The 56,096-nt window shown below is 71.2% G+C and carries 53 protein-coding genes, 1 tRNA gene and 1 riboswitch (2 of these 55 cut by a window edge); of the genes, 23 read left to right on the forward strand and 31 right to left on the reverse strand.

The genetic code is table 11. From position 1 onward, the window contains the following. The 3 genes in view from narJ to HOO61_RS23230 are tightly spaced (at most 21 nt apart) and all read right to left on the reverse strand, a layout consistent with a single transcriptional unit that may run on beyond the window. Positions 1-411 carry the 5' portion of a nitrate reductase molybdenum cofactor assembly chaperone gene (gene narJ / locus HOO61_RS23220; protein WP_172262279.1) on the reverse strand. Its footprint begins 303 nt before the window's first position, so only the first 411 of its 714 coding nucleotides appear in the window; the start codon lies at positions 409-411; its stop codon lies off the left edge, out of view. After that, a complete protein-coding gene (gene narH, locus HOO61_RS23225; protein WP_172262281.1) occupies positions 408-2,063 on the reverse strand; it encodes a nitrate reductase subunit beta in 1,656 nt (551 codons plus the stop codon). The genes narJ and narH overlap by 4 nt, the downstream gene beginning before the upstream one ends. A 21-nt stretch (positions 2,064-2,084) precedes the next feature. Beyond that, on the reverse strand, positions 2,085-5,783 hold the full coding sequence (locus HOO61_RS23230; RefSeq protein ID WP_172262283.1) for a nitrate reductase subunit alpha: 3,699 nt from the start codon (positions 5,781-5,783) through the stop codon (positions 2,085-2,087). Between the two features lie 214 nt (positions 5,784-5,997). Between HOO61_RS23230 and HOO61_RS23235 the strand changes: the two genes are divergently transcribed. Beyond that, positions 5,998-7,356 (forward strand): nitrate/nitrite transporter, encoded by a 1,359-nt coding sequence (locus HOO61_RS23235; RefSeq protein ID WP_172262285.1) that lies wholly within the window; start codon positions 5,998-6,000, stop codon positions 7,354-7,356. Further along, positions 7,353-8,750, forward strand: coding sequence for an MFS transporter (locus HOO61_RS23240; protein WP_172262287.1), 1,398 nt, complete (start codon positions 7,353-7,355; stop codon positions 8,748-8,750). Before HOO61_RS23235 ends, HOO61_RS23240 begins: the two co-directional genes overlap by 4 nt. Positions 8,751-8,763: 13 nt before the next feature. Here the strand turns inward: HOO61_RS23240 and HOO61_RS23245 are convergent, their stop codons facing one another. The 8 genes from HOO61_RS23245 to HOO61_RS23280 form a co-directional block, all read right to left on the reverse strand. Beyond that, the gene (locus HOO61_RS23245; RefSeq protein ID WP_172262289.1) at positions 8,764-9,264 is read right to left on the reverse strand and encodes a hypothetical protein; all 501 of its coding nucleotides are present in this window, start codon (positions 9,262-9,264) and stop codon (positions 8,764-8,766) included. 85 nt (positions 9,265-9,349) lie between these two features. Beyond that, complete coding sequence (locus HOO61_RS23250) at positions 9,350-10,150, reverse strand: hypothetical protein (RefSeq protein ID WP_172262291.1); 801 nt, start codon at positions 10,148-10,150, stop codon at positions 9,350-9,352. Positions 10,151-10,427: 277 nt separating this feature from the next. Then, positions 10,428-12,056 carry a chaperonin GroEL gene (gene groL / locus HOO61_RS23255; protein WP_172262293.1) on the reverse strand — a complete coding sequence of 543 codons (1,629 nt, stop codon included), beginning with the start codon at positions 12,054-12,056 and terminating at the stop codon, positions 10,428-10,430. Between the two features lie 216 nt (positions 12,057-12,272). Then, positions 12,273-13,742, reverse strand: coding sequence for a pilus assembly protein TadG-related protein (locus HOO61_RS23260; RefSeq protein WP_172262295.1), 1,470 nt, complete (start codon positions 13,740-13,742; stop codon positions 12,273-12,275). After that, the gene (locus HOO61_RS23265; RefSeq protein ID WP_172262297.1) at positions 13,739-14,158 is read right to left on the reverse strand and encodes a TadE/TadG family type IV pilus assembly protein; all 420 of its coding nucleotides are present in this window, start codon (positions 14,156-14,158) and stop codon (positions 13,739-13,741) included. The genes HOO61_RS23260 and HOO61_RS23265 overlap by 4 nt, the downstream gene beginning before the upstream one ends. Before the next feature lie 201 nt (positions 14,159-14,359). Then, positions 14,360-15,226 (reverse strand): RimK family alpha-L-glutamate ligase, encoded by an 867-nt coding sequence (locus tag HOO61_RS23270; RefSeq protein ID WP_172262299.1) that lies wholly within the window; start codon positions 15,224-15,226, stop codon positions 14,360-14,362. Beyond that, positions 15,223-16,071 (reverse strand): hypothetical protein, encoded by an 849-nt coding sequence (locus tag HOO61_RS23275; protein WP_216659227.1) that lies wholly within the window; start codon positions 16,069-16,071, stop codon positions 15,223-15,225. Before HOO61_RS23275 ends, HOO61_RS23270 begins: the two co-directional genes overlap by 4 nt. 9 nt (positions 16,072-16,080) lie before the next feature. Further along, positions 16,081-16,920, reverse strand: coding sequence for an SGNH/GDSL hydrolase family protein (locus HOO61_RS23280; RefSeq protein ID WP_367650293.1), 840 nt, complete (start codon positions 16,918-16,920; stop codon positions 16,081-16,083). Positions 16,921-17,044: 124 nt separating this feature from the next. On the opposite strand from HOO61_RS23280, the gene HOO61_RS23285 reads away from it, so the two are divergent. Together HOO61_RS23285 and HOO61_RS23290 are read left to right on the forward strand one after the other, a co-directional pair. Continuing rightward, complete coding sequence (locus HOO61_RS23285; protein WP_172262303.1) at positions 17,045-18,274, forward strand: DUF2157 domain-containing protein; 1,230 nt, start codon at positions 17,045-17,047, stop codon at positions 18,272-18,274. After that, complete coding sequence (locus HOO61_RS23290; protein WP_172262305.1) at positions 18,271-18,768, forward strand: GDYXXLXY domain-containing protein; 498 nt, start codon at positions 18,271-18,273, stop codon at positions 18,766-18,768. Before HOO61_RS23285 ends, HOO61_RS23290 begins: the two co-directional genes overlap by 4 nt. A 28-nt stretch (positions 18,769-18,796) precedes the next feature. Here HOO61_RS23290 and HOO61_RS23295 read toward each other — a convergent pair whose 3' ends face one another. The 5 genes from HOO61_RS23295 to HOO61_RS23315 all read right to left on the reverse strand — a co-directional run bounded on the left by HOO61_RS23295 (position 18,797) and on the right by HOO61_RS23315 (position 22,425). Beyond that, positions 18,797-19,072 (reverse strand): MoaD/ThiS family protein, encoded by a 276-nt coding sequence (locus HOO61_RS23295; protein WP_172262307.1) that lies wholly within the window; start codon positions 19,070-19,072, stop codon positions 18,797-18,799. A 95-nt stretch (positions 19,073-19,167) separates the two neighbouring features. Then, positions 19,168-20,451, reverse strand: a complete 1,284-nt coding sequence (gene thrC, locus HOO61_RS23300; RefSeq protein ID WP_172262309.1) for a threonine synthase — start codon at positions 20,449-20,451, stop codon at positions 19,168-19,170. A 10-nt stretch (positions 20,452-20,461) separates the two neighbouring features. Then, a riboswitch (SAM riboswitch) is annotated at positions 20,462-20,602 on the reverse strand. A gap of 76 nt (positions 20,603-20,678) precedes the next feature. Beyond that, entirely contained in the window at positions 20,679-21,509 is an 831-nt protein-coding gene (otsB, locus tag HOO61_RS23305; protein ID WP_172262311.1) for a trehalose-phosphatase, read from the reverse strand. Between the two features lie 25 nt (positions 21,510-21,534). Further along, complete coding sequence (locus HOO61_RS23310; protein ID WP_172262313.1) at positions 21,535-22,074, reverse strand: LytR C-terminal domain-containing protein; 540 nt, start codon at positions 22,072-22,074, stop codon at positions 21,535-21,537. A 57-nt stretch (positions 22,075-22,131) separates the two neighbouring features. Beyond that, positions 22,132-22,425, reverse strand: coding sequence for a DUF3263 domain-containing protein (locus HOO61_RS23315; RefSeq protein WP_172262315.1), 294 nt, complete (start codon positions 22,423-22,425; stop codon positions 22,132-22,134). 185 nt (positions 22,426-22,610) lie between these two features. On the opposite strand from HOO61_RS23315, the gene HOO61_RS23320 reads away from it, so the two are divergent. Further along, positions 22,611-24,053 carry a trehalose-6-phosphate synthase gene (locus HOO61_RS23320; RefSeq protein WP_172262317.1) on the forward strand — a complete coding sequence of 481 codons (1,443 nt, stop codon included), beginning with the start codon at positions 22,611-22,613 and terminating at the stop codon, positions 24,051-24,053. A 1-nt stretch (position 24,054) separates the two neighbouring features. Here HOO61_RS23320 and HOO61_RS23325 read toward each other — a convergent pair whose 3' ends face one another. The 4 genes from HOO61_RS23325 to HOO61_RS23340 are packed head-to-tail and all read right to left on the reverse strand — an operon-like array spanning position 24,055 to position 27,709. Beyond that, complete coding sequence (locus tag HOO61_RS23325) at positions 24,055-25,626, reverse strand: FMN-binding glutamate synthase family protein (RefSeq protein WP_172262319.1); 1,572 nt, start codon at positions 25,624-25,626, stop codon at positions 24,055-24,057. A 60-nt stretch (positions 25,627-25,686) separates the two neighbouring features. Continuing rightward, complete coding sequence (locus HOO61_RS23330) at positions 25,687-26,403, reverse strand: anti-sigma factor (protein WP_172262321.1); 717 nt, start codon at positions 26,401-26,403, stop codon at positions 25,687-25,689. Then, entirely contained in the window at positions 26,390-27,031 is a 642-nt protein-coding gene (locus HOO61_RS23335; protein ID WP_216659228.1) for an RNA polymerase sigma factor, read from the reverse strand. The genes HOO61_RS23330 and HOO61_RS23335 overlap by 14 nt, the downstream gene beginning before the upstream one ends. Before the next feature lie 39 nt (positions 27,032-27,070). Then, positions 27,071-27,709, reverse strand: coding sequence for a fasciclin domain-containing protein (locus HOO61_RS23340; protein ID WP_172262323.1), 639 nt, complete (start codon positions 27,707-27,709; stop codon positions 27,071-27,073). 111 nt (positions 27,710-27,820) lie between these two features. On the opposite strand from HOO61_RS23340, the gene HOO61_RS23345 reads away from it, so the two are divergent. From HOO61_RS23345 to pdxY, 6 genes are all read left to right on the forward strand, one after another. Further along, the gene (locus tag HOO61_RS23345) at positions 27,821-28,999 is read left to right on the forward strand and encodes an alpha/beta fold hydrolase (RefSeq protein ID WP_172262325.1); all 1,179 of its coding nucleotides are present in this window, start codon (positions 27,821-27,823) and stop codon (positions 28,997-28,999) included. Next, on the forward strand, positions 28,996-30,345 hold the full coding sequence (locus tag HOO61_RS23350) for an MFS transporter (RefSeq protein ID WP_367650294.1): 1,350 nt from the start codon (positions 28,996-28,998) through the stop codon (positions 30,343-30,345). Before HOO61_RS23345 ends, HOO61_RS23350 begins: the two co-directional genes overlap by 4 nt. Further along, entirely contained in the window at positions 30,342-31,778 is a 1,437-nt protein-coding gene (locus HOO61_RS23355) for an aspartate aminotransferase family protein (RefSeq protein WP_367650295.1), read from the forward strand. The genes HOO61_RS23350 and HOO61_RS23355 overlap by 4 nt, the downstream gene beginning before the upstream one ends. Next, positions 31,775-32,485, forward strand: a complete 711-nt coding sequence (locus HOO61_RS23360; protein WP_172262327.1) for a uracil-DNA glycosylase — start codon at positions 31,775-31,777, stop codon at positions 32,483-32,485. Before HOO61_RS23355 ends, HOO61_RS23360 begins: the two co-directional genes overlap by 4 nt. A gap of 94 nt (positions 32,486-32,579) precedes the next feature. Further along, entirely contained in the window at positions 32,580-33,353 is a 774-nt protein-coding gene (locus tag HOO61_RS23365) for a dioxygenase (protein WP_172262329.1), read from the forward strand. Between the two features lie 22 nt (positions 33,354-33,375). After that, a complete protein-coding gene (gene pdxY / locus HOO61_RS23370) occupies positions 33,376-34,239 on the forward strand; it encodes a pyridoxal kinase PdxY (RefSeq protein ID WP_172262331.1) in 864 nt (287 codons plus the stop codon). On the opposite strand, the gene HOO61_RS23375 is transcribed toward pdxY, so the two are convergent. Together HOO61_RS23375 and HOO61_RS23380 are read right to left on the reverse strand one after the other, a co-directional pair. Further along, positions 34,236-34,475, reverse strand: coding sequence for a hypothetical protein (locus HOO61_RS23375; RefSeq protein ID WP_172262333.1), 240 nt, complete (start codon positions 34,473-34,475; stop codon positions 34,236-34,238). The genes pdxY and HOO61_RS23375 overlap by 4 nt on opposite strands. Positions 34,476-34,507: 32 nt before the next feature. Then, positions 34,508-34,579: transfer RNA gene (locus tag HOO61_RS23380), tRNA-Thr, on the reverse strand. Between the two features lie 49 nt (positions 34,580-34,628). Between HOO61_RS23380 and HOO61_RS23385 the strand changes: the two genes are divergently transcribed. Continuing rightward, complete coding sequence (locus HOO61_RS23385) at positions 34,629-36,464, forward strand: alpha-amylase family glycosyl hydrolase (RefSeq protein ID WP_172262335.1); 1,836 nt, start codon at positions 34,629-34,631, stop codon at positions 36,462-36,464. Between the two features lie 40 nt (positions 36,465-36,504). Continuing rightward, on the forward strand, positions 36,505-37,713 hold the full coding sequence (locus HOO61_RS23390) for a DUF4032 domain-containing protein (protein WP_172262337.1): 1,209 nt from the start codon (positions 36,505-36,507) through the stop codon (positions 37,711-37,713). A 3-nt stretch (positions 37,714-37,716) separates the two neighbouring features. Here HOO61_RS23390 and HOO61_RS23395 read toward each other — a convergent pair whose 3' ends face one another. After that, the gene (locus HOO61_RS23395) at positions 37,717-39,225 is read right to left on the reverse strand and encodes a hypothetical protein (protein ID WP_172262339.1); all 1,509 of its coding nucleotides are present in this window, start codon (positions 39,223-39,225) and stop codon (positions 37,717-37,719) included. Between the two features lie 158 nt (positions 39,226-39,383). Here HOO61_RS23395 and HOO61_RS23400 point away from each other — a divergent pair, with 158 nt between their 5' ends. Further along, positions 39,384-40,496, forward strand: a complete 1,113-nt coding sequence (locus tag HOO61_RS23400) for an NPCBM/NEW2 domain-containing protein (protein WP_172262341.1) — start codon at positions 39,384-39,386, stop codon at positions 40,494-40,496. A gap of 45 nt (positions 40,497-40,541) precedes the next feature. Here the strand turns inward: HOO61_RS23400 and HOO61_RS23405 are convergent, their stop codons facing one another. Genes HOO61_RS23405 through cysS form a run of 3 tightly spaced genes read right to left on the reverse strand, consistent with a single transcriptional unit; the run spans position 40,542 to position 44,415 of the window. Then, entirely contained in the window at positions 40,542-42,050 is a 1,509-nt protein-coding gene (locus tag HOO61_RS23405; protein WP_172262343.1) for a metallophosphoesterase, read from the reverse strand. A gap of 2 nt (positions 42,051-42,052) precedes the next feature. Beyond that, positions 42,053-43,009, reverse strand: coding sequence for a 23S rRNA (guanosine(2251)-2'-O)-methyltransferase RlmB (rlmB, locus tag HOO61_RS23410; RefSeq protein ID WP_172262345.1), 957 nt, complete (start codon positions 43,007-43,009; stop codon positions 42,053-42,055). 5 nt (positions 43,010-43,014) lie between these two features. After that, positions 43,015-44,415 carry a cysteine--tRNA ligase gene (cysS, locus tag HOO61_RS23415; RefSeq protein ID WP_172262347.1) on the reverse strand — a complete coding sequence of 467 codons (1,401 nt, stop codon included), beginning with the start codon at positions 44,413-44,415 and terminating at the stop codon, positions 43,015-43,017. Between the two features lie 110 nt (positions 44,416-44,525). Between cysS and HOO61_RS25120 the strand changes: the two genes are divergently transcribed. Continuing rightward, the gene (locus HOO61_RS25120) at positions 44,526-45,731 is read left to right on the forward strand and encodes a peptidase C39 family protein (protein ID WP_172262349.1); all 1,206 of its coding nucleotides are present in this window, start codon (positions 44,526-44,528) and stop codon (positions 45,729-45,731) included. Between the two features lie 53 nt (positions 45,732-45,784). On the opposite strand, the gene HOO61_RS23425 is transcribed toward HOO61_RS25120, so the two are convergent. Continuing rightward, positions 45,785-47,302 (reverse strand): molybdopterin-dependent oxidoreductase, encoded by a 1,518-nt coding sequence (locus HOO61_RS23425; RefSeq protein WP_367650296.1) that lies wholly within the window; start codon positions 47,300-47,302, stop codon positions 45,785-45,787. Between the two features lie 36 nt (positions 47,303-47,338). Between HOO61_RS23425 and ispF the strand changes: the two genes are divergently transcribed. Together ispF and HOO61_RS23435 are read left to right on the forward strand one after the other, a co-directional pair. Continuing rightward, complete coding sequence (gene ispF, locus HOO61_RS23430; RefSeq protein ID WP_172262353.1) at positions 47,339-47,824, forward strand: 2-C-methyl-D-erythritol 2,4-cyclodiphosphate synthase; 486 nt, start codon at positions 47,339-47,341, stop codon at positions 47,822-47,824. Positions 47,825-47,835: 11 nt separating this feature from the next. Beyond that, positions 47,836-48,519 (forward strand): IspD/TarI family cytidylyltransferase, encoded by a 684-nt coding sequence (locus HOO61_RS23435; protein ID WP_172262355.1) that lies wholly within the window; start codon positions 47,836-47,838, stop codon positions 48,517-48,519. Here the strand turns inward: HOO61_RS23435 and HOO61_RS23440 are convergent. Both HOO61_RS23440 and HOO61_RS23445 read right to left on the reverse strand, forming a co-directional pair. Further along, positions 48,500-49,093, reverse strand: coding sequence for a 2-C-methyl-D-erythritol 4-phosphate cytidylyltransferase (locus tag HOO61_RS23440; protein ID WP_172262357.1), 594 nt, complete (start codon positions 49,091-49,093; stop codon positions 48,500-48,502). The two genes, HOO61_RS23435 and HOO61_RS23440, sit on opposite strands and share 20 nt — an antisense overlap. A gap of 2 nt (positions 49,094-49,095) precedes the next feature. Next, positions 49,096-49,581, reverse strand: coding sequence for a CarD family transcriptional regulator (locus HOO61_RS23445; protein WP_056602200.1), 486 nt, complete (start codon positions 49,579-49,581; stop codon positions 49,096-49,098). A 179-nt stretch (positions 49,582-49,760) separates the two neighbouring features. Here HOO61_RS23445 and HOO61_RS23450 point away from each other — a divergent pair, with 179 nt between their 5' ends. Genes HOO61_RS23450 through HOO61_RS23460 form a run of 3 tightly spaced genes read left to right on the forward strand, consistent with a single transcriptional unit; the run spans position 49,761 to position 51,706 of the window. Beyond that, entirely contained in the window at positions 49,761-50,471 is a 711-nt protein-coding gene (locus HOO61_RS23450; RefSeq protein ID WP_172262359.1) for a UbiA family prenyltransferase, read from the forward strand. A 21-nt stretch (positions 50,472-50,492) separates the two neighbouring features. After that, the gene (locus HOO61_RS23455; RefSeq protein WP_172262361.1) at positions 50,493-50,966 is read left to right on the forward strand and encodes a hypothetical protein; all 474 of its coding nucleotides are present in this window, start codon (positions 50,493-50,495) and stop codon (positions 50,964-50,966) included. Further along, positions 50,963-51,706, forward strand: coding sequence for a phosphoglyceromutase (locus HOO61_RS23460; RefSeq protein ID WP_172262363.1), 744 nt, complete (start codon positions 50,963-50,965; stop codon positions 51,704-51,706). Before HOO61_RS23455 ends, HOO61_RS23460 begins: the two co-directional genes overlap by 4 nt. 403 nt (positions 51,707-52,109) lie before the next feature. Here the strand turns inward: HOO61_RS23460 and phoU are convergent, their stop codons facing one another. Continuing rightward, on the reverse strand, positions 52,110-52,760 hold the full coding sequence (phoU, locus tag HOO61_RS23465; RefSeq protein WP_172262365.1) for a phosphate signaling complex protein PhoU: 651 nt from the start codon (positions 52,758-52,760) through the stop codon (positions 52,110-52,112). Between the two features lie 120 nt (positions 52,761-52,880). Between phoU and HOO61_RS23470 the strand changes: the two genes are divergently transcribed. The 3 genes from HOO61_RS23470 to HOO61_RS23480 all read left to right on the forward strand — a co-directional run bounded on the left by HOO61_RS23470 (position 52,881) and on the right by HOO61_RS23480 (position 55,784). Further along, positions 52,881-54,113, forward strand: coding sequence for an ATP-binding protein (locus HOO61_RS23470; RefSeq protein WP_172262367.1), 1,233 nt, complete (start codon positions 52,881-52,883; stop codon positions 54,111-54,113). Then, positions 54,110-54,787, forward strand: coding sequence for a response regulator transcription factor (locus tag HOO61_RS23475; protein ID WP_172262369.1), 678 nt, complete (start codon positions 54,110-54,112; stop codon positions 54,785-54,787). Before HOO61_RS23470 ends, HOO61_RS23475 begins: the two co-directional genes overlap by 4 nt. A gap of 82 nt (positions 54,788-54,869) precedes the next feature. Next, positions 54,870-55,784, forward strand: a complete 915-nt coding sequence (locus tag HOO61_RS23480) for a DMT family transporter (RefSeq protein ID WP_367650297.1) — start codon at positions 54,870-54,872, stop codon at positions 55,782-55,784. A 4-nt stretch (positions 55,785-55,788) separates the two neighbouring features. Here the strand turns inward: HOO61_RS23480 and HOO61_RS23485 are convergent, their stop codons facing one another. After that, positions 55,789-56,096: the 3' portion of a YbjN domain-containing protein gene (locus tag HOO61_RS23485; protein ID WP_172262371.1), read on the reverse strand. The gene runs 193 nt beyond the window's last position; 308 of the gene's 501 nt are visible here — the last part of the coding sequence; the start codon falls outside the window, past its right edge; it ends in the stop codon at positions 55,789-55,791.

Consider the following 56,096-nt stretch of genomic DNA (forward strand, 5'->3'; position numbering starts at 1 on the left):
GGCGATGTCGGCGTCCACGGTGGCGCCGAACTGCAGCACGGCGCAGAGGTGGTCGGGCAGCTCACCGAGGTCGTCGTCCCACTCGACCCCGCCGCGACGGTAGGCGTCCTTGAACTGCACGAGCGCCGCTCCCCGCCGCCGGGTGTCGCCGAAGGCGAAGTAGGTCAGGTAGAGCGCGCACTTCCTGGTGTGGTCGAAGGTGGCGACGTAGTCCTGCTGGAGCCGTGCCAGCGGCGTGCTCCGCACGTGGTCGAGCAGCGGGGTGAGGTGCGGGTGCCCGGGCACCAGCGCGGCGAGGTCGTCGAGGGAGGCGAGCAGCTCCTCGGTGGGGTAGTCGAGCAGCGCGGAGCACACGGCCCAGGTGCGTACGGCCTCCTGGTCGGGTCGGGCCGTCCGGCGTCGGAGCCTCATGCGCCTCCCCCGTCGTTGCGTGGCGGGAACAACCCGTCCGGGGTGCCCTTGCCGTCCCAGTTGAGGAGGTTGACCCGCGACGCCTTGTCGTCGGGCGAGGCGACCGTGTCGGCGGTCTGGCGGTCCTGCAGCATCCGGAAGTTCTCGACCGCGACCGGGGTGGGGTAGCCCGACCCCTCGCCGAACAGGTCCTGCTGCCCGCCGCCGTAGTCGCTGACGGGGCACTCCGTGGCGAGCTCCTCGAGGGCGTGGGCCTGCTCGGCGTGCGCCGCGGGGATGACGTAGCGCTCGGCGTACTTCGCGATCGCGAGCAGGCGGAACATCTCGTACATCTGCTCCCCGGTCATGCCGACCGCCGCCGGGATCGACTCGTCGGGGTCGCGGCCGAGGTTGATGTCGCGCATGTAGGACCGCATCGCCGCGAGCTTCTTGAGCACGCGGTCGACGGGGACGGTGTCGCCGGCGGTGAAGAGGTTGGCGAGGTACTCCACGGGGATGCGCAGGGTGTCGATGGCGGCGAACAGGTTGCCCCGGTCCTCGGCGTCCTCGCCCGTGTCGCGTACGACGTCGACGACCGGCGAGAGCGGCGGGATGTACCAGACCATCGGCATCGTGCGGTACTCCGGGTGCAGCGGCAGCGCGACCTCGTAGGTGTTGATCAGCGCCCACACCGGCGACTTCTTCGCCGCCTCGATCCAGTCGCCCGGGATGCCGGCCTGCTCGGCCGCCCGCTGCACGGCGGGGTCGTGCGGGTCGAGGAAGCAGGCGCGCTGGGCGTCGTACAGCGCGTGCTCGTCCTCGATGCTCGCCGCCTCCAGCACCTTGTCGGCGTCGTAGAGCACGAGGCCGATGTAGCGCAGCCGGCCCACGCACGTCTCCGAGCACACGGTCGGGATGCCGACCTCGACGCGGGGGTAGCAGAAGGTGCACTTCTCGGCCTTGCCGGTCTTGTGGTTGAAGTAGACCTTCTTGTAGGGGCAGCCGGAGACGCACATCCGCCAGCCGCGACACCGGTCCTGGTCGACGAGGACGATGCCGTCCTCCTCGCGCTTGTAGATCGCGCCGCTGGGGCAAGACGCCGCGCACGAGGGGTTGAGGCAGTGCTCGCAGATGCGCGGCAGGTAGAACATGAAGGTCTGCTCGAACTCGAGCTTCACCTTGTCCTCGATGCCCTTGAGCATCACGTCACGCGCCGCGTGCTCCTGCGAGCCGCCGAGGTCGTCGTCCCAGTTGGCCGACCACTCGACGTTCATGTCCTTGCCGGAGATCAGGCTCTTGGGCCGGGCGACCGGGAAGGTGTCGGTCTGCGGCGAGCTGGTGAGCGTCTCGTAGTCGTAGGTCCACGGCTCGTAGTAGTCGTCGATCGAGGGCAGCTTGGGGTTGGAGAAGATGCTGAGCAGCTTCTTCACCCGCCCGCCGGCCTTGAGCGCCAACCGCCCGTTGGGCTTGCGGATCCACCCGCCCTGCCACTCGTCCTGGTCCTCGTAGGTCCGGGGGTAGCCCAGGCCCGGCCGGGTCTCGACGTTGTTGAACCAGACGTATTCCGTGCCGGCCCGGTTGGTCCAGGCCTGCTTGCAGGTCACCGAGCAGGTGTGGCACCCGATGCACTTGTCGAGGTTCATCACCATGGCCATCTGAGCCATCACGCGCATGTCGTCGTCTCCTCTTCCGGCTCAGTACTCGACCGGCGCGGTCCGTTTGCGGATCATGGTCACTTCGTCTCGGTTGTTGCCGATCGGGCCGATGTAGTTGAAGAAATAGGCCAGCTGGGCGTAGCCGCCGACGATGTGGTTGGGCTTGAGCAGCACCCGGGTGAGGCTGTTGTGGATGCCACCCCGTTTGCCGTCGCGCTCGGTCAGCGGCACGTCGATCAGCCGGTCCTGGGCGTGGTGCATGTAGACGGTGCCCTCCGGCATCCGGTGACTGACGATGGCCCGGGCCGCGACGACGCCGTTGCGGTTGACCATCTCGATCCAGTCGTTGTCCTTGATGCCGACCTTGGCGGCGTCACGGTCGGAGACCCACACCGACTGGCCGCCGCGCGACAACGAGAGCATGAAGAGGTTGTCCTGGTACTCCGAGTGGATCGACCACTTGTTGTGCGGCGTGAGGTAGCGGACCGAGACGCCGAGCTCGTTCTGCTCGCCGATCGGCGCCTCCCCGAAGAGCTCGGTCATGTTGAGCGGTGGCCGGTAGACCGGCAGTGCCTCGCCCATGCCGAGGAACCAGTCGTGGTCGACGTAGAACTGTTGGCGACCGGTCAGGGTGTGGAACGGCTTCTTGCGCTCGATGTTGATGGTGAACGGGCTGTAGCGCCGGCCTCCGGACTCCGATCCCGACCACTCCGGCGAGGTGATCACCGGCACCGGCTGGACCTGGGTGTCGGCGAAGGTGATCTGCTTGCCCTCGTGCTCGGCGGCCAGGTCGTGCAGCTGCATGCCGGTGCGCTTCTCGAGGAACCTGAAGCCCTGGGTGGCCAGGTGGCCGTTGGAGACCCCGGCCAGGTGGAGCATCGCGTCGGCCATCTGGACGTCGGTCTCGACCTTGGGCTGGCCGTCGCCGGCACCCCCGTGCACCACGCCGTTGCGGGTGCGCAGGATGTCGACCTCGCGCTTGACGTCGTAGGCCACGCCCTTGGTGAGCATGCCGACCTTCTCCAGCAGCGGGCCGATCGACGTCATCTTCTCGTACACGGCGGCGTAGTCGCGCTCAGCGACCGCGATCACCGGCATCGTCTTGCCCGGCACCGGCTCGACCTCACCGGTCTTCCAGTCCTTCACGACGCCGTGCTCGGTGGCCATCGCCTCCGGGGTGTCGTGCCACAGCGGCTTGGCGATGACGTCCCTGCGGGTGCCGAGGTGGTCGGCGGCGAGCTCGGAGAACTTCTTCGCGATCACCTTCCACGTGTCCCAGTCCGACTTCGTCTGCCACGGCGGGGCGATCGCCGGGTTGAACGAGTGGACGAAGGGGTGCATGTCGGTGGTGGAGAGGTCGTGCTTCTCGTACCACGTCGCGGCCGGCAGCACGACGTCGCTGAAGATCGTCGACGACGTCATCCGGAAGTCGATCGTCATCAGCAGGTCGAGCCTGCCCTCGGCTGCCTTCTCCGCCCACACGACGTCCGTCGGACGCTGGTCCGGAGGCGCCTCCACCGCTGTGGCGGCCGAGTCGGTGCCCAGCAGGTGGCGCAGGAAGTACTCGTTGCCCTTGGCCGAGGAGCCGAGCAGGTTGGAGCGCCACAGTGACAGGACCCGCGGGTGGTTGTCCTCGTGCTCGGGGTCCTCGACCGCGAACCGGAGGCTGCCCTCCTTGAGCTGCTGGGCGACGTACGCCGGCGCCTCCATGCCGGCGGCCTCGGCGTCGTCGGCCAGCTGCAGGCTGCTGCGGTCGAACGTGGGGTACGACGGCGACCACCCGAGCCGGACCGACTGGGCCAGCAGGTCCATCATCGTCCTCCCGGCGAAGACGCCCGTGCCGGAGTCGAGGTCGTCGGCGCTGAAGCCGTCGTAGCGGTACTGGGAGGTGTTCACGTACCAGTAGGCCGTCTGGTTCATGTGGCGCGGCGGCCGGTGCCAGTCGAGGGCGAAGGCCATGTGCTGGAAGCCCATGATCGGGCGGATCTTCTCCTGCCCGACGTAGTGCGCCCAGCCACCGCCGTTGCGGCCCTGCGTGCCCGTGATCGTCGTGAGCAGCAGGATCGCGCGGTAGATCTGGTCGGAGTGGAACCAGTGGTTGACGCCGGCTCCGAGCAGGATCATCCCGCGACCCTCGGTGTCGATCGCGTTGTGCGCCCACTCCCGGGCGAGCCTGACGACCTGGGCCGCAGGGACGCCGGTGTGCTGCTCCTGCCACGCCGGGGTCGCCGGCACGGCCGGGTCGTCGTAGCCGTGCGGGTCGGACTCGCTCGCGCGCGGCCACGTGCCGGGCAGCCCGTCGCGGGCGACGCCGTACTGGGCGAGCAGCAGGTCGAGGACCGTGGTGACCACGCGGTCGCCGACGCGCGCGACCGGCACGCCGCGACGCTCGTGGACGACCTTGCCGTCGGCGGCGTCGAAGCGCGGCAGCTCGACCTCGACGGCCTCGCGGGTACCGCCCTGGTGGTCGCGGTACATGCTGAGCGCCGGGTCGATGTCACCGAGCTCGAGGTTCCAGCGGCCCACACCCTCCTCGCCGAACCGGTCCCCGATCGAGCCCTGCGGGATGCGGACCTCGCCCGTGGCGGCGTCGATCACGGCCGGCTTCCACATGGCGTTCTCGCTCGTCCCACCGAGGTCGCCCTCGACGAGGAACTTGCCGGGGCGGTGGCTGCCGTCCGCGGTCGGTTCGAGGCAGACCAGGTGCGGCAGGTCGGTGAACTGCTTGTTGTAGGACTCGAAGAACGGCGTCGTGGCGTCGGCGAAGAACTCCTTGAGCACGACGTGGCCCATGGCCATCGCGAGGGCGCCGTCGGTGCCCGGGGCGGGACTGACCCACTCGTCGGCGAACTTCACGCTCTCGGCGTAGTCGGGCGCGACGGCCACGACCTTCTGCCCGCGGTAGCGGGCCTCGGTCATCCAGTGCGCGTCGGGAGTGCGGGTCATCGGGACGTTGGAGCCCCACATCATCAGGTAGCCGGCATCCCACCAGTCGCCCGACTCGGGCACGTCGGTCTGGTCGCCGAACATCTGCGGCGACGCGTTGGGCAGGTCGGCGTACCAGTCGTAGAACGACAGCATCGGTGCGCCGATCAGCTCCAGGAAGCGCGCGCCGGAGGCGTACGACACCGGCGACATCGCCGGGATCGGCGAGAAGCCTGCGATCCGGTCGGGCCCCCACCGCTTGACGGTGTAGACGTGCGCGGCGGCGACGATCTCCACGACCTCCTCCCACGACGCCCGCACCAGACCGCCCTTGCCACGCGCCTTCTTGTAGAGCCGGGCCTTCTCCTCGTCCTGCACGATCGAGGCCCAGGCGACCACGGGATCACCGTGCTGCTGCTTGGCGGCGCGGAACATCTCCAGCAGCACGCCGCGCACGTAGGGGTACCGCACCCGGGTGGGGCTGTAGGTGTACCAGCTGAACGCCGCACCGCGTGGGCAACCGCGCGGCTCGTACTCCGGGCGGTCCGGCCCGGCACTCGGGTAGTCGGTCTGCTGCGCCTCCCAGGTGATGATCCCGTCCTTGACGTAGACCTTCCAGGAGCACGAGCCGGTGCAGTTGACGCCGTGGGTGGAGCGCACCACCTTGTCGTGGCTCCAGCGGTCGCGGTAGAACACGTCGCCCTCGCGGCCACCCCGCTTGTGCAGGGTCCGCTGGTCCTCGCTCACCTCCGCCTTGGTGAAGAACCGGCGGCTGCCGATCAGTGCCGACGTCAGCGAGCTTTCGAGGGGCATGGAGGTCCTCCGGGCAGGTTCGAGGCGGGGCCGGCCCTGTCGACCCTAGACATCACACAGGTCCCACCGCCACCATCTGACGTACCCAGAAGCACAACGTCACCAATGAAAGGACTTTGGTCCCGACTTGGTCCTGCGGACCTGTACAAAGCCGGAAAATCCATCACAGTCGTCCTGGCGGGACTGCGCATGACGGTCCTGCGGAGGAGTCGAGATGAGCGAGCCCCAGCCCGGTCGCAACCGTGTGCTCTGGCTGTCCACCATCGCGTTCACGCTGATGTTCGCCGTGTGGTTGATGTTCGGCATCCTGGGCAAGCCCATCCAGGAGGAGTTCGGCCTCACCGAGGTGCAGCTGTCCTGGGTCGTGGCGGCGGCTGCGCTCAACGGATCTCTCTGGCGTCTTCCGGCCGGCATGGTCACCGACCGCATCGGCGGCCGGAAGGTCATGACCTTCCTCCTGCTCGCGACCGCCATCCCGGCGTACCTCGTCTCGCGGGTGGAGTCCTACGGCATGCTCCTCGTGCTGGCCTTCCTGGTCGGGTTCGCCGGCAACGCCTTCTCGTCGGGCATCGCATGGAACTCCGCCTGGCAACCCCGCGAGCACCAGGGCTTCGCGCTCGGTCTCTTCGGGGCGGGCAACGTCGGCGCCTCGGTCACGAAGTTCATCGGCCCACCGTTGATCGCGGGCACCGCCGGTGCCACCTACTTCGGCTTCATCGAGGGCGGCTGGCGCCTCGTCCCGGTCGTGTACGCCGTCCTGCTGGTGGTGATGGCGGCACTGTTGTGGTTCGGCACCCCGAGCCACGACCGGGCACCCGGCACCGGTCAGACGCTGCGGGAGCAGGTGCGTCCGCTCGGGAGCATGCGGGTGTGGCGCTTCAGCCTCTACTACGTCGCGGTGTTCGGCGCCTACGTCGCGCTCGCCGCCTGGCTGCCGACCTACTACATGGACAACTTCGACGTCTCGCTCCAGACGGCGGCCCTGCTGACGGCGACGTACATCTTCCCGGCCAGCCTCCTGCGGCCCTACGGCGGACACCTCTCCGACCGCTTCGGTGCCCGCCGCGTCATGTACTGGACGTTCGGCGCGATGCTCGTGGTGACCGGAATCCTGATGATGCCCAACGGTCACATCGTGATCGTGCACCCGGACGGGTCGCAGAGCGAGCACCTCGCCTACAGCATCGGCCTCGTGCCGTTCGCCCTCCTCGTGTTCGCGCTCGGATGCGCCATGGGGGTCGGCAAGGCCGCGGTCTTCAAGCACATCCCCGAGTACTTCCCCGACAACGTGGGGGCCGTCGGCGGACTGGTGGGGATGCTCGGCGGCCTCGGTGGGTTCTTCCTGCCGCCGCTGTTCGCCTACACGAAGGCCTGGTTCGGGTTCCCCTCCAGCACCTTCTTCGTGCTGTTCGTGCTCACCCTGACCTGCGCGGTCTGGATGCACTGGACCGTGGTCCACATGCTGCACACCCAGTCCCCCGAGCTGGCCGGCCGGCTCGAGAACCCCGACGACGACCGCCGACCCGGGTTCGGCGGGGAACACGACCGACTGCCTGAGGAGGCACGAGCATGAAGCCAGAGGCACCGACCCGTAGCAAGGGCGAGTGGCTGGAGTCGTGGGATCCCGAGAACGAGCAGACCTGGGACGAGCGCCTGGCGTGGAAGACGCTCTGGCTCACCACGTTCGCCCTGTTCCTCGCCTTCGTGGCGTGGTTCCTGCCGAGTGCGCTCATCCCCAAGCTCAACCCGCTCGGCTACAGCTTCACGACCACCCAGCTCTACTGGATGGCCGCGATGCCCGGCCTCTCGGCCGGTCTGTTCCGCCTCCTGTGGATGGTCCTGCCCCCGATCATGGGCACGCGGAAGATGGTCGCCCTGACCTCCCTTCTCCTGGTCTTCTCGACCCTCGGCTGGGGCGTGCGCGTCCAGGAGCCGACCGCGCCCTACTGGGAGCTGATGGTGCTCGCGTTCCTGGCGGGCATCGGCGGAGGCGCGTTCTCCGGCTTCATGCCGAGCACCTCCTACTTCTTCCCCAAGCGCAAGCAGGGGACCGCGCTGGGCCTGCAGGCCGGCATCGGCAACTTCGGCGTCTCCGCGGTCCAGCTGCTCACCCCCTACCTCATCGGCTTCTCGTGGCTGGCGTTCTTCGGCTCGAAGCAGACGATCTCGATGCCCGGCAAGCCGCCGCAGGACGTCTGGTACCAGAACGCCGCGTTCGTCTGGATCCCGCTCATGGTGCTGGCCGCGGTCCTCGCGTGGACGATGCTCAAGTCCGTGCCCATCAAGGCGAACATCCGCCAGCAGTTCGACATCTTCGGCAACGTCGACACCTGGTTGATGACGCTGCTCTACATCATGACCTTCGGCACCTTCTCGGGGCTGGCGGCCCAGTTCGGCCTGCTCATGGCCGACCTCTACGGCATCAGCAACCCCGACATCGTGCAGGGCACCGGGGCGGCCGCGACCGTCCTCATCGAGGGCTACGAGGTCCCGGACGTGGTGAAGTTCGTGTTCCTCGGCCCGCTGGTCGGGGCCGGAGCGCGCGTCCTGTTCGCACCCCTCACCGACCGCACCGGTGGCGCGATCTGGACCCTCGTGTCGGGCGTCGGGCTGATCATCTCCATCGCCTTCACGATGCCCGCCCTGACTCCCGACACGACGTCGGCCGCGACTCTCGACGCCGGGTTCGACCAGTTCCTGTGGGGCATGCTGGCGATCTTCCTCTTCGCGGGCATCGGCAACGCGTCGACGTTCAAGCAGATGCCGATGATCTTCGAGAAGCGGCAGGCCGGTGGCGTCATCGGCTGGACCGCGGCGATCGCCGCCTTCGGCCCCTTCTTCTTCGGGATCGGTGTCACGACGCTCGGACCGACGGTGTTCTACGCCATCGGGATCGCGTGGGCCGTCATGTGCGTGGGCATCACCTGGGTCCGCTACGCACGGAAGGGCGCCCCGAAGCCCGGGTGAGGCCTCCGGGCCGTCAGCCCGGGAACGCCTGGGCGTACATCGCCTCGAGCTCGGGGCTGGTCTCGGCCGTGAAGCCGCACAGCGTCACCCGGTCGCCGTCGGCGCTGACCAGGTAGGTCTGCCCCTCCTGGAAGTCGACGGCCATCAGCAGGTCGTCGAGGCTCCCGCCGGGGGCCTCGACGGTGACCGTCGACGCCTCGCCGCCGGCGTACCACTGGTCCACCTCGAGGGTCGCGGTCCCGTCCTCGACCGAGGTGACGGTGCCCTCGAAGGCGGTGTCGAACGTGGACAGCACCTCCGCGGACGGCATCGCGCACTTGCCGGCCGTCGAGGCGTCGGCGGTCAGGGCGAGGGGCTCGTTCGACATGGACTCGCTCGTGCCCTCGCCGGGGCTCGTGTCGTCGGTGGCCGTGGTGTCGCCCTCCGAGCCGCAGCCGGAGAGGACCAGGACGAGGGTCGCCGCGAGTGCGGGGAGCAGGCGGGCGGTGCTGGATCGGTGGACGTGTCGGCTCATGGCAGGCATCCCTTCGTCAGGCGTGAGGAGCAGCCTCGCTCCTGTAGAGGTGGGACGGGGCGAGGGGCCATCGGGTTCCCGCCCATCACCGGTCGTCGTCCTCGTCCTCCTCCTCGACCCGGCGCTTGATGCGTCCGAGGCCGGGGATCTTGCCGAGGATCTCGTTGAGCTCGCGAGACACGACGAGCAGGTCGTGCAGGTCGGGCGCCACCGACCCGAGGGTGGCCAGGACGGGCACGATGTCGCGTTCGAACTGCTCGGTCACCGCGGGCAGGTGGTCGACGAGGGTCACCAGCGCGGCCACCTCCTCGGGGTGGGTCGTGTCGGCCAGCGTCTGCAGCGTCGGCTGCAGCGTCGTGAGCGGGGGCTCGAGCACGTCGAGCAGGGCCGCCGCCCGGCCCGCCTGGACGGAGGCGCCGTCGACCACGGTCTCCACGCGCTCGATCTCGGTCGCGGCAGCGCCTACGACGGTGCCGACCTTCGCCACCTCTGCGGTCGCCGCCTCCACGACCGTGCCCACCCGGGCGACCTCGGTGGTCGCCGCGTCCACGACCGTCCCGACGCGAGCGACCTCGACGGTCGAGGCGTCCAGGACCGTGCCGACGCGGGCGACCTCGGCGGTGGCCGCGTCCAGGACCGTGCCGACGCGGGTCACCTGGGTGGTTGCTGCATCGAGAACGGTGCCCACGCGCCCCACCTCGGTGGCCGCCGCGTCGGCGACTCCTTCGACGCGGTCGACGATGACGGTGGCCCGGCCCACCAGCGCCTCGGCCTGGTCGAGCAGGGCCAACATGCGCGGGACGGCGCCGAGGAGCGCCTCGACCTGCTCGCTCCCCCGTTCGAGGGCCGACATCACGTCACGGGGTCCGGGCACGGGCAGGCGCATGCGCCATTCCTACCAGCGGGTGCCGCGCGGGGGACGGCTCCGCACGTGCGGCGGAGGTGGCCGTCGTACGCACCGACGGGCCCACCGTAGGCAGCTCGGTACGCCGCCCTCGTCCGGCACGCTCGGCCTCCCGCCCGGCGCTGCGAACTGCCTACGTTGCTCGCCGGCGTCCGCACGTGCGGCGGTGGGAGCCGTACGACACGCGGGCCGCCGCGGAAATGGAGCAGGGCCCCCGCCGGAGTGGGGGCCCTGCTGTGGTGCTGGTGGAGCGGACGGATCAGAAGTCCATGCCGCCCATGCCGCCCATGTCGCCGCCGGGCATGGCCGGCGCCTTCTCGGGCTTGTCGGCCACGACGGCCTCGGTGGTGAGGAACAGCGCGGCAATCGACGCGGCGTTCTGCAGGGCCGAGCGGGTGACCTTGGCCGGGTCGATGATGCCCTCGGCGATCATGTCGACGTAGTCACCGGTCGCGGCGTTGAGGCCGTGACCCGCGGGGAGGTTGCGCACCTTCTCGGAGATGACGCCACCCTCGAGACCGGCGTTGACGGCGATCTGCTTGAGCGGGGCCTCGGTGGCCTTGCGGACGATCTCGGCACCCGTGGCCTCGTCACCCGTCAGCTCGAGCTTGGCGAACGCCTCCACGGCGGCCTGGACGAGCGCCACGCCACCGCCGGCGACGATGCCCTCCTCGACCGCAGCCTTGGCGTTGCGGACGGCGTCCTCGATGCGGTGCTTGCGCTCCTTGAGCTCGACCTCGGTGGCCGCGCCGACCTTGATGACGGCCACGCCGCCGGCCAGCTTGGCGAGGCGCTCCTGGAGCTTCTCGCGGTCGTAGTCGGAGTCCGACTTCTCGATCTCGGCGCGGATCTGGTTGACCCGGCCCTCGATCTGGCCCTGGTCGCCCGCGCCCTCGACGATGGTGGTCTCGTCCTTGGTGATGACGACCTTGCGCGCCTGGCCGAGCAGCTCCAGGCCGGCGGACTCGAGCTTGAGGCCGACCTCCTCGGAGATGACCTGGCCGCCGGTGAGGATCGCGATGTCCTGCAGCATGGCCTTGCGGCGGTCACCGAAGCCCGGGGCCTTGACGGCCACGGAGCGGAAGGTGCCCTTGATCTTGTTGACGACCAGGGTCGACAGCGCCTCGCCGTCGACGTCCTCGGCGATGATCAGCAGCGGCTTGCCGGACTGCATGACCTTCTCCAGCAGCGGCAGCAGGTCCTTCACCGTCGACACCTTGGAGTTGACGATGAGGACGTAGGGGTCCTCCAGCACGGCCTCCATGCGCTCGAGGTCGGTGGCGAAGTAGGCCGAGATGTAGCCCTTGTCGAACCGCATGCCCTCGGTCAGCTCGAGGTCCAGCCCGAAGGTGTTGGACTCCTCGACGGTGATGACGCCTTCCTTGCCGACCTTGTCCATCGCCTCGGCGATGATCTCGCCGACGGTGGTGTCAGCGGCGGAGATCGACGCGGTGGAGGCGATCTGCTCCTTGGTCTCGACGTCCTTGGCCATGCTGAGCAGCTGCTCGGACACGGCGGCGACGGCGGCCTCGATGCCGCGCTTGAGACCCATCGGGTTCGCACCGGCCGCGACGTTGCGCAGGCCCTCGCGCACCATGGCCTGGGCCAGGACGGTGGCGGTGGTGGTGCCGTCACCGGCGACGTCGTCGGTCTTCTTGGCGACCTCCTTGACCAGCTCGGCGCCGATCTTCTCGTAGGGGTCCTCCAGCTCGATCTCCTTGGCGATCGAGACACCGTCGTTGGTGATCGTGGGGGCGCCCCACTTCTTCTCCAGGACGACGTTGCGGCCCTTGGGGCCCAGGGTGACCTTGACCGCGTCGGCGAGGGTGTTCATACCCCGCTCGAGGCCGCGGCGGGCCTCCTCGTTGAAAGCAATCAGCTTGGCCATATCGCGTGCGATTCCTATCGACGTGAGTCTGTGTGTCGACATCAGGAGGGCTGCCCGCGACGGACGATCCGCTCCACCGACGATCCATTCACGTCGGCTTCCGCGGACCTCAGCGTCACCTGAGTCGTTGTCACTCTCATGGCGAGAGTGCCAACGTCATGTTTAGCACTCGCACCCCGAGAGTGCAAACGACTCAGGTGTCGCGTCAGCCGCCGATCAAGGCATCTGGATGAGCTTGATGCTCTCGGTGACGGCGTTGACCGCTGTCGCGAAGATCGGGCCGAGCTCCGCGCCACTGGCAGCACAGTAGAAGTAGTCGCCGTCCTTGTTCTCGTCCACCCTCTCGGCCGCGGTCGAGCAGTCGCTGTCGGCCTTGCTCGGCGTGCCGGACGGGGTCGGCGATGCCGCCGCGGCGAGGTAGTCGCGCACCCACGGTGAGCGCGGCGTACGACCTCCCGGCTTCTCGCAGGACGCCGACCGGGCGTCTCCGAAGCCGATCACCAGGACAGTGACCCCGCGCGCCTTGGCCTGCTCGGCCACCGTGGCGAGGTTGTCGCACCCCTTCTTGCCCTTTCCGTTCCCGTAGGAGTTGCGACCTGCCCCGACGTCGCCCGAGCTCGCGAGGGACGTGCTGCCCTCCTCCAGGAGCTCGTCGGGCTGGCCGTCCGTCTCGAAGACCAGCACCTTCTTCGCCGTGCCGGGTCGCCTGGGCAGCGAACCGAGGTTGTTCGGGTCCAGGCCGAGCAGGTAGCGCGACGCCCCCTTGAAGGCCGAGGCGAGATGCGTGCCGTAGCTGCCCGTCGACAGACCGGGGACAGCGCCGTTGGGCATGCACCTGACGCCCCTCACGAGCTTGCTGCTCGAGCTGATGGCGGCGTCGCGGGTGGCCTTGTAGTCGTTGGTGAAGTCGATGGCGATCCACTTCCCACCCTTGGCACCGTCCGCCGCCGTGGTGGCCGCGGTCGCACACGAGGAGGTGCCCTTGCTCTTGTGCATCGCGCCGAACGCGACGTAGTGGAGCGTCGGGTCCATCACGCCGAGGCTGTCGACGATGGCGGCCTGCATGTCCTCCCGGTCGTCGTCGGCCATGCTGGTGGTGCGATCCGCCATGAAGACGATGTCCATCGGGTTCGGCAGTGTCTCCCCGCACGAGCCTCGACAGGCCGACGACGACACGGAACCCGTGGAGCCACGGTCGTGCCCGATGACCGGCGCGAAGTCGAAGTCCACATCCTTGGAGTCGGTCACCCGGATGGTGTTGCAGCGAGCCGTGACAGGGCACGGGATAGAACAGATCCGCGTGTTGCAGCGCACGTGAGAGCTGTCGTACGTCCCGGGGTCGCACGTCGCCGGGATCTGGTCCGAGGCCACCTGCCTGCCGGCGCCGGTCGACGCGACCACGCAGAAGAGCTCGGTGTCCGGCGTCATCGCGGGATCCTGGGACTTGGCCATCGTCACCGCCCACGTCCGGGCGTCGGTGCCGCTCGCCGGCAGCTCGAACGCCCCGGCGTGCGCCGCGGAGTCGACGTGGTCGTGGAGCCTCTGGCGCTCCATGGCGAGGGAGGAGATGTCGACGGCAAGGGCCGCGCAGGCGAAGATCACCAGAGCGAGCAGGGCGACCAGGAAGGCCACCGCACCCGACTCGTCCGATCCTTCACCCCTGCGCGCCGCCAGGGCGCGCCTCACTCGATCCTCATCTTGCTGGTCTTGGACAGCGTGAGGCTCGAGGACAGTGCCTTCCCCATCGGGGTGAGCCACCCGTGCTCGTAGGTCGCGGTCACGACGGCAACCCCGCCCGAGGTGTGGTTGGCGTCCCATGACCCGCATGCCCCGCCGAGGGGCGTCTCGCAGGTCACCTGGACCGTGACCCGCCCCTCGAGGTCGGTCAACGAGTCGTTGACGACGTCGTCGACCTCGCTCTGGCTGGCACTGAGGCTGGCGGCGCGCACCCCTTCGCGGGTGGCGTTGTTGAGCACGGTGTAACGGTTGATCGCGAAGCCGAGTTCGATGATCGAGAACACGACCGCCAGCAGCAGAGGCACCACGAGTGCGAACTCCACCGCCGCCGCACCGCGATCCTCGCGTGGGCGTGAAAAGGGCATGACTATTTCCTCCCGCAGATGCGACGCGCAGGACTGCTCCCGACGTCGCGAAGGTTGTGACGGTGATCCGGCACGGATGACGGATCACCGGTCCCGCCCGCACCCCCCAGCGCAGGCAGAACAAGGGCAACCTAATGCGCAGGGGGGACGGTCCACCCCCCGCAGCGGGATCTCTTTGCCGTCCTGTCTAGACAGGGACGGTCAGCGACCGGCGTCGACCCGCGCGGCGAGGAGGTCGGCGAACGGCTCCGCGTTGGCCGGCGACACGTCCAGGTAGAGCCCCGGCTCGATCAGCTCGAGCTCGCTCACGACCCAGCCCCCGTCCCAGCGCAGCAGGTCGACGCGCAGGTAGTCCATCGGCCGACCGAAGCGCTCGGCCATCGCGTCGTACGCCGTCATCACCAGGTCGCCGACGTCGCCGGTCGCGACTGCGCGGACCCGGCCGCCGAACTCCTCGTTGACGCGTACGTCGCCCTCGCCGGGCAGCTTGTCGAAGCGCTGCCCGAGCCGCCCGTCGAGGACGTAGACGGACGACTCCCCGTGGGTGCGGATCGACTCCACGAGCGGCTGCACGACCCAGGGGCCGTCGACCTCGGGGTAGTCGGGGTGGCTGCGGACCGGGCGGCCCAGGCGGGGGTCCTCGGGGTCGGTGACGACGAGGAGGCCCGCTCCCCCGGCGCCCACGCGCGGCTTGACCACAGCCGTGCCGAAGCGGCGTACGCCCCGGGCCAGGTCGTCGCGGTCGTCGGCGAGGACCGTCGGCACGACCGGCAGGTCTCCGAGCTCGGTCAGGTAGCGCTTGTCGTGGTTCCAGGCGAAGACGTCGGCGCCGTTGAGCAGGCGCGCCTGGTCGAGCGACGCCGTCCACGCGAGGAACTCGGCGTGGCGGGTGACGTAGTCCCACGTCGAGCGGACCGCGACGAGATCGGCGTCTGCCCAGTCGACCGACGGGTCGTCCCACCGCGCCCAGGTGAAGTCGACCCCGCGGTCGCGGAGGACGGCGTCGAGGGCACCCGCGCCGGGCTCCCCCTGCGGCAGGTCACCGCTGGTGGCGAGCAGGACCTTCATGACTCGTCGGGGTCGTCCGGCAGCTCGGAGGCGCCGTAGAGCTCGTGCGCGACGGCGTCGCGGTTGGTGCCCTCCCGGTTGTCGCCCTTCTCGATGATCACGAGGTTGTGGTAGCAGTGCACGGCGCGGACCCACTGGTCGGTGTAGGTGGGCTCGTAGCCCTCGACGAGGAACTCCTCGTGGTTGAGGCCGTCGACGAGGTCCTTGACGAGGTCCATCGACGTGCCGGACGCCCGCGGGTCGAGCTGGCCGCCCCAGGCCGGCCAGTAGGAGGTCTGGGTGTCCTCGATGCAGTAGATGGCGCCGTCGGGCAGCAGCGGGAACAGGATCCGGAAGGACTCACGCACGTGGGCCGGGATGTGGCTGCCGTCGTCGATGACCACCAGCGGCGCGCCCTGCTCGTCGATGATGCGCTGCAGGACCTCGGGGTCGGTCTGGTCGCCGAGGTAGGTGTGGATGTGGCCGCGTGTGAGCCACGTCTTGTCCTCGATGTCGAGGCCGACGATGCGGGCCTTCGGGAAGAACCAGCGCCACATCTTCATCGAGGCCCCGCTCTTGCGGCGCTTCTTGTAGCCGCCGATCCCGAGCTCGAGGAGCGTGAAGGACTCCCCGCGCAGGTGCTGCAGGTGGCGCTCGTAGTGGGGGGTGTACTTGTGGACGCCCCACTTGTCGGTGCGGAACTCGATGGCCAGCTCGGTCAGGTTGCTGGCCAGGAGCCGGCGGCGGCGCTCCGCCTTCGGGTCGAGCGGCTCGGGCTCGGCCGGCACCGGCGATGCCTGCATCCTGCCGGCCTTCTTGGCAGCCTTCTTGACGGCCTGGCCGGCTCGTCGAGCAGTGGTGCGCACCCGGGAACCCTAGCCTGACCCATCCACCCCGGGTGCGTGGTGCCCGAACGGCACGTCCGCCACGACGCCGAGGGCCGCGAGCACCGACGGGAGCATCGCCTTCGCGGTGCGCTTGTAGCCGTGCGCGCTCGGGTGGAAGCGGTCGAGGCTGAACATCTCCTCAGGGTTGGTGATGAAGAACGGGCCCACCACGTGGGCCAGCGACACCACCCGCGCGCCACGGTCGAGGGCGGCCGCCCGCTGGGCGTCCGCGAGCTGCCGGGAGGCCCTCGAGCCGAGCGCCCGCAGGGGCTGCGGCACCGGGCGCAGCGCGCCGAGGTCCGGGCACGTGCCGACGACGACCTCGGCCCCCCGGGCCCTCAGGTCGTCGACCGCATCCGCCAGGTGGCGTACGGACTCGGCGACCGGCACCCGGTGGGTGACGTCGTTGCCGCCGACGACGATGACGGCCACGTCCGGGCGGTAGCCCGGAGGCAGTGAGTCGAGCTGGGCGGTGAGCATGCTGCTCTCCGAGCCGACCACGGCAGCAGTCCGCAGCCGCACCGATCGTCCGGCGTCGGTGGCGATGCCGCGGGCCAGCCGGCCGCCCAGGGTGTGCTTCGCCTTCTCCGCGCCGAGGCCCGCCGCGATCGAGTCGCCCAGCACCAACAGGTCGACCGGCTCGCCGTACTTCCGCTTGTAGTGCCGGTCGGCGTCCGGGGCCTGCTCGCCCAGTGGCTTGCCGATCGCGCGTCGGGCCTGCGCTGCCTGCCGGTGCAGCAGCTCGCGGGCGCCGTACGCCGTCCCTCCCGCGACGCCGCCGAGGACGGCCAGCGCCACGCCGGCCCGGGTCAGGTGTCTGCTCCCCACGACGCCTGTGAACCAGACGCACCTGAACGTCCGCGCAACCGCGGGCATCGGATGACCCAACGGCACCCCACAGATGGGTCGATGTACTCAGGACAATCCACCCGCGGCGCGACACGGTGGGGGTATGACCGACACCTCGTCATCGTCACCCGCTGTCGTCACGCACCCGGTCGCGCCGCACCAGCTCGCATGGCTGCGCACCGAGCTCGCCGGCTGGACCTCAGAGGGGATCATCAGCGAGGAGCAGGCGGCCCGCATCTCGTCGCGCTACCGCTCCGAGCACCACGCCCGCATCAGCGTGGGCCGCGTCCTCCTCTACCTGGGCGCCGGATTCGTCGGTGTCGGACTCATCTGGCTCGTCGCCGCCAACCTCGACGAGCTCTCCCCGACGGCCCGCTTCGGCACCGTCGCCGCGCTCTGGCTCGCCTTCCTGGTGGGGGGCGAGGTGCTGGCCGCGCGACGGGCCTCCCCGCCGGTCGTCGGCGCCGTACGACTCCTCGCCGCCCTCGGCGCCGGTGCCGTCCTCTTCCAGGCGGCGCAGTCGCTGCAGGTCCCCGCCTACGAGCCCCGCCTCGTGGGCCTCTGGGCAGCCGGGGCCCTGCTCCACGGCTACCTGACCCGCTCGCACATGCCGTTCTTCGTCGGCCTGGTGACCGGCGTGGTGTGGTGGTTCTGGCAGCCGCTGTGGGACGCACCCAACGGACTCACCGTGGTCCTCCTCCTCGGGGCCGGCTCCGTACTGGCCGCGAGCCTCGCGGTGCTGCACGACGGGTGGATCGACTCCTACGCCTGGGCCTGGCGCACGGTGGGCGGTGGCATGGCCCTGCTGGCCCTCTTCGTCGCCGCGATCCCCGACATCGGCTCGGACGGCGTCGAGTGGACGACCTGGCTCGTGGTGGCGCTGGTACTCGCCGGCGTCGCCGCACTGGCCGCCGTGCTCACCCGCCCCGGCCTGCGGGTCCTGGAGCCCGTCGGTGCCATCGTCGTGCTCGTCGTGGCCGCCCTGATCGGGCTCTGGACCACCGGGACCGACACGTCGTCGGTGGACGCCGCGGACTGGGGCCACGCAGCGGTCTCGGTCGTCGCCTACGTCGTCCTCGCCGTCGGCCTGGTCGCCCTCGGCACGGTCCGTGACCATCCGCCGCTGACCTGGATGGCGATGGTGGGGCTGGTGGTCTTCACGACCTTCCAGAGCTTTGCGGTCTTCGCGCCGATCGTCACCGGTGCGTGGCTGTTCGTGGTGCTCGGCACCGTCTTCCTGGCGACCGGCTTCCTCTTCGACCGGGCCCGGCGACAACTGGCACACGCCCTCGACACCGATTCATCCACCGGAACCGAAGGAGCAGCCCGATGAACCGCGTCGCCGTCACCGGCATCGTCGCCGTGACCCAGCTGGCCCTGGTCGGCGTGGGCGTCGCACCGCAGCTCTCCGCCCGGGTGGCGGGTGACGCGTACGTCGTGCGCGTGGCGCCGGTCGACCCGATCGACCCGTTCCGTGGCGCGTACGTCGCCCTCGACTACCCCGACCTCCGTCACGACGGGTCACAGTCGGCCGTCGAGCCGGGCCTCGGCGCGCTGGACGACGGCGAGTCCGGCGACGTCTACGTCAGCCTCGTCGAGGAGAACGGGGTCTGGGTGGCCGCCGCATGGTCCCGCACGCGCCCGGACAACGGCCCCTACCTCGCCTGCGACGACCGGTCGTGGCAGATCCGGTGCGGCATCGAGAGCTGGTTCCTTCCGCAGGACGAGGCGCAGGAGGCCGAGGACCTGCTGGGCGACGGAGCGGTCGCCGAACTGCGGGTCGACGGGCGCGGCAACGCCGCCGTGGTCGACGTACGAGCTCCGTGACGGCGTGCCGGCAAGAGCCGGCAGGGGATCAGCCGCCGGCGACCGCCGGGATCACCGAGATCTGGACGCCGTCGGGTGTCGCGGTCTGCAGGTCGTCGAGGAACCGCACGTCGTCGTTGCCGACGTAGACGTTGACGAAGCGGCGCAGCTGGCCCGCCTCGTCGAGGATCCGGCCCTTGATGCCCGAGTAGCTCGAGTCGAGGTCGTCGAGGACGGCCGAGAGGGTGTCGCCCTCGGCGCTCACCTCGGACTCACCGCCGGTGTAGGTGCGCAGGATGGTCGGGATCCGGACCGAGACACTCATGCGCGTACTCGCTTCGCTCCGTGCGCGCATGAGGCACCTGACACGCTGTGTTGGATGATTCGCTCGCTGCGCTCGCTCATGTGCTGATCTTCCTCTCAGAGGACGTTGGACGCCACGAAGGCGTCATAGCTGGGGGCGATGGTGGCGGCCGGGGCGACGCGCTCGGAGACCGCGTCGAGGGTCTTGAGGCCGTGGCCGGTGTTGATCACGACGGTCTCGAGCGAGGTGTCGAGCTGGCCGGTCTCGACGAGCTTCTTGAGCACACCCACCGTGGTGCCGCCGGCGGTCTCGGTGAAGATGCCCTCCGTGCGGGCCAGGAGCACGATCGCGTCGCGGACCTCGTCGTCGGAGATGTCCTCGACCGCACCGCCGGTGCGGCGGCAGATGTCGAGCACGTAGATGCCGTCGGCGGGGTTGCCGATCGCCAGGCTCTTGGCGATGGTGTCGGGCTTGACCGGCCGGATGGCGTCGGTCTCGGCCTTGTAGGCCACCGACACCGGCGAGCAGCCGGTGGCCTGCGCGCCGTAGATCTTGTAGGGCTTGTCCTCGACGAGGCCGAGAGTGATCAGCTCCTGGAAGGCCTTGTCGACCTTCGTCAGCTGGGAGCCGGACGCGACCGGGATGACGATCTGGTCGGGGAGCCGCCAGCCGAGCTGCTCGGCGATCTCGTAGCCCAGCGTCTTGGAGCCCTCGGCGTAGAAGGGGCGCACGTTGACGTTGACGAACGCCCAGCCCTCCTCCTCGCCGGCGATCTCGGAGGCGAGCTTGTTGACGTCGTCGTAGTTGCCGTCGACCGCGACGAGGCGGTCGGTGTAGACGGCGGAGTTGACCTGCTTGGGCTTCTCGAGGTTGCTCGGGATGAAGACCACCGTCGTGATCCCGGCCCGGGCACCGGCCGCGGCGACGGCGTTGGCGAGGTTGCCGGTCGAGGGGCACGCGAAGACCTTGGCGTCGAGCTCGCGGGCAGCGCTCAGCGCGCACGCCACCACCCGGTCCTTGAAGGAGTTGGTCGGGTTGGTGGAGTCGTCCTTGACCCACAGCTTGTCGAGGCCGAGCTCGCGGGCGAGGTTCTTCGCCTCCAGCAGCCGCGTGAAACCCGGCTCGGTGTTGGGGCTCTGCTCGATGTCGGTCGGCACCGGCAGCAGCGCCTTGTACCGCCAGATGTTGCGGGGGCCGGCGGCGATCTCCTCGCGGGTCACGGCCGGGAAGTCGTAGGCCACCTCGAGGGGACCGAAGCACTCCGGACAGGCGTACGACGGCCCCAGGGTGACCTCGTGGCCGCACTCGCGACAGGCCAGCGCGCGGGCGTTGCCGAAGGCCCCCTCGCGCAGCTGCTTCGTCGCCGTCGTGGTGGTGGTGTCGTCCAGCAGGGTGCTCATGAAGTCCTCCTTCTCATCTGTCCCCGCGACTCTCGCTGGGGTCGGATTTGGCACCTGCTCCCGCGACTGCCGGCCGGTGAGGCGGACAGGAGGCTCGCGGGTGGTTGCCGGGACTTCGTCGGGCCGTTCCCTCAGTCCCTCGTGATGAGCAGGCTCAGCCTAGGCAGGGCGTCTCACGATGTGCACATCGAGTCCACGATGTGGTCGGCCGGGCGTCCGACGCGCGGTCAGCGACGCGCAGCGAGGCCGGACAGGAGCTCTACGACACCCGCGGGGCCGTCGACGACGACGTCGGCGAGCCGGACGAGGTCGGGCTGCTCGGTCGAGGCGGAGCACACGACGAGGCCGGGCAGGCCGTCGGCGCGCAACGACCGGACCGCCTCGAAGGCCTCCACGTCGCCGAGGTCGTCGCCGCCGAAGACGACTCCGGTGGCCTCCTGCTCGGCGACGAACGCCCGCAGCGAGTGGCCCTTGTGCATGTCGCCCGAGCGGACCTCGATCACGTTGCGACCGGGCTCGATCGTCAGGTGGTGACGCTCGGCGAGGGCCGCGATGGGCTTCACGAGTCGTTCGAAGGCACCGGCCGGGTCGTCCATGCGTCGGGTGTGCACCGCGACGGCCAGGCCCTTCTCCTCGACGAACGCCTCGGCGGCACCCGCGCCACGCAGCACCGAGGGCAGCTCGCGCTCGAAGCTGGCGAGCCCGGCGGGGGGCCGCGGCGAGCGGATCCGCTGCTCGGTGGCCGACCAGCGCTCGTTGCCGTACTGGCCGAAGACGAACAGCTCGGCGCCGCGGTCGAGCATGGCGTTGCCCAGGGCGTCGAGGTCGCCCATGGCGATGGCCTGACGCGCCGGACGGCCGGTGATCACCGCGACCGCGCGCACCACCTCGGCGAGCTCGAGGAGGGCACCCGGAGCGGCCGGGTGGAGCCGGGCTGCCTCGGGATCGTCGACGACCGGTGACAGCGTGCCGTCGAAGTCGAGGCCCACGACGACGCCGTCGAGGACGTCGCGTACGGCGTCGTAGTGGGCGCGCGCGTGGTCGGAGGTGAACTCCATGGGGTCAACCCAACCACGTGCGGGGTCAGCGCGGGGCGTCGGCCGTGAGGATGATCGTCAGACGGTCGCGCTTCATCACACCGACGGCGGGCGCCGTTCGCTTGATGCCCAGGTCGAGGGCGAGCTGCTTGCCGGCCGCCTTGAGCCGGGGCGGGAAGTAGACGGTGCTGGTGGGGATGAGGCCCTGCCAGTTGTCCTCGCCGACCACGGCCCAGCCCACGCCGGTGGCCTTCGCGGCGGTCTCGGCGGCGAGCCCCCGGATGCCGGAGTTGTTGTAGACCTCGACGTAGACCTCGCCCCGCTTGAGCTGCGGCTTGGGCTTGGGCGTCTTCGTCGGCGTGGGGGCCGGCTCGGCGGTGGGGCTGGGGGTCTGGCCGGCGCTCGCGATGGTCGCGGTGTCGACGCGGCGCTCGGTCGGCGCCTGGTCGCGGGTGGCGACGAAGGTGATCGAGGCCATCGCGACGGCGAGGACCGACAACATCACGAGCGGGGACGGGAAGGCGACGCCGCGCTCGTCACGACGACGGCGGGGCGAGGTGCGGCCGGAGCTGGGGAAGGAGGCCATGGGGAAGGTGACCAATCGTGAGTGGGCGGGCCGTGACGTCGGGTGTCGGCGGTGGTGTCAGATCTCGAACCCGAGGCGGCGCGCCGAGCGCTGCCGCTGGCGGGAGGCGCGCAGCCGGCGGAGGCGGCGTACGAGCAGGGGGTCGGCCTCGAGCGCCTCGGGACGGTCGATCAGCGCGTTGAGGACCTGGTAGTAGCGGGTGGAGGACATGTCGAACTTGTCGCGGACCGCCTGCTCCTTGGCGCCGGCGTACTTCCACCAGTGCCGCTCGAACTCGAGGATGTCGCGATCGCGCTGGCTCAGTCCAGCGGCAGTCTCCTGCCCGGCTGCGATGTGCTCGGCTGCGTCCATCGGACATCTCCTCCTCGACCCCACGTCCACCCGTGACCGGGTGGACGAGCACGAGTCTAGGCGACGAACGACAACGATGTCATTCGCCTCCGGCGAGTCGTCTGGACAAAACCGGCCGCGGGCTCGCATGAGCGGGGCACCGCGGGGTGGTCTGCGGCTCACCGGTCGTCGCTAGGGTTGCTGACGTGAGTGGAGCTCCGCAGGCAGACCTCGTGATCGTGGCCAACCGGCTGCCCGTGGACCGGGTGCCCCAGGAAGACGGCTCGGTGTCGTGGCGTCCGTCGCCCGGCGGGCTCGTCACCGCCCTGGAGCCCGTGCTCCGAGCCAACGACGGCGCCTGGATCGGCTGGCCGGGCGCGGCCGACGGGGACGAGCTCGAGCCGTTCGTCGAGAACGGGCTCTCCCTCATCCCCGTCGCGATGAGCGCCCAGGAGGTCGAGGAGTTCTACGAGGGGTTCTCCAACGGCACGCTCTGGCCCCTCTACCACGACGTGATCGCCAAGCCCGTGTTCCACCGCGAGTGGTGGGACTCCTACGTCGCGGTCAACCAGCGCTTCGCCGACCGGGCCGCCGAGGTGGCTGCCGAGGGCGCGACCGTGTGGGTCCAGGACTACCAGCTCCAGCTGGTGCCGCAGATGCTGCGTGCCCAGCGCCCGGACCTGCGCATCGGCTTCTACCTCCACATCCCGTTCCCGCCGGCCGAGCTGTTCTCCCAGCTGCCCTGGCGGCGGCAGATCCTGGAGGGTCTGCTCGGCGCCGACCTGATCGGCTTCCAGCTGCCCGGCGCCGCCGCCAACTTCGTGCGCCTCGTGCGCAGCCGCGTGGGCCACAAGACCCACCGCGACACGATCTACCTGCCCGACGGCCGGCCGGTGAAGGCGACCGCGTTCCCCATCTCCATCGACACGGCCGGGTTCGAGGAGCTCGCGCGCTCGGAGGAGGTGGCGCAGCGGGCCAAGGAGATCCGCGAGGCGCTCGGCAACCCGCGGCGGATCTTCCTGGGCGTCGACCGGCTCGACTACACCAAGGGCATCTACTCCCGGCTGCGGGCCTTCGGCGAGCTGGTGCGCGACGGGCACCTCGACGTCGAGGACGCCGTCTTCGTGCAGGTCGCGACGCCCTCGCGCGAGCGCGTCGAGCAGTACCGCATCCTGCGCGACGACATCGAGATGCTGGTCGGGCGGATCAACGGTGACTACGGCAAGATCGGCAACCCCGCCATCCACTACCTCCACAACTCCTATCCCCGCGAGGAGATGGCCGCGTTCTACCGCGCCGCCGACGTCATGGTGGTGACGCCGTTCCGCGACGGGATGAACCTCGTCGCCAAGGAGTACGTCGCCTGCCGCTTCGACGACGACGGTGCGCTGGTGCTCTCGGAGTTCGCCGGCGCGGCCCAGGAGCTGCGCCAGGCCTGGCTGGTCAACCCCTACGACATCGACGGCATGAAGGCCGCGCTGCTCGACGCGTTCGCCGCGGACAAGAAGGAGACGTCGCGGCGCATGCGGGCGATGCGCAGGACGGTGGTGCAGAACGACGTGGCGAAGTGGGCCGCCGACTTCCTGCGCGAGCTCGAGGAGCTGCCCGAGCAGCACGACAAGGCCGTGCGCCCGTCGCGCTCGCGGTGACTCAGGCCCGGGGGCTCGTCCCCTCGGCGGCGCCGTGGGTGGCGTCCTGGGCCACCATGATCTCCTCGACCTCCTTGACCAGCCGCGGGCCGAGCCGCTGCCAGGATGGGTCGTAGCCGTAGACCGCGCCGAGCCCGACCGACGTACGGGTCCCGTCGAGGAGGTCGATGTCGCCGGGGGCGATCAGGCCGGGGTGCACGACACCGATCGCCTCGGACACCTTCAGCAGGTCGCGCCGCAGGGAACGGATGTAGTTGGCTGCGCGGACGCTCTTGAGCCCGACGTCGAGGCCGCGGGTGTAGCGAGGGTTCTGGGTGGCGATGCCGACCGGGCAGTGGTCGGTGTGGCACTTCTGGGCCTGGATGCACCCGATCGCCATCATCGCCTCGCGACCCACGTTGACCATGTCGGCGCCGAGGGCGAAGGCGACGATCGCGTTCTCCGGGATGCCGAGCTTGCCGGCGCCGATGAAGACGACGTCGTCGGTCAGCCCGGCCTCGGCGAAGCGCCGGTAGACCTCGGAGAAGGCGATGCGGAAGGGGTAGGCGACCGAGTCGGCGAAGATCATCGGAGCCGCGCCGGTGCCGCCCTCGCCACCGTCGATGTTGACGAAGTCGACCCCCCGGCCACCGCTCGCCATGGCCTCGGTCAGCTCGTCCCACATCGTGAGGTTGCCGACGGCGGACTTGATGCCGACCGGCAGGCCGGTGGCCTGTGCCACCGACTCGACGAAGTCGAGCATGGAGTCGACGTCGCCGAAGACGTCGTGGCGGCTGGGGGACGCGCAGTCCGTGCCCTCGGGGATGCCGCGGATCTCGGCGATCTCGCGGCTGACCTTCTCCCCCGGCAGCATCCCGCCGAGTCCGGGCTTGGCGCCCTGGCTCAACTTGACCTCGATGGCGCGCACCGGCGACGACTGCACGAGGTCGACGAGCCTCGCCATGTCGAAACGTCCGTGCTCGTCACGGCACCCGAAGTAGGACGTACCGATCTGGAAGACGACGTCGCCGCCATGACGGTGGTACGGCGACAGCGCGCCCTCGCCGGTGTTCTGCAGGCAGCCGGCCATGGCGGCGCCCTTGTTGAGCGCCTCGATGGCCTTTCCCGACAGCGAGCCGAAGCTCATCCCGGAGATGTTGACCACCGACCCCGGGCGGAAGGCGTGCGGTCGGCCGCGTGCCGCACCCATCACCTTGGCGCACGGGAGCGCGATCTCCTCCTGGGCGTGGGGCATCGTCGCGGCGCCGGGGCCGGTGAACGTGCGGTGCTTGATGATCGGGTAGCCCTCGACGCGCTCGACGTCGTTGTCGGTGCCGAAGCCGAAGTAGTTGTTCTCCATCTTCGAGCTCGCGTAGACCCAGCGCCGCTGGTCACGGCTGAAGGGCCGCTCCTCGTCGTTGCTGGTGACGATGTACTGCCGCAGCTCGGGTCCGAACCTCTCCAGAAAGAAGCGGGCGTGCCCGATGATCGGGAAGTTGCGGACGATCGCGTGCTTCGTCTGGACCAGGTCGTGCACGGTCGTCGCGGCTGCTGCCGCGGCCGTGCCGCCGAGGATGGCGTACCTCCACTTCATGACCTGTTCCTAGCCCTCCCACGACGCGTTGTCGAGGACGGCCCGTCCCGAGGGAGGGGATCAGGCGAGCTGGCCGCGGGCGATGCTCACCCCGGAGTGGGTGGGGTCGCCGTCCTCCGGCTCGACCGAGATGTCGACGATGCGATAGCCCTGGTCGATGAGTCGCATGGGGACCGCGAACTCTCCCTCGTCGCCCGAGGCGAGCAGGCCGATCGAGATCATGCGCTCGCCGTCGACGTTGATCAGCCACACCTCGTGCACGCCCGGCTCGTCGCCGAGGTCGCTCGCACTCACCCGGATGGTGAAGGTGTCGTCGGTCTGCACGGCGCTGGCCTCTCCGCGCTCGGCGTCGCTGTCGAGGGCGGTGAGGGCGGTCGCGGCGACGACGGTGCCGGTGTCGGCGGGCGGGGCGCCGGCCTCCGGGGCCTCGGTGTCGCCCGCCCCGATGCGTCCGAGCCCGATGCCTGCCAGGAGGGCGAGTGCCGCGGCGATCCCGGCGAGCCAGAGCGGGACACCCCGACGGGGCGACGGCTCGGCCGGCTCGGGCCCGGTCCGTGGGTCTGCCTGACCCGCGCGCACCTCGGCCAGGACCTGGGCACGCAGTCCGGCAGGAGGCGGGACCAGGGCGTCGGCGCCCGCGCGGCGGCGTACGCCGGTGAACGCGGCGACCAGGCCGGCGCACTCGGGGCACGTCTCGGCGTGCTCGCGCACCTCGGCGGGACCGTCCGTGGGGTCGAGGGCGAGCCCGGCGAGCTGCTCGGGATCAGCGTGACTCATGGCGCACCCCCTCCAGCTGTTGGTGGAGCTTCATCAGGCCACGACGGACGTGGCTCTTCACGGTGCCGAGCGGCAGGCCGACCTTGTCGGCGATCTCGGCGTGGCTGCGCTCCTCCCAGAAGGCGAGGAACATGATCGTGCGGCGGGGATCGGGCAGCTCCTCGACGGCCTGGCGGACCACGAGGCGCTCGGCGACCTCGTCGTCGGCCGCCTGGAGGGTGTCGTCGCGCGCGCCGGGCAGGGACACCACCGCTGCGAGCTTGTCGGCGTCGCGGGCCCGGGCTGCTCGTACGTCGGCGATCTTGTGCCGCGCGATCCCCACGAGCCAGGCCGGCAGTGCGGCGGGGCTCGGGGTCAGCGTGTGACGACTGCGCCACGCCGCGACGAACACCTGCTGGGTGACCTCCTCGGCGTCGTGGGGGTCGCGCAGGGCACGCAGCGCGTGGGTGTGCACCAGTGCGGACCAGCGGTCGTAGACCTCCTCGAGGGCGGTCTCGTCGCCGGCGACGAGACGCGCGGCGAGCGCACGGACGCCATCGTCCTGCTCGTCCTCGAACGACATCGCCTCGGTGACCACCGGGCCACCGTACCGGCGGGTACCGCGGGCGGGGAACGGGATGATGGTCATCGTCGCTCCCCGCCCGTCAGGCGTCCGTCAGGCCGTTCCTCAGAGGTCGATCGGGCGGAGCACCCGGTCGATGCCGTGGGCGACCTGCTTGTTGCCCTTGTTGAGGTCGATGGCCTTGAGGATGACCTTCGGGTCCTCGTCGTTCTTGTCGCGGTCCTTGAGCGTGATGCTCACGCTGGGCTTCGTCTTGACCTTGACCTTCACCTTGCCGCCCTGGGCGGTGGTCAGCTTGGCGCCGTTGGCCTTGAGGACCTTGTTGCTGGTCAGCGTCTTGCCCGGCACGACGTGGTAGAGCAGGACCGTCTCGATGGTGTCGACACCCGCGAGGTCCACGAGTGCCTCGAAGATCTTCTCCTCGCTCCGGATCTTCTTGCCGGTGAGGTCCTGCGCGAGCTTGCGGAACGCCTGGTCGGTGGGGGCGAAGACCGTGAGGCGCTTGCTGCCGTCGGCCAGCAGGGCGACCGGGGACTCGGGCTTGGCACCGACGATGGCGAGCGCGGCCTCGGTGACGATGTCGAAGTCGTTCTTGTCCTTGTCGAACGTGTCGCCGTCGGAGGTGAGGAGGGCGGCGAGGCTGTCCTCACCGGCGGCCTTGGCGCTGGCAGCGGGGGCCGTGGCCTGCACCGCGCCCAGGGCGAGGGCGGAGGCGGCGAGGATGGCGGGAACGCGTCGCTTCATGAGGGAGTCCTTCCGTCAGGGGCGCCCTGTGGCGCCCGTCCCCCTCTTCTCCGGCCCGACCCCACCACCGGATGCACCTCCCCCGAAATTTCTTGCACGTAGATTTCCTCCATGGACCTCATCCCCAAGCCCGACCAGGTGGTCGCCGCGGCCGGCAACGTCGCGCACACGCTGCTCTACGGCGGGCTGGCCGACCTGCGGCCGATGCCCCGGACGCTCATCGACGACGGCGAGCTGCGCGAGGTCTACCACTACCGCCCCGCCGCCGGTGTCGCCGAGACGGGCGACCCGGTCCTGCTCGTGACGCCTCTCGCCGCGCCCGCGCTCTGCTACGACCTGCGCCGCGGCTGCTCCCTCGTCGAGCACCTGGTCACGCAGGGCCGTCCGACCTACCTGCTGGAGTACGGCCAGGTGTCGTTCAAGAACCGCGCGCTGGGCATGGAGCACTGGGTCGACGACGTGCTGCCCGACGCCATCCGTGCCGTCCACGAGCACGCGGGGGGTCGCGGCGTGCACCTCGTGGGTTGGAGCCTCGGCGGGATCTTCACCCTCCTCGTCGCCGCCGACCGGCAGGACCTGCCGATCGCCTCCATCACGGTGGTCGGGTCGCCGGTCGACGTGACGAAGGTGCCGCTCGTCGCGCCGGTGCGGCCGCTGCTCAACCTCACGCAGGGCAAGGGCGTCGTCACCCGCGCCTACCGCGCGCTGGGCGGCGTGCCGACCCCGCTGGTCAACTGGGCCTTCACGGCCGCCTCGGCGCAGAAGGTCCTCACCAAGCCGATCGCGGTGCTGACCCACCTCGACGACACCGACTACCTGGCCCAGATGGAGGCGGTCACGCGGTTCATGAACAACATGACGGCCTACCCGGGCCGCACCTTCGGCCAGCTCTACCACCGCTTCGTCAAGGGCAACGCCCTCGCGACGGGCCGCATGGAGATCGGCGACCGGACCATCGACCTCGCCGCGATCTCGGTGCCCACGCTGGTCTTCGCGGGCAACACCGACGGCATCGCGCCGCTCCCGGCCGTACGCGCCGTGGTGCCGCTGCTGACCGGCTCCCCGCAGGTCCGCTTCGAGGTCGTGCCCGGTGGCCACCTCGGGATGCTCACCGGCCGGGCCGCCCGCGGGACGACCTGGACCGCGATCGACGAGTGGGTGGACGAGTGGTCGCGGGGCCCGCTGCCGGGGAAGAAGACACCTGCCACGAAGGCCTCGCGGGGGTCGATCGGGTCGAACCCGTCGCGTCGCTACGGGTCGGCGAGCTCCCGCGCCCTGGGTGGGCGGTGAGGACGGCGGTCGACGCTGCGCGGCTGCCGCTCGGCGTACGCATCGGCTACGGCAGCGGGTCGGTCGCGACCGGTGCGTTCGGCACGGTGCCGGGGCTGATGCTGCTGCCCTACCTCACCGACGAGCTCGGCATCGCCGCACTGTGGGCGGGCGTCATCGTCTTCCTGCCGAAGGCCTGGGACGTCGTGCTCAACCCTGTCGCCGGGCGGGTGAGCGACCGCACCGTCGACCCGGCCGGTCCGCGACGCCCGTGGCTGGTGCGGGCGGGGCTGATGCTGGCCGGCGCCTTCGCGCTGATCTTCGCGGCGCCCGACCTCGACAGTCGCTGGCTCGAGGCGGGGTGGGTGCTCGTCTTCTTCGTGCTCGCGGCATCGGCGTACGCGTTCTTCCAGGTGCCGTACGTCGCGATGCCCGCCGAGATCACCTCGTCGTACGACGAGCGGACTCGGTTGATGACGTGGCGCGTGGCGATCCTCGCGCTCACCATCATGGCGGCCGGGGCGACCGCGCCGCTGATCCGCGACGTGGTGGGCGGGCGCGACGGCTACCGCGTGATGGGCGTCGTGATGGCGACGGTCATCCTGGTCGGCGTGCTGAGCGCGTGGTGGGGCACCCGCCGCGCGCCGATCGGCGCGGTGGGTGCAGGCGCGGGGTCGTTGCGCGACCAGCTGCGCGTCGTCTCGCACGCCCGCGACTTCCGGGTGCTGCTGACCACCTTCGTCCTGCAGGCCCTCGCGACCGGCTGCATGCTGGCCGGCGTCGCCTACGTCGCCGAGGACCTCCTCGGTCGCACCGCTGCGGCCACGATCCTGTTCGTCTGCTTCGTCGGCCCGGCGTTGGTGCTGACGCCGCTGTGGGCGCGCTGGGGCGAGCGCGTCGGCAAGAAGCAGGGCTACGTCGCCGCGTCGCTGCTGTTGGCGGCGGGTGCCGCCCTCGCCGTGCTGGCGCGCGGCGGCGACGACGTCTGGACCTTCGTGGCGACCGGCCTCGTCGGGGTCGGCTACGCCGGGTGCCAGGTCTTCCCGATGGCGATGCTGCCCGACGTCGCCGCGGTCGACGCCGCCGTGACCGGTGAGAACCGGGCCGGGGTCTACACCGGGGTCTGGACCGCCGGGGAGACGCTCGGCCTGGCCCTGGGGCCGGCGGTGTTCGCCCTGGTGCTCGCGCTGGGCGGCTACCTGTCGAGCGAGGGGCGCGACATCACCCAGCCCGACTCGGCGTTGACGGCGATCGCCCTGGGGTTCTCGATCGTGCCGGCCCTCCTGACCGTGGCCAGCCTGTGGTGGCTGCGCCAGTACGCCCTCGACCCCGCCGAAGTGGCGGCTGCCCAAGGAGCTGTCCAGTGACCGACGCGATGCAGCGGCTCGCCGCTCTCCAGGCCCGGGACCTCCCGGTGCACGGGGGCCGCACCCTGGCCTACGTCTACGACTCCGGCGACCCCGAGGTCGATCGCGTCGCCCGCGAGGCGGTGGCCGCCTACGCCGCCTCCAACGCGCTCGACCCGACGGCGTTCCCGTCGCTGCTGGAGATGGAGAACGAGCTGGTCGGCTTCGCGTGCGACCTGCTCGACGCACCGGGCTCGGCGGTCGGGACGGTCACGTCCGGTGGCACCGAGTCGATCCTGCTGGCGGTCCAGGGCGCGCGCGACAGCCGGCCCGACGTCGTACGGCCCCGGATGGTGCTGCCGAGCACGGCGCACGCCGCCTTCCACAAGGCGGCGCACTACTTCGGGGTCGAGGCGGTCCTCGTCCCGGTGGGCCCGGACTTCCGGGCCGACGTGGCCGCGATGACCGCGGCGATCGACGACGACACCGTGCTCGTCGTGGCCAGCGCGCCGTCGTACGCCCACGGGGTGGTGGACCCGGTGGCCGGGATCGCCGCGGCGGCCGCCGAGCGCGGGGTGCGTTGCCACGTCGACGCGTGCATCGGCGGATGGGTGCTGCCGTACGCCGCCAGGCTGGGGCGTGCGGTGCCGCCGTGGACGTTCGCCGTCGACGGCGTCACCTCGATCTCCGTCGACACCCACAAGTACGCCTACGCACCGAAAGGCACCTCGCTGCTGCTGCACCGTGACGCGGCGCTGCGCAAGCCGCAGTTCTTCGCCTCCGCGGCGTGGCCGGGCTACACGATGCTCAACGCCACGACCCAGTCGACCCGCTCCGGCGGACCGGTCGCGGGGACGTGGGCCGTCGTCGAGCACATCGGCGACGACGGTTACCTCGCCCTCGCCGACCGCGCACTCGCCGCGGTCGACGCGATCGTGGCGAGCATCGGGCGCGAGCCGGCCCTGCGACTGGTCGTGCCGCCGGACTCCACGCTCGTGACGCTGGCGACCGACGCCTCGTGCGACCCGTTCACGCTGACCGACGAGCTGGTGGCGCGTGGGTGGTACGTCCAGCCGCAGATCTCCTTCGGCGACGACGGTCCGAGCATCCACCTGTCGGTCAGCGCCGGCACGCTCGTCCACGTCGACGAGTTCGCCACGGCGCTCTCCGACTCGGTCGCGGCGGCGCAGGCAGCCGGCCCGGTGGCCGTCGACCCCGAGGTGGTGGCGTTCATCGAGGCGCTCGACCCGGCCGCGCTCGGCGACGACGACTTCGACGGCCTGCTCGCCGCGTCGGGGCTCGTCGGTGCGTCGGCCGACGGTGAGCTCGAGCTGCCGAGCCGGATGGCGGAGGTCAACGCGATGCTCGACGTCGCGTCGCCCCGCATGCGCGAGGCGCTGCTGGTCGCCTTCCTCGACCGGCTCCAGCGGCCCGTCCGCGAGGACGCCCGATGAGCGCGCTCGCCGGGCTGGTCGACAAGGGGCTGGTGGCCCCCGACTGGGCCGAGGCCCTGGCCCCCGTCGACGAGCGGATCGCGGAGATGGGCCGCTTCCTGCGCGAGGAGGTGGCCGCCGGTCACGGCTACCAGCCGGCGGGCGACCTGGTGATGCGGGCCTTCCAGCGCCCGCTCGCCGACGTACGCGTCCTGGTCGTGGGGCAGGACCCCTACCCCAACCCCGCGCACCCGATCGGGCTGAGCTTCGCCGTCGAGCGCCACGCGTGGCCCCTGCCGCCGAGCCTGGTCAACATCTACGTCGAGCTGCGCGACGACCTGGGCATCGTCCCGCCGCGACACGGCGACCTGTCGGCGTGGGCCGACCAGGGCGTGATGCTCCTCAACCGCACCCTCACGGTGCGCCCGGGCGACTCCAACAGCCACCAGGGCAAGGGCTGGGAGGCGGTCACCGAGCGCGCGATCACCGCGCTCGCCGAGCGCGGTGGACCCTGCGCGGCGGTCCTGTGGGGCCGGCACGCGCAGAAGCTCAGACCGCTCCTCGGCGACGTGCCGTGCGTGGAGTCGGCGCACCCCTCACCGCTGAGCGCGCGACGCGGCTTCTTCGGGTCCAGGCCCTTCAGCACGGTCAACCGGCTGCTGGAGGAGCAGGGAGCCGAGCCCGTCGACTGGACCCTTCCAGCGTACGACGACGTCCCGGCGCGGTAGTCCGCCGGGAGAAGTGCGTGGGAACGCCCCGCTCGACCGCTTGCCGCTGGACCACTTGGGGAATATAGTTGAACCAACAACTATTGAGGATGTCATGACCACTCCCATGCCCGCCCTGTACATCGGCCACGGTGCCCCGCCGCTGCTCGACGACCCGATCTGGTCCGGCCAGCTCGCGGCCTGGGCCAAGGACCTGCCGCGCCCCAAGGCGATCCTCATCGTGTCGGCGCACTGGGAGTCGGCCCCGGTGAGCCTCACCGCGAGCGGCGCGCCGCTGGTCTACGACTTCGGCGGGTTCGCGCCGAAGTACTACCGGATGACCTACGAGACGCCGGACGCCTCCGCGCTGGCCCAGCGCGTCGCGGCGATGATGCCGAGCGGCGAGCCGGTCCACCAGCACACCTCACGCGGGCTCGACCACGGCGCCTGGGTGCCGCTGAAGATCATGTACCCGGAGGCCGACATCCCGGTGCTCCAGATGTCCCTGCCGACCGACGACCCGCACCGGCTGATGAAGCTCGGCGAGCGGCTGCGTCCCCTGCGCGAGGAGGGCGTGCTCATCATCGGCTCCGGCTTCCTCACCCACGGCCTGCCGTTCCTCAAGGAGTTCCGCATCGAGGCCGCCGCCCCCGGCTGGTCGGTGGACTTCGACCTCTGGGCCGCCGACGCCCTCACCCGCGGCGACGTCGACACGCTGTCGGCGTACCGGTCGAAGGCGCCGGGCATGCCGTACGCCCACCCGACCGTCGAGCACTACACGCCGCTGTTCGTGACGCTGGGCGCCGCGACAACCGCCGACGAGCCGGGCATCCAGGTCATCGACGGCTACTGGATGGGTCTCTCGAAGCGCTCGCTGCAGGTCGCCTGAGGACCTGAACTAGTCTCGCTCCGTGCGCGTCCTCTCGATCCAGTCCCACGTCGCCTACGGCCACGTCGGCAACTCCGCGGCCGTCTTCCCCCTCCAGCGCCTCGGCCACGAGGTGTGGCCGGTGCTGACGGTGAACTTCTCCAACCACACCGGGTACGGCGCCTGGCGCGGGCCGCTGATCGCGGCCGAGGACGTCGCCGAGGTGATCACCGGCATCGGCGAGCGGGGCGCCTTCGAGACGTGTGACGCGGTCCTGTCGGGCTACCAGGGCTCGCCGGAGATCGCCGACGTCATCGTGGACGCGGTCGCGCAGGTCAAGGCGGCCAACCCCGACGCGACGTACACCTGCGACCCGGTCATGGGCAACGCGACCTCGGGGTGCTTCGTCAACCCGGCGATCCCGCCGAAGTACCGCTCGACGGTGATCCCGGTCGCCGACGTGCTGACGCCCAACCAGTTCGAGCTCGGCTTCATCACCGACCGCGACTCCCTGAGCGGCCCCTCGTCGCTCGACGACGTCCTGGCCGCCGTCGACGAGGTGCGCGCCCTCGGGCCGTCGACGGTGCTGGTCACGTCGGTGGACCGTGAGGGTGCCGACGACGGCGTCATCGAGATGCTCGCCGTCACCGCCGACGGCGCCTGGCTGGTGACGACCCCGCGCCTGCCGATGAAGGCCAACGGGTCCGGCGACATCACCGCCGCCCTGTTCACCGCCCACCTGCGCACGACCGGATCCCCCGCCGAGGCCCTCGCCCGGACGGCCTCGTCGGTCTTCGCCGTGCTGAAGAAGACCCTCGACTCCGGCGAGCGGGAGCTCCGCCTGATCGCCGCGCAGGACGCGATCGCGTCGCCCGCCTGCGAGTTCGAGGTGCAGCAGGTCCGCTAGTACGACTTCCCCTCGGCGTAGCGCGTGGAGCAACCGCAGATCGCGCAGGCATGCTGCTGGGCTTCGAGCAGGTAGGTCCGGATGTAGTGCCCGACGTTCGTGGCGGTCTGTGCCACGCCCGTGGACAGCCAGCGCTCGATCTTGCTCCTGGGCTCCATCGCGCGCTGGCGCCTGTTGCTGCAGTACACCTTCTGGTGTCGCTTGGTCAGGGTCGCGCCGCACCCGAGGCAGCTCATGTGACGACGCCAGGTGTCCCCACCGACACCGGAGCCGCGTGAGAGATTCGAACTCTCGCAACCCAATTTACAAGATTGGTGCTCTACCCCTGAGCTAACGCGGCGTGCGCCCGAGGGCGCGGCGGCCATCCTAGGTGAGGGAGGATGTCGCCCGTGAGCCTCCTCCACGACCCCCACCACGACGGGTCCCCGCTCTACGTCTCCGACGAGGCACCTGAGCTCGGCACCAGCGCCACCGTCCGGGTCCGCACCAGCGCCGACGACCCGATCGACGCGGTCTGGCTGCGCACGACGTACGACGCCGAGCCGGTCTACCACCCGATGACCTCGACGACCACCGGCGACATCGTCTGGTGGGAGGGCGAGCTGCCGGTGCACAACCCGGTGACGCACTACCGCTTCCTCATCGTGCGAAGCGGTGGCGAGGAGCAGGAGTGGCTCACCGGCGCCGGGCTGGTGGGCCACGACCTGCCTGACGCCGCCGACTTCCGGCTCACCGCCCACGCGCCCGCGCCCGACTGGGGGCGTGACGGCGTCGTGTACCAGGTGTTCCCCGACCGGTTCGCGCGCTCCGCGGCCGCCGACCTCCGCGAGCTGCCCGACTGGGCGCTCCCGGCCGAGTGGGACGACGAGGTGGTCTTCGAGGGCAGCGACCCGCGCACCCCGATGCAGCTCTACGGCGGCGACCTCGACGGCATCACCGAGCACCTCGACCACGTCGCCGCGGTCGGGGCCGACATCGTCTACACGACGCCGGTCTTCCCCGGCGAGAGCAACCACCGCTACAACGCGACGACCTTCACCGAGGTCGACCCGCTGCTCGGTGGCAGCGAGGCGTACGCCCGGCTGAGCGCGGCGGTGCACGAGCGGGGCTGGCGGATCCTGGGCGACCTCACCACCAACCACACGGGCGACACCCACGAGTGGTTCCTCTCCGCGGTCGACGACCCGCGCGACCCGCACCGCTCCTTCTACTACTTCGAGGACGACGGCACCTACGCCGACTGGATGGGCCACGGCACGCTGCCGAAGATCAACCACGCCAACCTCGACGTCCGCCATGCGATGGTCGACGGACCCGACTCCGTCGTCGGTCGCTGGCTCCAGAAGCCCTATGCCGTCGACGGCTGGCGCATCGACGTCGCCAACATGACCGGCCGCCTCGGCGCCATCGACGTCGCCCACGAGGTCGCCCGCACCGTGCGCGCCACCGCGGCGGCCCTGCACGAGGACCCGTGGGTCATCGGCGAGCACAACCACGACGCGACCGGTGACGTCGACGGCGACGGCTGGCACGGCACGATGAACTACTCCGGCTTCTCGTGGCCGGTCTGGTCGTGGCTGCGCGACCCGGCCTCTCCCGCGCGCCCGTTCGGCCGCCCCGTCCCGGTGCCCCGGCGCGGGGGTCCGGCCGTCGTCGAGACGTTCCGGGCGTGGCAGGGGGCCCTCGGCTGGCGGGCCACCGCGTCGAGCTGGAACATCCTCGGGTCGCACGACTCGGCCCGCATCCGCACGCTCGTCGGCGGCGACGCCGCCGTCCACCGGGTCGCTGCCGGCATGCAGTTCACGATGCCGGGCGTGCCGATGGTCTTCGCCGGCGACGAGATCGGGCTCGAGGGCGTCAACGGCGAGGACGCCCGCCGCCCGATGCCGTGGCACCGCCGGGAGGAGTGGGACGAGCAGACGCTGGCGACGTACGCCGACCTGGCCCGGCTCCGGCGCGAGCACCCGGCGCTGCGCCGGGGCGGTCTCCGTTGGGCGCACGTCGACGCCGACACCATCGCCTACCTGCGTGAGCACCCCGACCAGACCGTGCTGGTCGTCGCGCGCCGCGCCGTGGGCGATGCCTTCACGCTCCCCGCGGCGTCCGGCCGGCACCTCTTCGCGTCCGAACCGGGCGGTGCCGACCTGGCCGCCGGCCCCGACGGTGTCGAGGTGCCGGCATCCCCCGGGTCGCGTCTCGACATCTGGGAGATCGGCGCCGGGTAGCAGCCGCCCACTCGTGCTCGTGCACGGCTAGTGTCATCGCATGGCCATGCGGATCGTCGCCAGCCGGCCGGACCCGGCCATCCTGCGCCTGCCCTGGCACCTGCCGCTGGAGGAGTGGCCGGACGACGTCGTCGTCCCGCTGCCCCGTGGACTCTCGCGCCACGTCGTGCGCATCGTGCGGCTCGGCAGCAGCGTCTACGCCGTCAAGGAGACCAACGACGACATCGCCTTCCGGGAGTACCGGATGCTGCGCGACCTCCAGCGCATGGGGATGCCGTCGGTCGTGCCGCAGGGCGTCGTCACCGGGCGCGAGGACCGCGACGGCGAGGACCTGCCGGCCGCCCTCATCACCCACCACCTGAGGTTCTCGCTGCCCTACCGCAGCCTGTTCAGCCGCGGCATGGACGCCGAGCACGTGCCGACGCTCATCGACGCCATCGTCGTGCTGCTGGTCCGCCTGCACCTCGCCGGCTTCTACTGGGGCGACGTGTCACTGTCCAACGTGCTCTTCCGGCGCGACGCCGGCGCGCTCGCGGCCTACCTCGTGGACGCCGAGACCGGCGAGCTGCACGAGGCGGTGGGCGACCGGCTGCGGGAGTACGACATCACGGTGGGCTGCGAGAACATCTTCGCCGAGCTGATGGACCTCAGTGCGAGCGGCGCGGTCCAGCGCCCCATCGACGGCTTCGAGATCATCGAGCACCTGCGCTCGCGCTACGAGGCGCTGTGGCGCGAGCTGACCGACCTCGAGGAGTTCGGCGCCGACGAGATGTGGCGCATCGAGCGTCGTGTCGAGCGGCTCAACGATCTCGGCTTCGACGTCGACGAGCTCGACATCGTCACCGACCTCGGCGGCGACACGATCCGCATCCAGCCCAAGGTGGTGGACCTCGGTCACCACACCCGCGAGCTGCGCGACCTCACCGGCATGACGGTCGAGGACAACCAGGCCCGCCGGATCCTCAACGACATCGCCTCGTTCACCGCCCACTTCGACCTCGGGCGCGAGGACCGCCACGTCGTGGCCAGCCGCTGGATGCACGAGATCTTCGAGCCCATCATGACGATGATCCCGCCCGACGCCAGCGGCAAGCTCGAGCCGGCCGAGATCTTCCACGAGATCCTCGAGCACCGCTGGTACCTCTCCGAGAAGGCCGGCCACGAGGTCAACATCCACGAGACCGCTCGCGACTACATCGACCGCTTCCTCACTGCCAAGCCCGACGAGGCGATCACGGGTCAGGAGTGATTCTCACACCGCGACGCGTGGGCCGCGCTCGATCCACCACCTGGCCGACCCGCGCACGCTCTCGGTGAGGTCCTCGTCCGCCGCGATGTCCGGCAGCGCCGGGTGGCCGCTCATGCCGATGGCGTACGTCGCCGCCCGAGCCGTGTCCGGGTCGGCCAGCGCCCGTCGGACGACGTCCAGGGGGAGCAGGCCGCCCGAGGAGCCCACGACCTGCAAGCCGGCCCCCCTCAGCACGGGGTCGGGCGAGTCGAGCCATTCGAGGGCCGGGGCGACGATCCTGCCCGTCAGCGCTCCGTGGACGCGACGCGCCATCCGGTGTCGCAGTCGCTGGTCCGGCTCGGCCTCGACGAGCTCGCCGAGCCGGTCCCACACCGGGTGGGCCAGTGCCGGCACAGCCCCGAGGAGGAAGTAGGCGGTGACCGCGCGGCTCTCCCAGTGGCCGAAACCGATGTCGAACAGCAGCCGTGCCAGCATCGGCTGCTCGCCGACGCCGACCGTGCGGGTGACGTCGTCAGCGATGGCGGCGCACTGCGCCCAGTGCCGGTTGGTCCGGTGACGCTCGAAACCCTCGACGTCGGGCACCGGCGGCAGGGGGCGCGCCGGCGTGTGATGAGTCCCCGTCCAGGTCGCGGCGGGCGCAAGGCGGATGAGGTGGGCGATCCACTCCTCCTGTGCCGACCCTGGCTCCGACGCGTCGTACGCCTCGATGAGGTGGGGCACGACGTCCGGCCAGAACGCACCACGGGGACTGATCTCGGCCATGTTCTCGAGCGCGAGCGCTCCGCACGTCGCAACATAGGGCCGGTCTGCACGCAGCAGCTCGAGGCACCACTGGACGGCGTCGGGAGTGACAGCCTCCCCCACCGCACTGAGCAGGTCACCGAGTCCCTGCGCATGGGGGCGGGCGACCTCGCGTCGCGCCGCTCGCAGGACGAGGAATCCGTAGTCGCTGCAGCGCACCTTGGCCAGCGCCTCGTATCGCGTCGGGTAGCCGTGCCCGCACGATCGGGCCAACTCGTCCACCAGCCGGTCGATGGTGCGTTGGGCCAGCGCCTCCGGGAGGGCGACGTTCCCACGAACCGAGATCGCGCGCGCCCACCGGAGCCACTCGCCGCCCGTCACGTCGTCGACGCTGTCGAGGCGTCCGGTGAGCTCGGAGAGCTCGATGACCGTGGAGATCGGTGGCCCCGGGCGGGCGTCCCCCGGGCTCACCCACGGGAAGGTCCGCGCCAGCACGTCGATCGGCGCGCGTAGGGAACCCTCCTCCAGCCCGAGCACCCGCTCGTAGCCGTCCACCAAGGACCCGTCGCGCAGCTGTCCGGTCTCCGCGCGGGACAGCCGGGCCGGGCTGGTGCCGATCGCCGCCGCGACGGTCCTCATCCGGTTGTCGTCGACGTGCGCGGTGACCCGGGCCATGCGGAGGATCCAGGCGATGCGGGCGCGCACGTCGATGGCGCCGCCGTTGAGCGACGTTGCGTCGTCGACGACAGTCATCCGGGGTCGCTCTCGCACGGGCGGAGTATGTGCGGGCCGGTCGTCGAGCGCCTCACCCTTTCCGCGAGGTAAGGGGGATCTACGGGGAACGTGAGGGCCACGTGGCGGCACGGGACCACCGGGCGGGTTTCAGCCTGGCAAGATCGTGAATCCCGTGGCGCCCGGGTAGACGGACGATGCAGGATCGCGACCACCACAACGTCATCGGGGGAACCATGCGCATCGTCACTGCTCTGCTCGCCGGTCTCCTCGTCGCCGGCGCTCTTCCCGCGACGGCGACCGCCCTGCCTCCTGACCCAGGAGGTGGGACACATCAGGCAGCCGAGCGCTCGCAGCGACCGCGCGTCACCCTGACCGCCTCCCCCGAGTGGGTCAAGAAGGGTGGGCTCGTCACCCTGAGGGGGCAGGTGAAGGGCGCGAGCCGTGGCACCAAGGTCACGATCTTCCAGAAGACCAAGGGCAAGTCGTCGTGGAACGTCGAGGTCGTCAAGCGCACCAACCGCAAGGGACGCTTCACCCACCGCGAGGACGTCAAGTCGGGCGACCGTACGTACAAGGCGTGCGTCCGACGCGCCTGCGACCGCGTCCTCGTGCGCATGGGGCGGCCTCCGGCCGTCGACACGGCCGTGGCCGTCAGTGGCCTGAGCACCAGCGCCGTCGAGGCGGGGGCGTCGTTCGACGTCGCAGGAAGCGCCTCCCCCAACCTGGAGGGCCGCACCGTCGAGGTGCAGGCGTACGACGGCGCCAGCTCGACGTGGGGGGCCGTCGGCCGGGCGTCTGTCCGGAACGGCAGCTGGGCGACCTCGGTGGTCGTCACCACGGCTGGTCGTTCGGTCCCGATCCGCGCGGCCTTCGCGGGCGGCACGGGTCTCAAGCCGTCGACGAGCACGGCAGCGAGCATCACGGTGTTCGGCTGGTACTACCTCCAGGACCGCTACGCGGTCGAGGGCGAGTGGGATGGCACCGGCGCCTATCGCATCAGCGGCGTGACCTACGCGTACTCGGTCGCGGAGGACACGGAGTACATCGGCGTCGACCTCCAGCGGGCCTGCACCCGGTTCGCGGCCGTCGTCGGGCTCGACGACACGAGCGACTCCGACTCTCGCGCGTCGGTCCGGATCTTGGCAGACACGGTCGAGCGGTACTCCAACACCAACCTGGTCCTGGGCACCGGCTACCCCGTGTCCATTGACATCACCGGGGCGCTCCGGCTCAACGTCCAGCCGGCAGACGTCACGTCCTCCCCGCAGATCGTCTTCGGCGACGCGCGGGTGCTCTGCGCCTTCTGAGGCGCTCCCTACCCGCCGGGTCGGGGCTGAGGCTCGTGGGGATCCTCAGCCCGGCTCGATCGGCTCCCACTCGCCGACCCGCCACGAACCGTCGGTGCGCAGCCGAACCCACTGCAGCCCGACCGGTCGTCCGTCGGCGTAGGTGACCAGGCTGACGTCAGCGTTGCGCCGCGGCTTGCTGCCCAGCGCGATGGCGTACGCCGCTCCGCCGGTCGTTCCGTTGGTCCATCGGTAGCCGATGGCACCGTCGTCGCCCACCACGGGATCGGGTCCGTTCTGGACGTGGGTGTGCCCGCCAACCACCAGGTCCACGCAGCCCCGTGCGAGCGCCTCGCGGCCGAGGTTGGCGTCGTGGACGAGGACGGTGCTCACCCGCTCGCCGTCCTCCTCAGCCGCGCACGCCACGTCGGCGAGCCTCGTCTCGACCTCACCGAAGCTGAGGCCGGTCTCGTCGCGCCAGCTGCCCAGCCCACTGCTGCGCGGGTCGTCAACGCCGAGGAGGGTGCCACCCCACGGCGCGTCGACCACCTCGCCGTCGAGCATGGTCCAGCCGAGGTCGGCGAGGTAGGTGCTGACGAAGTCCCCGTGGTCGTGGTTGCCGGCGACACCGATCCGCTCCCAGTCCTCGAAGGCGGCCTGCAGGGAGTCGAGGCTGAAGGCCTCCCACGGCTGGCCGGTCGAGGTGTCGTCACCGGCGTCGAGCACGACGGTCGCTCCGGCGGCCTCGCCGATCGCCCGGGCAACGCGGTCCATGCCGATGTTGTCGTGACGGTCGCTGACGAGCAGCGCCACGGTCTCACCGTCCTCGGGCTCGCGCAGGTCGAGCCCGGCGGCCTCCTCGGCCGCGGTGGAGTAGAACGTCTTGCTCGTGCTGTAGGTGCCGAGGGCGCTGAGCACGAGACGCCTGCTCTGGTTGGTGACCGCGTTGGTGCGGATCTCGATGTCCTGCACCTCGGGGGGCAACGTGGCCTCCGGTCCGACGAAGTCGGCCAGCGTCTCCCACTTGCCCTGGTCGGCCTGGGTCTCCTCCGCGGACTCCCACGGTTGCCACACCAGCAGCGGGAGAGCAAGCAGCAGGACGAGCGCGAGCAGGCCCTGCCTCGTCCGGAGCCCCCGGAACAGCTCGCCGCGCCGGTGGCGACCGAGCAGCAGGAAGACGACCAAGGGGAGCATCCCGACCGCCAGCCCCCTGAGGGCGGCCGAGATCGCCATGTCGAGCACCACGTCCTCGACCTTGGCGATGGGCGCCGCAGGGTCGCCGGCGATGAGGGCGTAGCGATCCACCAGCTCCTCCACCGACCCCACCTCCGTCTTGCCGAGCCTGAGGTTGACGCCGAGGGGTCCCACGTCGCGAAGCCGGAAGTCGGGCAGCACCGGCCCGGTCCGGACCACGGCATCCTGGGACAACGTCGGACGCACCTCGGTGTCGTGGCCGACGAGCACGACGGTGCGGCTGCTGTTGAGGAACAGCGACACCGCGACCAGCAGCCCGAGCGCCACGCTGCCCGCGAGCAGCACGGCGCCGACGAGGAGCCGCCGCGGGGTGGAGCTCATTGTCAGGCGCGCGCCTGCGAGATGGCGTAGAGGGCGACCGAGGCGGCCACGCCGGCGTTGAGCGACTCGAGCTGGCCGGCCATCGGGATCGACACGATCTGGTCGCACGTCTCGGCCACCAGCCGGCCCAGGCCCTTGCCCTCCGAGCCGACGACCAAAACGAGCGGCCCCTCGGCCAGCCCCCCGGACGCGACGAGCTCGGGGAGCGAGATGTCACCATCGGCCGCGAGGCCCACGACCATGCAGCCCGCCTCCTGGTAGGCCTTGAGCTGCCGGGTCAGGTTGACCGTCTGGGCGATCGGGAGCCGGGCTGCGGCGCCCGCGCTGGTCTTCCACGCCGAGGCGGTCATGCCGGCGGCGCGGCGCTCGGGGATCAACACCCCGTGGGCCCCGAAGCCCGCCGCGGAGCGGACGACCGCGCCGAGGTTGCGCGGGTCGGTGACCGAGTCGAGGGCCACGACCAGCGCCGGCTCCTTCGCCTCGGCCGCCCGCTCGAGCAGGTCGTCGGCGTGGGCGTACTCGTAGGCCGGCAGCCGTGCCGCGAGGCCCTGGTGGACTGCCCCGCCGGTCATCCGGTCCATCTCGTTGCGCGTCACCTCGAGCAGGGTCAGCCCCTGCTCGGCGGCCAGCTTGAACGCCTCGCGCATCCGGCCGTCGCGCTCGGCGCCCTCGGCGACGTACACCCCCGAGACCGGGACACCGGCCTGCAGCAGCTCGACGACGGAGTTGCGGCCTGCCGCCCACTCGGCGTCGGCGGTGGTCCGCCGCTTCGGACGGGTGGTCTTGTCCCGCTCGGCGCGCTTGGCCGCCTTGTGCGCCTGGTGGTAGGGCCGGTCCTTGGCCTTGGGCGTGGGGCCCCTGCCCTCGAGCCCCCGGCGCACGCGCCCGCCCGAGCCGGCAGTGGGGTTGCCCTTGCCGGTCTTCTTGATGGCGCCCTTGCGCTGCGAGTTCCCTGCCATCTGCTTCACACGCTCCACTTCGGTCCGGTCGGGGTGTCCTCGAGCTCGATGCCCGCCGCCTTGATGCGATCGCGGATGGCGTCGGCGCGGGCCCAGTCCTTGGCCTCGCGCGCCGCCGTCCTCTCCTCGATCAACCCCTTCACCAGCGCGTCGACGACGTCGGTGAGCCGGTCGTCGGACCGCCCGGTCGCCCAGGCGGTGTCGGCCGGGTTCAGCCCGAGGACGTCGAGCATCGCGATCACCTCGCCGAACTTCTGGCCGAGCTCCTCCGACGACCCGTCGGCCAGCAGCCGGTTCCCCTCGCGGACCGAGTCGTGTATGACCGCGACAGCGGCGGGAGTGCCGAGGTCGTCGTCCATCGCCTCGCGGAAGGCGTCCGGCACGGAGGCGAACCAGGTGCCGACGACCGGGTCGGCGCGGTCGAGGAAGTCCTCGACGCGCCGGAACGCCTTCGCCGACTCCTCGAGCGCCTCGAAGCTGAACTCGACGTGCGAGCGGTAGTGGGCCGCGACGATGTAGTAGCGCAGCTCGATGCCGCGCACCCGCTCGAGCACCGACGGGATGAGCATCGAGTTGCCCAGCGACTTGCTCATCTTCTCGCCGGCAGTGGTGATCCAGGCGTTGTGCAGCCAGTACGACGCGAACGGTCGCCCGGCCGCGCGCGACTGGGCCTGCTCGTTCTCGTGGTGGGGAAAGCGCAGGTCCACGCCGCCGCCGTGGATGTCGAAGGCGGGGCCGAGGTACTTGCCGGCCATCGCCGAGCACTCGATGTGCCAGCCCGGGCGGCCCGGTCCCCATGGTGAAGGCCAGGACGCGGTCTGCGGCTCGGACTCCTTCTTCCAGCCCTTCCACAGTGCGAAGTCACGCGGATCGCGCTTGCCTCGCGGGTCGGCGTCGCCGGCGGGCTCCATGTCCTCCACGTGCTGCCGGGTCAGCTCGCCGTAGGCCGACCAGCTGCGCACGTCGAAGTAGACGTCGCCGCTGCCGTCCTCGGCGGCGTAGGCGTGGCCCCGGGCGATCAGCTGCTCGATCAGCTCGATGATCTCCGGGACGTGACCGGTCGCGCCCGGCTCGTACGTCGGTGGCAGCACGTTGATCGCGGCGAGGGCGGCGTCGAGCTCGCGCTTCATCGCCGAGGCGAGGGCGTACCAGTGGACGCCCTGCTCGGCGGACTTGGCGAGGATCTTGTCGTCGATGTCGGTGACGTTGCGGATGAAGTCGACCTCGTGGCCGGTGGCCGCGAGCCAGCGGCGCAGCACGTCGAAGTTGACCGCGGACCGCACGTGCCCGACGTGCGGCTCCGACTGCACGGTCAACCCACACACGTAGATGCCGGCCCGGCCCGGGGTGAGCGGGACGAAGTCGCGGGTCTCGCGCGTCGCGGTGTCGTGCAGCCTCAGGGTCACCGGGCAAGTCTAGGGCGCCAGCGTCGATCCACCGCCTTCGCCGGCCGGCCCGACTCCGCGGAGGATGTGACTCCTGAGACGTGTGGGACTTTCCGGGTTATCGTCGACCGGTGCTCCGACGTGTTGCGGTCCTCGCCCTTCCCCTGCTGCTGGCGACCTCGTTCGCCCCGCCGACGGGTGCTGCCGCCTCGGACCCGTCGGCCCGGCAACGTGCGACGCCGCAGGTGGACCTCACGTCGTGGAGCAGCTACCGCGACCTCAAGGCCGGCCAGCGTCGCGGCCTCAAGCTCGGTCGCGGCCAGGTCTCCCTGCTGCGCGCCAAGCCCCGCACGGTCGCCGGCAAGGCGTACGAGGCCGGCACCTGGACCTCTCCGTGGGCCACCCCTGGCTTCGCGGCGACCTCGGTCATCCCGTCGTGGGAGGCCACCGTCCCGGGCCGCACCCTGGTGCGCGTCGAGATCCGGGCGCAGGACGCCAGCGGTCGCACCGGCACCTGGGACACCGTCGCCGACTGGGCGCGCACCAACCGCCCCGTCCCGCGCACCACCTACTCCGGCCAGGCCGACGACCTCGGCCGCGTCAGCGCCGACACCTGGTTCGCCGCCTCAGCCGTGACGGCGTACCAGCTCCGCGTGACGCTCATGCGACCGAAGGGCTCGAGCAAGGCGGTCAGCCTGGAGCGCGTCGGCGCGGTCGCCTCGGCCGACGCCTCGGCGCCCCGGCCCACCTCCCAGCCCGGGCCCGCGGCCGGCACCGTCCTGCCGGTGCCGACGTACTCCCAGATGGTCCACAGCGGCCACTACCCCGCCTGGGGCGGTGGCGGCGAGGCGTGGTGCTCCCCCACGGCGCTGGCGATGGTGCTCGCCTACCACGGCATCTCGCCGACACCCGCGGGCATCACGGCCGGTCACGCCGACGCCGTCGTCGACCACACCGCCCGGATGGTCTACGACCACGGCTACCGCGGCACCGGGAACTGGGCCTTCAACACCGCCTACGCCGCGACCCTCGTCGGCGGCGACTCCTACGTGACGCGGATGCACGACCTCCGCGAGGCCGAGGACCTCATCGCGGCCGGGGTGCCGCTGATCGTCTCGATCGCCTTCGGCCGCAACCAGCTCGCCGGCGCACCCATCTCGGCCAGCAACGGCCACCTGCTCGTCGTCGTCGGCTTCGAGGCCGACGGGGACGTCGTGGTCAACGACCCCGCCGGGGCGACCAACGCCGAGGTGCGCCGCGTCTACGACCGCGCCCAGTTCGAGCGGATCTGGATCGCCGCCTCCGGCGGGACGGCGTACGTCGTCCGCAACGGCTGACAGGGGGAGTCCCGGCTCGCCCTGGGCAGCCGGCGTTCCCCGATCGCCCGGGTTCAGACGGCGCTGAACTCCACCGTGTGCCAGCCCGTGGCGCCGTCGGGGTCCGGGGAGCGTACGACGCTCGTCTGGGTCTCGCCGTCCTTGCCGGTCGCCCGGACCCGGACCTCATGGTCGCCCTCGGCCACGTCGACCGTCACCGCCCACTGCACCCAGGTGTCCACCGACGGGACGCCACCGAGCTCGGCGGTGGTCCAGGCGCCGCCGTCGACCTGCACCTCGACGGACTCGATGCCGGTGTGCTGGTGCCACGCCACGCCACCGAACGACACCTCTCCGGCCTTCACCTCGGCACCCCCACGCGGTACGTCGATGCGCGAGGCGATCTTGACCGGCCCCTCGGCGGACCAGCCCCGCGTCGTCCAGTAGCCGGTCGAGCGGGCGAACGTGCTGACCTCGAGGTCGACGACCCACTTCGTGGCCGAGACGTACCCGTAGAGGCCGGGCACGATGGTGCGCACCGGGAAGCCGTGCTCGATGGGCAGCGGGTAGCCGTTCATCGCGACGGCGAGCATGGCGTCGCGGTCGTCGGTGAGCGCCTCGAGCGGGGTCGCGCAGGTCCAGCCGTCGTGGGAGGTCTGGAGCACGCAGTCGGCGTCGTCGGCGACGCCGAGACCAGCGAGGAGGTCGGCGAGGCGGATGCCGCTCCAGCGGGCGTTGCCGACGAGCCCGCCGCCGACCTCGTTGCTCACGCAGCTGAGCGTGATCCATGACTCCGTCATCTGGCGGGCGACGAGGTCGGAGTAGCTGAGGGTGAGCTCGCGGTCGACCATGCCGTGGATGCGCAGCGACCACTCCTTCGGCTCGATGGTGGGCTTCGCGATGGTCGTGTCGATCAGGTAGAAGTCATCGGCCGGCGTCTGCCACTGCGCGACCCCGGCGAGCCCGACCGACGTGCCGGCCGGGGGTTGGCGCCGGGTGACGCCGGGGATGCGGAGCAGCCGGCGGCTGGTCTCGACGTGCCGGCGGCCCGCTCCGACCAGGCGTCCCGCGACGGCGATGCCGACGGCGGCCAGCGAGACCGCTCCGGCGACCATGAGGAACACCCGACGCTCGTGGGACTCCAGGTCCGGCCGGCGCCGGCCGCGGTCGAGAGCATCGGTGAGCGCGGAGTGCAGCGTCACCCAGGTGAGCAGGCCGACGGCGACCGGGAGCGCGTCGACAGCGCTCGCACCCCGCTGGCTCAGGACCGCGACCAGGCCCACTCCGGCGAGCGGGAACCAGACCAGCAGCGGCCGGTACCACCCGCCCCGGGCCAGCACGCCTGCGAGCGCGAAGAGGCCGAGCAGGAGGAGCAGGATGACGCCGACGAGGAACGGCTTGTCGTAGTGGCCGAGCACGGCGATGGCGCGCTCGGCCACCGGTCCGGGCGTGAGCCGGATGACCAGCTCGGCCACGGCCACGACCGGCGCCTCCCGGATGGTGAGCACCATCGCGGTCGCATAGCTCGTCGCCAGGCCGGCGAGACCGGCCAGCACTCCGGCGAGCACCCAGGGAGTACGGCGAGCGGTCACCCCACCATTGTGACGGGCGTCCGGCATGATGCCGACGTGACCTCCTCCACCGTCGTCCCGCGGATCGGCATCGGCACCGACGTGCACCGCCTCGTCGCCGGCGTGCCCATGCACCTCGCCGGCCTGGCGTGGCCCGACGAGCCGGCCGGGCTCGAGGGCCACTCCGACGCCGACGTCGCCGCCCATGCCGCGTGCGACGCGCTCTTCTCCGCCGCCGGCCTCGGCGACCTGGGCAGCAACTTCGGCACGTCGGCACCCGAGTGGGCCGGCGCGTCCGGGGCCGCGCTCCTGGCCGAGACGGCGCGCCGCGTGCGCGCCGAGGGCTGGGAGATCGGCAACGTCGCCGTGCAGGTCATCGGCAACGTCCCCCGGCTGGGCCCGCGCCGCGACGAGGCCGTCGCCGCCCTGTCGGCCGCGCTCGGGGCCTCGGTCAGCCTGTCCGCCACCACCACCGACGGCCTCGGTCTCACCGGCCGCGGCGAGGGCGTGGCGGCGATCGCCACCGCGCTCCTCACCCGCTGACGGAGGGGCGCGTGCCCACCGCTGTCGTCATCCTCGCCGCCGGCTCCGGCAGCCGGGTCGGAGCCACGGTCAACAAGGTGCTCCTGCCGCTGCGCGGCGTCCCGGTTCTGGTGTGGTCGGTGCGTGACGCGCTCGCGCTGCCCGACGTACGCCGTCTCGTGCTCGTCGTGCGCCCCGAGGACCGGGCCGCTGTCGAGGCCGCCGTCGCTCTGCACCTCGCCGACCGCGAGGTGCTGGTGGTCGACGGCGGTGCCACCCGGCACGCCTCGGAGTGGGCCGCGCTCCGGGTCCTCGCCCCCGACATCGAGGCGGGCGAGGTCGACGTGGTGGTCGTGCACGACGGCGCCCGACCGCTCGCCGGTCGTCCGCTGTGGGAGACGGTGGTCGCCACCGCCCGCGAGGTGGGCGGGGCCATCCCGGTGGTCCCGGTGACCCACCTCCTGCGGCTGGACCACGGGCTCGTCACCGAGCGGGTGGGTGGGGTGCAGACGCCGCAGGCCTTCCGCGCCCCCGACGTGCTGGCGGCCTACCGGGCCGCCTCGGCCGACGGGTTCGAGGGCACCGACACCTCGGCGTGCGTGTCCGCCTACCGCGACGTCGAGGTCGCGGCGGTCGACGGCAGCCCCCTCAACCTCAAGGTCACCTTCCCCGAGGACGTCGCGCTCGCGGAGGAGCTCAGCCCGACCGGGTCGTGAGCGCGTCGAGGAGGCGTACGTCGTCGGGCGAGGAGACCCGTCGCCCCTCGGGGGGCGCCTCCAGCGTCTCGACGGCGTGACCCGCGGCAGCCAGGTCGGCGACGGCCCGGGCCAGGTCGGTCGACGGCCGCTGCGGCAGCGTGGCGAGGACGGCGGCCGGGAGCACGAGCGGTGAGGCCACGGCAACGAGGGCGTCGCGGTCGAGCGTCTCTCCGATGACCTGACCGGCCTCGCCGGCGGTCACCACCTTCACGGTGTCGGTCACCGGGCGGGTGCCCACCACGGGGCGGCCCGTCGCGCGCGCGTGCATGAGGCACGCGGCGAGGAAGGCGGGCGGGGTCATCGGGCAGAGCGCGTCGTGGAGCACCAGGTCCTCCCCCGACTCCACGAGGCCCTCCCAGGAGATCGTCGCGTCGACGAGGTCGACGCCGGAGTCCCCGAGTGCCCAGGCGGCGCAGGCCACCAGCGACTCGCCGTGGATGAGCGCGTAGGGCAGGGCTCCGCGGCCCTCGTCCAGAACGAGACCGAGGCCCCTGGGAACGTCGTCCCAGGGGCCTCGACCAGCGTCGTCCACGCTCAGGAGGCGAGCACCTCGTCGAGCATGGCCTCGGCCTTGTCCTCGTTGGTCTTCTCGGCGAGCGCGAGCTCGGAGACCAGGATCTGGCGGGCCTTGGCGAGCATCCGCTTCTCGCCGGCGGAGAGCCCGCGGTCACGCTCGCGGCGCCACAGGTCGCGCACGACCTCCGACACCTTCATCACGTCACCGGAGTGGAGCTTCTCCAGGTTGGCCTTGTAGCGGCGCGACCAGTTGGTCGGCTCCTCGACGTGGGCCGCACGCAGCACGTCGAAGACGCGGTCGAGGCCCTCCTTGTCGACGACGTCGCGGACGCCGACGAGATCGAGGTTGCAGGCCGGGACGCGCACGACCAGATCCTGCTGTGCGACGATCCTGAGGACGAGGTACTGCCGGTCCTCTCCCTTGATCGTCCGCATCTCGATGTCCTCGATGACCGCGGCCCCGTGATTGGGATAGACGACCGTTTCGCCAACGGTGAAAGTCATATGTTCAGTTCCCCTTCCTAGGTGAACATTCTAACACGGGTTCACGACACCTCCCGACGCGTTTGCGCAGGTCAGAGGCCATATGCGGGCTTGACAGATCGGCTGTTGCTGTGGTGCGCGCCCTGCGTCGGACCGCCGTTCGCCCACCGCGGGAGCCCCGCTGGTCCATACTGCGCCCCATGCCTCGGGCCCTCGCGACGACTGCGTCGCTGCTCCTCGTCCGGGCAGCACACCCACGCCAGGCCCTGGTCACCGCAGCCGCCCTGGGCGCCGCCGCCGCGGTGGCCGGACGCCCGCTGCGCGAGGTCGGCCTGGTCGCCGCCACGGTGCTCGTGGGGCAGTCGCTGCTGGGCTGGGCCGACGACCTCGTCGACCGCGAGCGCGACACCCGTCGGCGCCCCGACAAGCCGCTCGCCGGAGGGCGGCTCGACCCGGGGACGGTGTGGTTCGCCCTCACCTGCGCGGTGCTGCTCGTCGTACCCCTTGCGGTGGCGAACGGCCGCCGGGCCGGGGCGACGTACCTCGCCCTCCTGCTCGTCTCCGCGGTCGGCGACCGGTTCCTCCACGCCCGGGCGCTGTCCTTCGCGCCCTGGATGGCGAGCTTCGCGCTCTACCCCGCGTTCCTGGCGTACGGCGGCTGGGGCGGGGTCGGCTCTCCGACACCGCCCGTGCCCGTCATGGTCGCCCTGGCAGCGGCGCTCGGGCTGGGCGTCCACGTGCTGCTCGCGCTGCCGGGCCTCGTCCACGACCACGAGGAGGGCGAGAAGTCCTTCCCGATGCTGGTGGCGCTGCTAACCGGCACCCCGCGCCTCCTCCTGCTCGCGGGCGTCTGGACGGGGCTCGTCAGCGCCGCGATCCTCATCGCCGGGCGCAGCGTCGGGCTGACCTGAGCCGACGCTAGGCTGTCCGCCATGCGACTCCGATCCTTCGCGACCGCCGCCGCGGCCCTCGCGCTTGCCGCACCGCTGACCTCCTGCGGGTTCGACTACGCCACCGAGCGCGACTACACCCCCGCCGGCGGCTCGAACAATCGTGAGGGCGTCGTCGACCTCCTCTCGGCGGTGGTGGTCTCCGGCGCCGAGGGCTCCGGGACGTTCGTGGCCTCGCTGGCCAACAACGACGGCTCCGAGGAGCAGAGCCTCACCGGGATCTCCGGCGGTGAGGGCGCGACCATCGAGGCCGCCGAGTTCGAGCCCGTCACGGTCCCGGCCGACGGCCTGGTCAACCTGGCCGACCCGCCCGCGGGCATCGTCCTGACCGGCGAGTTCACCGCGGGCGACTTCGTCCCGCTGACCGTCGACTTCGGCAACGGCGAGCGCATCTCGCTCAACGTCCCCGTCGTCGCCAACGACACCGGCTACTGGGAAGGCATGGACGCCTCATGACGCACACGCTCGTCCTGCTCCGCCACGGCGAGAGCGACTGGAACGCCAAGAACCTCTTCACCGGCTGGGTCGACGTCGACCTGACCGAGAAGGGCCGCGCGGAGGCGGTCCGCGGGGGCGAGCTCCTCGTCGAGGCCGGGCTCCTGCCCGACATCGTGCACACCTCGCTGCAGCGTCGCGCGATCACGACCGCCCACCTGTCGCTCGACGCCGCCGACCGCCACTGGATCCCGGTGAAGCGCTCCTGGCGCCTCAACGAGCGCCACTACGGCGCGCTCCAGGGCAAGGACAAGAAGCAGACGCTCGAGCAGTACGGCGAGGAGCAGTTCATGCTCTGGCGCCGATCCTTCGACACCCCTCCCCCGCCGATCGAGGACGACGACGAGTTCTCGCAGGTGGGCGACCCGCGCTACGCAGACCTCGGTGACGAGATGCCGCGCACCGAGTGCCTCAAGGACGTCATCGCCCGCTTCCTGCCCTGGTGGGAGGCCGAGATCGTGCCGGACCTCCAGACCGGGAAGACCGTGCTGGTGGCCGCCCACGGCAACAGCCTCCGCGCGCTCGTCAAGCACCTTGACGGCATCAGCGACGAGGACATCGCCGGCCTCAACATCCCCACCGGCATGCCGCTCGTCTACCGCCTCGACGAGGACATGCGTCCCACCGTCGCCGGTGGCGAGTACCTCGACCCCGAGGCCGCCGCCGCCGCGGCTGCCGCGGTCGCCAACCAGGGTCGCTAAGCAGCTCGGTCCGACGGAGTCGGACCGAGCGTGGGCTCAGCGAGATTGAGCGAGCCCCACGGCTGAGGCACGAAGCCGTGACGGTCGCGTCGAAATGCGGGCTCGAGCGGTGAGTGATTCACCTTCTCCAGGCGCAGAACCTGCCTGGCTCACCGGCGGGTACCGAGCGGAGGCCCACCCACATTCCGGGGCGCGCGAATGTGGCTCCACCACCGCCCGGCGCGCGCGCCGTCGTACGACACGACCGCGAGCGGTGGCCCACCCACATTTCGCCGCTCGCGAATGTGGCTCCATCACCGCCCGGCGCGCGCCGTCGTACGACACGACCGTGAGCGGTGACCCACCCACATTCCCAGGCGCGCGAATGTGGCTCCACCACCGCCCGGCGAGCGACCCGCGTACGTCAGTCGCGCGGGGGCAGGTCGCCGGTGACGACGAAGACCACCCGGTTGGCGACCGAGACGGCGTGGTCGGCGATGCGCTCGTAGTAGCGCCCGAGGAGGGCGATGTCGACCGCGGCCTCGACGCCGTGCGGCCAGTCGGCGGAGAGCAGCTCGGTGAAGCTGCGGCGCCGCAGCTGGTCCATCACCTCGTCGTCACGGCCGAGCTCGATGGCCGCCTCGACGTCGCGGTCGACGATGATGTCGCGCACGCGGCGCACCATGTCCTCGGCCGTGCGGGCCATCTGCTCCATGGTGGGGCGCAGCTCCTCGGGCACCGCGACGGACGGCACGCGGAGGCGGGCGATCTTCGCGACGTGGACCGACAGGTCACCCATGCGCTCGAGCTCGCTGACCATGCGCAGCGCCGAGACGATCATCCGCAGGTCACCGGCCACCGGCTGCTGCAGCGACAGCAGAGCGAACGACGTGTCGTCGACCCGTTCGCGGGCCGCGTCGATCGTCTTGTCGTTGCTGATCACCTGGTCGGCGGTGTGCACGTCGCCGGTCATCAGCGCCTTGGTGGCCTCGCGTACGGCGACCTCGACCTGCCCGCAGATGTCGGACAGGTCGGCGAAGATGCCGTCGAGCTGGTCATGGAAAGCCTCACGCATGTCGGGCACTGTAGGCAGCCGAAGCGAACAGATGTGCGTGCTCGATGAACGAGGGGTGAACACTCCGTGCCCCGCGTCCATCCGCGCAGGGCGCGCGCTCGCGATGCGTACGATGTGAGCGTGGATCCGACGACGCAGGCTGCGCTGGCCGCGCTGGTCGGGGCCATCGTCGCCGGCGGCGCCGTGCTCGCGTGGCACATCAGCGACCGGCAGCGCCACATGCTCCCCGAGGCGGAGGAGCCCGTCGTGCAGGCCGGTGTCGCGGCCGTCCTGAGCATCCTCCGATCCAGCGCCGTCGTGGTGGACGAGTCCGACCACGTCCTCAAGGCGTCGGCACCGGCGTACGCCTTCGGGCTGGTGCGCGGGGACACCGTCCTGGTGCCCGAGCTGCTCGACCTGATCGCGCAGGTCCGCCGCGACGGCCAGATCCGCGAGAGCGACCTCGACATGCCCGCGCCGGACGGCGGGTTCACCCGCACCCTGACGGCCCGCGTGGCCCCGCTCGGCGCCCGGCTGGTGCTGGCGCTCGTCGAGGACCGCACCCGCGAGCGCCGCGTGGAGGCCGTACGACGCGACTTCGTGGCCAACGTCAGCCACGAGCTCAAGACCCCCGTCGGGGCGATCCGGCTGCTCGCCGAGGCCGTCACCGACGCCGCCGACGACCCCGAGGCCGTCCAGCGCTTCGCCGGACGCATGCTCACCGAGAGCGACCGGCTCTCCAAGCTGGTCCAGCAGATCATCGAGCTGTCCCGCCTGCAGGGCCACGACCCGCTGGAGACGCCCGTCATGGTAGACATCGACGCCGCGGTCGCGACCGCCGTCGACACCAGCGCGATGGAGGCGGCCGCCAAGCAGATCACCGTGGAGTCCCGCGGCGAGCCGGGCCTGGAGGTCTTCGGGTCGCAAGAGCAGATCGGCGCGGCGATCAGCAACCTCGTCGCCAACGCCGTCGCCTACTCCAACGCGGGCTCGCGCGTGGTCGTCACCACACGGTCCGAGGGAGCACAGGTGCAGATCTCGGTCGTCGACCAGGGCATCGGCATCCCGGCCGAGGACATCGACCGCATCTTCGAGCGCTTCTACCGCGTCGACCCGGCGCGCCACCGCTCGACGGGTGGCACCGGGCTGGGCCTCTCGATCGTCAAGCACGTCGCCGCCACCCACGGCGGCGACATCGCCGTGTGGTCGGTGCAGGGCCAGGGCTCGACCTTCACGCTCACCCTCCCCCACCACTCCGAGCCCGGCCAGGGCTCCGGGGGCACCACCACCCCGGTCGAGGTCGTCGCACCGACGCACACCGACCCCGACCCCGATCCCGCCTCGCGCAGGACCCAGCAGGAGACAAAGACATGACCCGCGTACTCGTCGTCGAGGACGAAGAGAGCTACAGCGACGCCCTCGCCTACATGCTCCGCAAGGAGGGCTACGAGGTGGCGATCGCCGCCGACGGCAACACCGCCCTCACCGAGTTCGACCGCTTCGGCCCCGACATCGTGCTGCTCGACCTGATGCTCCCGGGCGTCCCCGGCACGGAGGTCTGCCGCCAGATCCGCCAGACGTCGTCGGTCCCGGTGATCATGGTCAGCGCCAAGGACGACGAGGTGGACAAGGTCGTGGGGCTCGAGCTCGGCGCCGACGACTACGTCACCAAGCCCTACTCCCCGCGCGAGCTGGTCGCCCGCATCCGCGCGGTGCTGCGTCGTGGCCACGAGCCCGAGCTCATGCCCGACACGCTGGAGGCCGGTCCGGTGCGGATGGACGTCGAGCGCCACGTCGTCACCGTCGACGGCACCGAGCAGCGGCTGCCGCTCAAGGAGTTCGAGCTGCTCGAGATGTTCCTGCGCAACCCCGGGCGCGTGCTCACCCGCGGTCAGCTCATCGACCGCGTCTGGGGCTCGGACTACGTCGGCGACACCAAGACGCTCGACGTCCACGTCAAGCGGCTGCGCGCCAAGCTCGAGCCCGACCCGGGCGAGCCGAAGTACCTCGTCACCGTCCGCGGGCTCGGCTACAAGTTGGACCTCTGACCCTGGGTCTCGTGACGGGATGTCGGCGTACGGCGTCCGAAATGCGCTGGCGGTCGGTCATGACCGTACCTAGCCTTGACCCGTGACGACCACCACCGAGACCACCCGGAGCCAGCCGACCACCACCGCCCCGGCGCCCTGGCTGCCGGTCGCTGCGGGTGCCGTCACGCTCGTCATGTGGGCCTCGGCGTTCGTGGTCATCCGGCACGTGGCGCACGACGTCAGCCCGGGCGCCCTCGGCTCCGGACGCCTGCTGATCGCCGCCCTCGTCGTGCTGCCGCTGGTGCTGCGGCGCGGTTGGGTGCGCCCCACCCGTCGTGAGTGGACGTTGCTGGCGGCCGGCGGCATCGGCTGGTTCGGCGTCTACAACCTGACCCTCAACGCCGGCGAGCGCCACGTCGACGCCGGCACCGCGGCGATGATCATCCAGATCGGCCCGGTCATCGTGGCCCTGCTCGCCATCCCGCTGTTCGGGGAGCGGCTGCACGCCTGGCTGGTCGGCGGCATGGTCGTCGGGTTCGCCGGTGTCGCGGTCATCGCCCGCGGCACCTCGACCGACGCGGACGCCAGCCTCCTCGGCGTGGGCCTCGTGCTGGTCGCCGCGGTGATGTACGCCGTCGGCGTGCTGACCCAGAAGGTGCTGCTGCGCCGCTTGCCGTCCGTGCAGGTCGTGTTCGTGTCGTTCCTGATGGGTGCGCTGATCTGCCTGCCGTTCTCCGGCGACCTGCCGGGCATCGTGGCGGACGGCGGCGCCGAGCTGTGGTGGATCGTCTACCTGGGCGTCTTCCCCACCGCAGTCGCCTTCACCACCTGGGCCTACGCGCTGACCCACACCGACGCCGGTGCCCTGTCGCTGACGACGTTCCTCGTGCCCGGGATCGCCACGCTGGTGGCCTGGCTGACCATCGACGAGGTCCCGCCGACCCTGAGCTTCGTCGGTGGTGCGCTCGCCATCGTCGGCGTGCTGATGACGCGCCGTACGCCGCGCAGGGGTTGAGGCGTCAGGCCTCCAGCCAGCCCCGGAAGGCCTCGAGGTTGCGGGTCGACTCCCCGCGGGAGATCCGCCACTCCCACTCCTTGCGGATCGAGGAGGCGAAGCCGAGCTCGAGGATGGCGTTGAACGACTCGTCGGCATTGGCGAGCACGGAGCCGAGGATGCGGTCGAGCTCGTCGGGGTCGATCGACGCCAGCGGGAGCCGCGCCTCGAGGTAGATGTCGCCGTGGCGGTCGACGGCGAACGAGACGGCGTACATCCGGAGGTTGCGTTCCAGCAGCCAGCGGTGCACGCGTGCGTGGTTCTCGTCGGGGT

The organism is Nocardioides sp. zg-1230, assembly GCF_013155335.1.
Classification (GTDB): Bacteria; Actinomycetota; Actinomycetes; order Propionibacteriales; family Nocardioidaceae; genus Nocardioides.

Coding starts and splice junctions, on each gene's coding strand:
- HOO61_RS23460 (WP_172262363.1), top strand. CDS start 50,963: ATGACGCACACGCTCGTCCTGCTCCGCCACGGCGAGAGCGACTGGAAC.
- thrC (WP_172262309.1), bottom strand. CDS start 20,451: ATGAGCACCCTGCTGGACGACACCACCACCACGACGGCGACGAAGCAG.
- HOO61_RS23375 (WP_172262333.1), bottom strand. CDS start 34,475: ATGAGCTGCCTCGGGTGCGGCGCGACCCTGACCAAGCGACACCAGAAG.
- narH (WP_172262281.1), bottom strand. CDS start 2,063: ATGCGCGTGATGGCTCAGATGGCCATGGTGATGAACCTCGACAAGTGC.
- phoU (WP_172262365.1), bottom strand. CDS start 52,760: ATGCGTGAGGCTTTCCATGACCAGCTCGACGGCATCTTCGCCGACCTG.
- HOO61_RS23360 (WP_172262327.1), top strand. CDS start 31,775: ATGAGCGCGCTCGCCGGGCTGGTCGACAAGGGGCTGGTGGCCCCCGAC.
- HOO61_RS23335 (WP_216659228.1), bottom strand. CDS start 27,031: ATGACCATCATCCCGTTCCCCGCCCGCGGTACCCGCCGGTACGGTGGC.
- HOO61_RS23270 (WP_172262299.1), bottom strand. CDS start 15,226: ATGAAGGTCCTGCTCGCCACCAGCGGTGACCTGCCGCAGGGGGAGCCC.
- HOO61_RS23240 (WP_172262287.1), top strand. CDS start 7,353: ATGAAGCCAGAGGCACCGACCCGTAGCAAGGGCGAGTGGCTGGAGTCG.
- HOO61_RS23265 (WP_172262297.1), bottom strand. CDS start 14,158: ATGCCCTTTTCACGCCCACGCGAGGATCGCGGTGCGGCGGCGGTGGAG.
- HOO61_RS23250 (WP_172262291.1), bottom strand. CDS start 10,150: ATGCGCCTGCCCGTGCCCGGACCCCGTGACGTGATGTCGGCCCTCGAA.
- HOO61_RS23295 (WP_172262307.1), bottom strand. CDS start 19,072: ATGAGTGTCTCGGTCCGGATCCCGACCATCCTGCGCACCTACACCGGC.
- HOO61_RS23325 (WP_172262319.1), bottom strand. CDS start 25,626: ATGAAGTGGAGGTACGCCATCCTCGGCGGCACGGCCGCGGCAGCAGCC.
- HOO61_RS23245 (WP_172262289.1), bottom strand. CDS start 9,264: ATGAGCCGACACGTCCACCGATCCAGCACCGCCCGCCTGCTCCCCGCA.
- HOO61_RS23230 (WP_172262283.1), bottom strand. CDS start 5,783: ATGCCCCTCGAAAGCTCGCTGACGTCGGCACTGATCGGCAGCCGCCGG.
- HOO61_RS23390 (WP_172262337.1), top strand. CDS start 36,505: ATGGCCATGCGGATCGTCGCCAGCCGGCCGGACCCGGCCATCCTGCGC.
- HOO61_RS23400 (WP_172262341.1), top strand. CDS start 39,384: ATGCAGGATCGCGACCACCACAACGTCATCGGGGGAACCATGCGCATC.
- HOO61_RS23285 (WP_172262303.1), top strand. CDS start 17,045: ATGACCGACACCTCGTCATCGTCACCCGCTGTCGTCACGCACCCGGTC.
- HOO61_RS23290 (WP_172262305.1), top strand. CDS start 18,271: ATGAACCGCGTCGCCGTCACCGGCATCGTCGCCGTGACCCAGCTGGCC.
- HOO61_RS23455 (WP_172262361.1), top strand. CDS start 50,493: ATGCGACTCCGATCCTTCGCGACCGCCGCCGCGGCCCTCGCGCTTGCC.
- HOO61_RS23365 (WP_172262329.1), top strand. CDS start 32,580: ATGACCACTCCCATGCCCGCCCTGTACATCGGCCACGGTGCCCCGCCG.
- HOO61_RS23315 (WP_172262315.1), bottom strand. CDS start 22,425: ATGGACGCAGCCGAGCACATCGCAGCCGGGCAGGAGACTGCCGCTGGA.
- HOO61_RS23340 (WP_172262323.1), bottom strand. CDS start 27,709: ATGAAGCGACGCGTTCCCGCCATCCTCGCCGCCTCCGCCCTCGCCCTG.
- HOO61_RS23345 (WP_172262325.1), top strand. CDS start 27,821: ATGGACCTCATCCCCAAGCCCGACCAGGTGGTCGCCGCGGCCGGCAAC.
- rlmB (WP_172262345.1), bottom strand. CDS start 43,009: ATGGCAGGGAACTCGCAGCGCAAGGGCGCCATCAAGAAGACCGGCAAG.
- groL (WP_172262293.1), bottom strand. CDS start 12,056: ATGGCCAAGCTGATTGCTTTCAACGAGGAGGCCCGCCGCGGCCTCGAG.
- otsB (WP_172262311.1), bottom strand. CDS start 21,509: ATGGAGTTCACCTCCGACCACGCGCGCGCCCACTACGACGCCGTACGC.
- HOO61_RS23330 (WP_172262321.1), bottom strand. CDS start 26,403: ATGAGTCACGCTGATCCCGAGCAGCTCGCCGGGCTCGCCCTCGACCCC.
- HOO61_RS23450 (WP_172262359.1), top strand. CDS start 49,761: ATGCCTCGGGCCCTCGCGACGACTGCGTCGCTGCTCCTCGTCCGGGCA.
- HOO61_RS23405 (WP_172262343.1), bottom strand. CDS start 42,050: ATGAGCTCCACCCCGCGGCGGCTCCTCGTCGGCGCCGTGCTGCTCGCG.
- HOO61_RS23310 (WP_172262313.1), bottom strand. CDS start 22,074: ATGGCCTCCTTCCCCAGCTCCGGCCGCACCTCGCCCCGCCGTCGTCGT.
- HOO61_RS23475 (WP_172262369.1), top strand. CDS start 54,110: ATGACCCGCGTACTCGTCGTCGAGGACGAAGAGAGCTACAGCGACGCC.
- HOO61_RS23445 (WP_056602200.1), bottom strand. CDS start 49,581: ATGACTTTCACCGTTGGCGAAACGGTCGTCTATCCCAATCACGGGGCC.
- HOO61_RS23235 (WP_172262285.1), top strand. CDS start 5,998: ATGAGCGAGCCCCAGCCCGGTCGCAACCGTGTGCTCTGGCTGTCCACC.